This is a genomic window from Leisingera methylohalidivorans DSM 14336, from assembly GCF_000511355.1.
GTDB classification, from domain to species: Bacteria; Pseudomonadota; Alphaproteobacteria; order Rhodobacterales; family Rhodobacteraceae; genus Leisingera; species Leisingera methylohalidivorans.
In genome coordinates this window covers 171628-220701 of sequence record NC_023146.1, presented here as the reverse complement: position 1 = coordinate 220701, position 49074 = coordinate 171628, and the positions used below count along the sequence as shown (strand labels likewise).

General features: G+C 62.1%; 42 protein-coding genes and 3 pseudogenes (1 of these 45 only partly in view). 22 read left to right on the top strand and 23 right to left on the bottom strand.

Going from position 1 to position 49074, the window contains the following annotated elements; genetic code table 11:
- Positions 1-10: 10 nt before the first annotated feature.
- The 6 genes from METH_RS21180 to cobA are packed head-to-tail and all read left to right on the top strand — an operon-like array spanning position 11 to position 8936.
- The gene (locus METH_RS21180) at positions 11-1084 is read left to right on the top strand and encodes an ABC transporter permease (RefSeq protein WP_044008802.1); all 1074 of its coding nucleotides are present in this window, start codon (positions 11-13) and stop codon (positions 1082-1084) included.
- A gap of 6 nt (positions 1085-1090) precedes the next feature.
- Positions 1091-2773: an ABC transporter ATP-binding protein gene (locus tag METH_RS21175; protein ID WP_024092834.1), complete on the top strand. Its 1683-nt coding sequence runs from the start codon at positions 1091-1093 to the stop codon at positions 2771-2773.
- A 4-nt stretch (positions 2774-2777) separates the two neighbouring features.
- Positions 2778-5219: a nitrite reductase large subunit NirB gene (nirB, locus tag METH_RS21170; protein WP_024092833.1), complete on the top strand. Its 2442-nt coding sequence runs from the start codon at positions 2778-2780 to the stop codon at positions 5217-5219.
- Complete coding sequence (nirD, locus tag METH_RS21165; RefSeq protein WP_024092832.1) at positions 5216-5548, top strand: nitrite reductase small subunit NirD; 333 nt, start codon at positions 5216-5218, stop codon at positions 5546-5548. The genes nirB and nirD overlap by 4 nt, the downstream gene beginning before the upstream one ends.
- A complete protein-coding gene (locus tag METH_RS21160; RefSeq protein ID WP_024092831.1) occupies positions 5548-8193 on the top strand; it encodes a nitrate reductase in 2646 nt (881 codons plus the stop codon). Before nirD ends, METH_RS21160 begins: the two co-directional genes overlap by 1 nt.
- Positions 8190-8936 (top strand): uroporphyrinogen-III C-methyltransferase, encoded by a 747-nt coding sequence (gene cobA, locus METH_RS21155; protein WP_024092830.1) that lies wholly within the window; start codon positions 8190-8192, stop codon positions 8934-8936. Before METH_RS21160 ends, cobA begins: the two co-directional genes overlap by 4 nt.
- Before the next feature lie 73 nt (positions 8937-9009).
- Here cobA and METH_RS23585 read toward each other — a convergent pair.
- Both METH_RS23585 and METH_RS21140 read right to left on the bottom strand, forming a co-directional pair.
- Positions 9010-10135, bottom strand: a pseudogene (locus METH_RS23585) (IS3 family transposase).
- A gap of 314 nt (positions 10136-10449) precedes the next feature.
- The gene (locus tag METH_RS21140) at positions 10450-11145 is read right to left on the bottom strand and encodes a GntR family transcriptional regulator (RefSeq protein WP_024092828.1); all 696 of its coding nucleotides are present in this window, start codon (positions 11143-11145) and stop codon (positions 10450-10452) included.
- Positions 11146-11279: 134 nt separating this feature from the next.
- Between METH_RS21140 and METH_RS21135 the strand changes: the two genes are divergently transcribed.
- Entirely contained in the window at positions 11280-11978 is a 699-nt protein-coding gene (locus METH_RS21135) for an aspartate/glutamate racemase family protein (RefSeq protein WP_024092827.1), read from the top strand.
- 23 nt (positions 11979-12001) lie between these two features.
- Positions 12002-13366 carry an NCS1 family transporter gene (locus tag METH_RS21130; RefSeq protein WP_024092826.1) on the top strand — a complete coding sequence of 455 codons (1365 nt, stop codon included), beginning with the start codon at positions 12002-12004 and terminating at the stop codon, positions 13364-13366.
- A gap of 245 nt (positions 13367-13611) precedes the next feature.
- Here the strand turns inward: METH_RS21130 and METH_RS21125 are convergent, their stop codons facing one another.
- The 9 genes from METH_RS21125 to METH_RS21085 all read right to left on the bottom strand — a co-directional run bounded on the left by METH_RS21125 (position 13612) and on the right by METH_RS21085 (position 24035).
- The gene (locus METH_RS21125; protein WP_024092825.1) at positions 13612-15042 is read right to left on the bottom strand and encodes an amidohydrolase family protein; all 1431 of its coding nucleotides are present in this window, start codon (positions 15040-15042) and stop codon (positions 13612-13614) included.
- On the bottom strand, positions 15039-16529 hold the full coding sequence (locus METH_RS21120; protein ID WP_024092824.1) for an amidohydrolase family protein: 1491 nt from the start codon (positions 16527-16529) through the stop codon (positions 15039-15041). Before METH_RS21120 ends, METH_RS21125 begins: the two co-directional genes overlap by 4 nt.
- Positions 16529-17728, bottom strand: coding sequence for an amidohydrolase family protein (locus tag METH_RS21115; RefSeq protein ID WP_044008801.1), 1200 nt, complete (start codon positions 17726-17728; stop codon positions 16529-16531). Before METH_RS21115 ends, METH_RS21120 begins: the two co-directional genes overlap by 1 nt.
- Before the next feature lie 7 nt (positions 17729-17735).
- Positions 17736-18359 carry a flavin reductase family protein gene (locus METH_RS21110; RefSeq protein ID WP_024092822.1) on the bottom strand — a complete coding sequence of 208 codons (624 nt, stop codon included), beginning with the start codon at positions 18357-18359 and terminating at the stop codon, positions 17736-17738.
- On the bottom strand, positions 18359-19453 hold the full coding sequence (locus tag METH_RS21105) for an ABC transporter ATP-binding protein (protein ID WP_024092821.1): 1095 nt from the start codon (positions 19451-19453) through the stop codon (positions 18359-18361). Before METH_RS21105 ends, METH_RS21110 begins: the two co-directional genes overlap by 1 nt.
- Positions 19450-20442 (bottom strand): ABC transporter ATP-binding protein, encoded by a 993-nt coding sequence (locus METH_RS21100; RefSeq protein WP_044008800.1) that lies wholly within the window; start codon positions 20440-20442, stop codon positions 19450-19452. Before METH_RS21100 ends, METH_RS21105 begins: the two co-directional genes overlap by 4 nt.
- A gap of 11 nt (positions 20443-20453) precedes the next feature.
- Complete coding sequence (locus METH_RS21095) at positions 20454-21386, bottom strand: ABC transporter permease (protein ID WP_024092819.1); 933 nt, start codon at positions 21384-21386, stop codon at positions 20454-20456.
- A gap of 12 nt (positions 21387-21398) precedes the next feature.
- On the bottom strand, positions 21399-22367 hold the full coding sequence (locus METH_RS21090) for an ABC transporter permease (RefSeq protein WP_024092818.1): 969 nt from the start codon (positions 22365-22367) through the stop codon (positions 21399-21401).
- Positions 22368-22454: 87 nt separating this feature from the next.
- The gene (locus METH_RS21085) at positions 22455-24035 is read right to left on the bottom strand and encodes an ABC transporter substrate-binding protein (protein WP_044008818.1); all 1581 of its coding nucleotides are present in this window, start codon (positions 24033-24035) and stop codon (positions 22455-22457) included.
- A 190-nt stretch (positions 24036-24225) separates the two neighbouring features.
- Here METH_RS21085 and METH_RS21080 point away from each other — a divergent pair, with 190 nt between their 5' ends.
- From METH_RS21080 to METH_RS22855, 3 genes and pseudogenes are all read left to right on the top strand, one after another.
- On the top strand, positions 24226-24954 hold the full coding sequence (locus METH_RS21080; RefSeq protein WP_024092816.1) for a GntR family transcriptional regulator: 729 nt from the start codon (positions 24226-24228) through the stop codon (positions 24952-24954).
- 85 nt (positions 24955-25039) lie between these two features.
- Positions 25040-25180, top strand: a pseudogene (locus tag METH_RS24200) (IS481 family transposase); the annotation flags it as partial.
- A 128-nt stretch (positions 25181-25308) separates the two neighbouring features.
- Positions 25309-25578, top strand: a complete 270-nt coding sequence (locus tag METH_RS22855; protein ID WP_052348801.1) for a transposase — start codon at positions 25309-25311, stop codon at positions 25576-25578.
- A 298-nt stretch (positions 25579-25876) separates the two neighbouring features.
- Here the strand turns inward: METH_RS22855 and METH_RS24195 are convergent, their stop codons facing one another.
- Entirely contained in the window at positions 25877-26089 is a 213-nt protein-coding gene (locus METH_RS24195) for a hypothetical protein (RefSeq protein ID WP_156927562.1), read from the bottom strand.
- 199 nt (positions 26090-26288) lie between these two features.
- On the opposite strand from METH_RS24195, the gene METH_RS21070 reads away from it, so the two are divergent.
- Complete coding sequence (locus tag METH_RS21070) at positions 26289-26909, top strand: IS3 family transposase (protein WP_052348800.1); 621 nt, start codon at positions 26289-26291, stop codon at positions 26907-26909.
- Between the two features lie 74 nt (positions 26910-26983).
- On the opposite strand, the pseudogene METH_RS25495 reads toward METH_RS21070, so the two are convergent.
- Positions 26984-27208: pseudogene (locus METH_RS25495) on the bottom strand (IS30 family transposase); the annotation flags it as partial.
- A gap of 252 nt (positions 27209-27460) precedes the next feature.
- Positions 27461-29719, bottom strand: a complete 2259-nt coding sequence (locus tag METH_RS21065; protein WP_024092811.1) for a methyl-accepting chemotaxis protein — start codon at positions 29717-29719, stop codon at positions 27461-27463.
- Positions 29720-30286: 567 nt separating this feature from the next.
- On the opposite strand from METH_RS21065, the gene METH_RS21060 reads away from it, so the two are divergent.
- Entirely contained in the window at positions 30287-30736 is a 450-nt protein-coding gene (locus tag METH_RS21060; RefSeq protein ID WP_024092810.1) for an Lrp/AsnC family transcriptional regulator, read from the top strand.
- A gap of 61 nt (positions 30737-30797) precedes the next feature.
- On the opposite strand, the gene METH_RS21055 is transcribed toward METH_RS21060, so the two are convergent.
- Entirely contained in the window at positions 30798-31733 is a 936-nt protein-coding gene (locus METH_RS21055; RefSeq protein WP_024092809.1) for a LysR family transcriptional regulator, read from the bottom strand.
- Between the two features lie 165 nt (positions 31734-31898).
- On the opposite strand from METH_RS21055, the gene METH_RS21050 reads away from it, so the two are divergent.
- The 5 genes from METH_RS21050 to METH_RS24185 all read left to right on the top strand — a co-directional run bounded on the left by METH_RS21050 (position 31899) and on the right by METH_RS24185 (position 35852).
- Positions 31899-32912, top strand: a complete 1014-nt coding sequence (locus tag METH_RS21050) for a TRAP transporter substrate-binding protein (protein ID WP_024092808.1) — start codon at positions 31899-31901, stop codon at positions 32910-32912.
- Between the two features lie 71 nt (positions 32913-32983).
- Entirely contained in the window at positions 32984-33520 is a 537-nt protein-coding gene (locus METH_RS21045; RefSeq protein WP_024092807.1) for a TRAP transporter small permease, read from the top strand.
- Positions 33521-33540: 20 nt separating this feature from the next.
- A complete protein-coding gene (locus METH_RS21040; RefSeq protein ID WP_024092806.1) occupies positions 33541-34881 on the top strand; it encodes a TRAP transporter large permease in 1341 nt (446 codons plus the stop codon).
- Between the two features lie 16 nt (positions 34882-34897).
- Complete coding sequence (locus METH_RS21035) at positions 34898-35398, top strand: universal stress protein (protein ID WP_024092805.1); 501 nt, start codon at positions 34898-34900, stop codon at positions 35396-35398.
- Between the two features lie 208 nt (positions 35399-35606).
- Complete coding sequence (locus METH_RS24185; RefSeq protein WP_156927560.1) at positions 35607-35852, top strand: hypothetical protein; 246 nt, start codon at positions 35607-35609, stop codon at positions 35850-35852.
- A gap of 41 nt (positions 35853-35893) precedes the next feature.
- Here METH_RS24185 and METH_RS22850 read toward each other — a convergent pair whose 3' ends face one another.
- The 3 genes from METH_RS22850 to METH_RS21020 form a co-directional block, all read right to left on the bottom strand.
- A complete protein-coding gene (locus METH_RS22850) occupies positions 35894-36562 on the bottom strand; it encodes a Hint domain-containing protein (protein ID WP_245603013.1) in 669 nt (222 codons plus the stop codon).
- Positions 36563-36588: 26 nt separating this feature from the next.
- Positions 36589-37044: a hypothetical protein gene (locus METH_RS24405; protein ID WP_024092803.1), complete on the bottom strand. Its 456-nt coding sequence runs from the start codon at positions 37042-37044 to the stop codon at positions 36589-36591.
- A 762-nt stretch (positions 37045-37806) separates the two neighbouring features.
- Positions 37807-38556, bottom strand: a complete 750-nt coding sequence (locus METH_RS21020; RefSeq protein WP_024092801.1) for a helix-turn-helix transcriptional regulator — start codon at positions 38554-38556, stop codon at positions 37807-37809.
- 149 nt (positions 38557-38705) lie between these two features.
- Here METH_RS21020 and speB point away from each other — a divergent pair, with 149 nt between their 5' ends.
- Positions 38706-39677, top strand: coding sequence for an agmatinase (gene speB / locus METH_RS21015; RefSeq protein ID WP_024092800.1), 972 nt, complete (start codon positions 38706-38708; stop codon positions 39675-39677).
- Between the two features lie 24 nt (positions 39678-39701).
- Positions 39702-40787: an extracellular solute-binding protein gene (locus tag METH_RS21010; protein ID WP_044008798.1), complete on the top strand. Its 1086-nt coding sequence runs from the start codon at positions 39702-39704 to the stop codon at positions 40785-40787.
- Positions 40788-40857: 70 nt separating this feature from the next.
- Here METH_RS21010 and METH_RS21005 read toward each other — a convergent pair whose 3' ends face one another.
- A complete protein-coding gene (locus tag METH_RS21005; RefSeq protein WP_024092798.1) occupies positions 40858-42066 on the bottom strand; it encodes a mandelate racemase/muconate lactonizing enzyme family protein in 1209 nt (402 codons plus the stop codon).
- A 14-nt stretch (positions 42067-42080) separates the two neighbouring features.
- Positions 42081-43739: a GMC family oxidoreductase gene (locus METH_RS21000; RefSeq protein ID WP_024092797.1), complete on the bottom strand. Its 1659-nt coding sequence runs from the start codon at positions 43737-43739 to the stop codon at positions 42081-42083.
- A gap of 103 nt (positions 43740-43842) precedes the next feature.
- On the opposite strand from METH_RS21000, the gene METH_RS20995 reads away from it, so the two are divergent.
- A complete protein-coding gene (locus METH_RS20995; protein ID WP_044008814.1) occupies positions 43843-44733 on the top strand; it encodes a LysR substrate-binding domain-containing protein in 891 nt (296 codons plus the stop codon).
- Between the two features lie 14 nt (positions 44734-44747).
- Here the strand turns inward: METH_RS20995 and METH_RS20990 are convergent, their stop codons facing one another.
- From METH_RS20990 to METH_RS20980, 3 genes are all read right to left on the bottom strand, one after another.
- Positions 44748-45863 (bottom strand): cystathionine gamma-lyase, encoded by a 1116-nt coding sequence (locus METH_RS20990; RefSeq protein WP_024092795.1) that lies wholly within the window; start codon positions 45861-45863, stop codon positions 44748-44750.
- A gap of 162 nt (positions 45864-46025) precedes the next feature.
- The gene (locus METH_RS20985; protein ID WP_044008797.1) at positions 46026-47717 is read right to left on the bottom strand and encodes a thiamine pyrophosphate-binding protein; all 1692 of its coding nucleotides are present in this window, start codon (positions 47715-47717) and stop codon (positions 46026-46028) included.
- A 170-nt stretch (positions 47718-47887) separates the two neighbouring features.
- Positions 47888-48811, bottom strand: a complete 924-nt coding sequence (locus METH_RS20980; RefSeq protein WP_024092793.1) for a LysR family transcriptional regulator — start codon at positions 48809-48811, stop codon at positions 47888-47890.
- Positions 48812-48963: 152 nt separating this feature from the next.
- Here METH_RS20980 and METH_RS20975 point away from each other — a divergent pair, with 152 nt between their 5' ends.
- Positions 48964-49074, top strand: the 5' end (the start) of a protein-coding gene (locus tag METH_RS20975) for a TAXI family TRAP transporter solute-binding subunit (RefSeq protein ID WP_024092792.1). The gene runs 900 nt beyond the window's last position; only the first 111 of its 1011 coding nucleotides appear in the window; it begins with the start codon at positions 48964-48966; its stop codon lies off the right edge, out of view.

Below are 49074 nucleotides of genomic sequence, written 5' to 3'. Positions count from 1 at the left end.
GGATCCCACCATGACCACCGTCGACCCCGACACGCTCAGCTCCGAAGCCCGCCGCGCGCGATTGTTTACTCGGATCAACAAGCTGGATGCCTGGTTTCAGGTCTTTGGCCTAGCCTGGATCACCCCCGTTATGAAAGCCGCCGCGGGCGACAATCCCAAGGCGCAGATGAAGGAATTCTGGCGCCTGCTGGCGGTGCCGCTGATCGCCATCGCCGCGTTTCTACTGCTGTGGGGCAGCCTGGCGCCGAAGGTGCAGACTTCGCTCGGCGCCATTCCCGGTCCCGCCGCGGTCTGGGCCGAGGCCGTCAACCTGCACCAGGACGCCCAGGCCAAGGCCATAAAGGAGCGCGCCCATTACGAGAAGGTCGAGGCCCGCAACCAGCGTTTCATCGACCGTGGCCAGCCGGAGCGGGTGAAAGACATCCCCTATACCGGCGCGCCCTCCTACTATCAGCAGATCTGGACCTCGATCCAGACGGTGTTCTTCGGCTTCCTGATCGCCTCGGCAGTGGCTATCCCGCTGGGCATCCTGGCCGGTCTGTCGCCGGTGGCCAATTCTGCCATCAACCCGCTGGTGCAGATCATGAAGCCGGTGTCGCCGCTGGCCTGGCTGCCGATCGTGACCATGGTGGTCTCGGCGCTTTATGCCAGCAACGACGGGCTGTTCTCCAAATCGTTCCTGGTCTCCGCAATCACCGTCACGCTGTGTTCGCTATGGCCGACGCTGATCAACACCGCGCTGGGGGTGTCCTCCATCGACAAGGATCTGGTCAACGTCTCCAAGGTTCTGAAAATGAACACCTGGACCAAGATCACCAAGCTGGTGCTGCCCTCGGCGCTGCCGTTGATCTTCACCGGGCTGCGGCTATCGCTGGGCGTGGGCTGGATGGTGCTGATCGCGGCCGAGATGCTGGCGCAGAACCCCGGTCTGGGTAAGTTCGTCTGGGATGAGTTCCAGAACGGCTCTTCGAAATCGCTGGCCAAGATCATCGTCGCGGTGCTGACCATCGGCATCATCGGCTTCCTGCTGGACCGGGTGATGTACGCGCTGCAATCGTTCTTTACCTTCTCGAACAACAGGTGATCCGTCATGAGTGTTCTTGAGTTCAAAAAAGTTTCCAAGAGCTTCGGTGAAGGCACCGCCCGCACCGAAGTCCTGAGCAACATCGACCTGGAGGTTGAGGAGGGCGAGTTTCTTGTCCTGCTGGGCTTCTCCGGCACTGGCAAGACGACCTTGATCAACCTGATGGCCGGGCTGGACCGGCCCTCCAAGGGTTCCGTCACCTACCGCGGCAAAGAGATCACAGGCCCCGGCCCGGAGCGCGGCGTGATCTTTCAGCGCTATTCGCTGATGCCTTGGCTGACGGTGAACGGCAATGTGTCGCTGGCAGTGGACACGATCTTTCCCGGCATGGGCCGGGCGGAGAAACAGGCCAAGGTGAACCATTACGTGAAGATGGTGGGCTTGGGCCACGCCGCAAACCGCCGCCCGGCGGAACTCTCGGGCGGCATGCGACAGCGGGTCAATGTGGCCCGCGCCCTGGCGATGGACCCGGAGGTGCTTTTGCTGGACGAACCGCTGTCAGCGCTGGATGCGCTGACCCGCGCCAATCTGGCCGATGAAATCGAGATGATCTGGCAGGCGGACCAGAAAACCTGCGTGCTGATCACCAATGACGTGGACGAGGCCATCCTGCTGGCCGACCGCATCATCGCGCTGAACCCCGACGGCACGCTGGGCGAGGAGTTCAAGGTGAACATCCCGCGCCCCCGCGAGCGGTCTGCCATAAACAGTGACGAGACCTTCAAGCGCCTGCGGAAAGAGGTGACCTCCTGCCTGATGGATGCCGGGATAGAGGCGAAAATCGAAAGCACCAGAACCCTGCCGGATGTGATCCCGGTCCATGGGCTGCCCGCAGCCGTGGCCGAGGCTTCCAAATCGCTGACCGAGGAGCGTTTTCTTGACTTCTCGCAGCTGCACAAGATCTACCCGACCCCAAAGGGGCCGCTGACGGTCGTCGAGGATTTCAATCTCAAGATCAACAAGGGTGAATTCATCTCCTTGATCGGCCATTCCGGCTGCGGCAAGTCCACGGTGCTGACGATGGCGGCGGGGCTGAATCCGATCTCCAGGGGCGCGATCAAGCTGGACCGCCGCCATGTCGAGGGCGCCGACCCGGAGCGCGCAGTGGTGTTCCAGTCGCCCAACCTGTTCCCCTGGCTCTCGGCACGGGAAAACTGCGCGATTGGCGTCGACAAGGTCTACCCCAAGGCCAGCCAGGCCGAACGGCAGGACGTGGTGGAATACTACCTCGAACGCGTCGGTCTGGCGGATGCGATGGACAAGCCCGCGCATGCGATGTCGAACGGTATGCAGCAGCGGGTTGGCATCGCCCGCGCCTTTGCGCTGTCGCCCAAACTGCTGCTGCTTGATGAACCCTTTGGCATGCTCGACAGCCTCACCCGCTGGGAGCTGCAGGAGGTGCTGATGGAGGTCTGGTCGCGCACCAAAGTGACGGCCATCTGTGTCACCCATGACGTGGACGAGGCGATCCTGCTCGCCGACCGGGTGGTGATGATGACCAACGGCCCGCAGGCCACTATCGGCAAGATCACCGACGTGGACTTGCCCCGCCCGCGCACCCGCAAGGCTCTGTTGGAGCATCCGGATTACTACACCTACCGGCAGGAGGTGCTCGATTTCCTCGAGGAGTATGAGCACGGCAAATCCCCCAAGTCGCAACCGGCCGCCAAGGCCATAGCTGCGGAGTAATCCCATGAAACAGAAACTCGTCATCATCGGGGCCGGCATGGCCTCGGGCCGGGTAATCGAGCATTTGCTCGATGCGGACCCTGACGCCTATGACATCACCCTTTTCAACGCCGAGCCGCGCGGCAACTACAACCGCATCATGCTCAGCCCGGTTTTGTCGGGCGAAAAGACCTATGAGGAAATCGTCACCCATAGCGATGAGTGGTACGCCCAGCAGGGGGTGACCTGCCGGTTTGGCGAGCATGTGGTGAATATCGACCGCGAGACGAAGGTGATCGAGGGTGAGAACGGGCATGTTCCTTACGACAAGCTGATCATTGCCACCGGCTCTGCGCCGTTCATCATTCCGGTGCCGGGCCATGACCTGCCCAATGTCATCAGCTACCGCGACCTGGACGACACCAATGCGATGATCGGAGCGGCCGGGAAAGGCGGCAAGGCGGTGGTGGTCGGCGGCGGCCTGCTGGGACTTGAGGCGGCGGCGGGCCTTGCCGAACGCGGCATGGATGTCACCGTGCTGCACCTGATGGGCCACCTGATGGAGCGCCAGCTGGACGAAGCCGCAGGATACCTGCTGCGCAAGGATCTGGAGACGCGCGGTATCACCGTGAAGACCCAAGCCTCGACCAAGGCGATCCTCGGCGGGGACCGCGCCGAGGCGGTGCTTTTGGAAAGCGGCGAGACGCTGGGCGCTGATCTGGTGGTGATGGCAGTGGGCATCCGCCCGGAAACCCGCCTTGCCACCGATGCGCATCTTGATGTGGCGCGCGGCATTGAGGTGAACGCGCAGATGCAGACCTCGGACCCGGATATCTATGCGGTCGGCGAATGCGTGGAGTTCGACGGCCACCTGTTCGGGCTGGTGGCACCGCTTTACGATCAGGCCAAGGTGCTGGCGGACAGCCTCTTGGACGAGCCGAGTGCCTTCGTGGTCAAAGAGCTGGCGACCAAGCTGAAGGTCACCGGATGCGATTTGTTCAGCGCCGGGGATTTCGCCGAGGGCGAGGGGCGCGAGGACATTGTCTTTCGCGACCCCTCCCGTGGCATCTACAAGCGGCTGGTGATCGAAGACGGCCGGCTGCTCGGCGCCGTGATGTATGGCGACACCGCCGACGGCAGCTGGTTCTTCGGGCTGATCAAGGACGGCACCGAAATCGAGGAGATGCGCGAGACGCTGATCTTCGGCCCGGCTTTCCAGGGGGGCGCCTCTGCGGACCCTCTGTCAGCCGTTGCAGCATTGCCGCCTGAGGCGGAGATTTGCGGCTGCAACGGCGTATGCAAAGGGCAGATCACCAGCGCCATCGAAGGCGGCGCCACCGATCCCGGCGCGATCCGGACTATGACAAAGGCCGCCGCTTCCTGCGGAACATGCACCGGGCTGGTTGAACAGCTGTTGCAGGTCACGCTGGGCGATGACTTCCAGCTGCCGCAGGCGCAGCCGGTTTGCGGCTGCACCGACCTCAGCCACGAGGACGTCCGCCGCCTGATCAAAAGCCGGGAGCTGAAAAGCCAGGCCGCAGTCTGGCAGGAGCTTGGCTGGAGCACCCGCAACGGCTGCCACATCTGCCGCCCGGCGGTGAACTACTACCTGCTGGCCGACTGGCCGCTGGAATACCGCGACGACCCGCAAAGCCGCTTCGTGAACGAACGCAAACACGCCAACATCCAGAAAGACGGCACCTTTTCCGTGGTGCCGCGCATGTGGGGCGGCATCACCAGCCCGGATGAGCTGCGCGCCATTGCCGACGCCGCCGACAAATACGGCGTGCCCACGGTTAAGGTCACCGGCGGCCAGCGCATCGACCTGCTGGGCGTAAAGGGCGAAGACCTGCCCGGTATCTGGGCCGACCTGAACGGGGCCGGGCTGGTTTCGGGCCATGCCTATTCCAAAGGGCTGCGCACGGTGAAAACTTGCGTCGGCACCGACCATTGCCGGTTCGGCACCCAGGACAGCACCGGCTTGGGCATCAAGCTGGAAAAACACCTTTGGGGTTCCTGGACGCCGCACAAGCTGAAACTGGCGGTATCCGGCTGCCCGCGCAACTGCGCCGAGGCCACCTGCAAGGACATCGGCGTGGTCTGTGTTGACAGCGGCTACGAGATCCACGTCGGCGGTGCCGCGGGCATGGAGATCAAGGGCACCGAGCTGTTGTGCAAAGTGGCGACAGAGGGCGAGGCGATGGAAGTGATCTCGGCCATGACCCAGATCTACCGCGAAAACGCCAAGTATCTGGACCGGATCTACAAATGGCTCGCCAAAGTGGGGCTCGACTGGGTCAGGGAGCAGATCGTGGACGATCTGGAGAACCGCCAAGCGCTGGCCGCCCGCTTCGAGCTTTCCCAATCCGTCTACCGCAAGGATCCCTGGGCCGAACACGCGCAGGACAGCACCACGCGGGCGCAATACGCCCCGCTTGCCAATCTCACACTGGAGGCTGCCGAATGAGCTGGATCGACATTGGCCATATCGACGACATCCCGCTCCACGGCGCGCGGGTGGTGAAAACACCCGTAGGCTGCGTCGCCCTGTTCCGCACCGGGGAGGATGAAGTCCTTGCTGCTGACGACCGCTGCCCGCACAAGGGCGGTCCGCTGTCCGAAGGCATCGTGCATGGCCAAAGCGTGACCTGCCCGCTGCACAATTGGGTCTTTGACCTGAACACCGGCGAGGCACAGGGCGGGGATGAAGGCAGGATCGGCACCTACCCGGTGCGGGTGGACGGTGGCCGCCTACTGATCGACGGCGATGCAATCGGCAAGCGGAGCGCGGCGTGATGACAGGCGCCGGCTGCAAGGAAACCCGCTCCACCTGTCCCTACTGCGGCACTGGATGCGGCGTGCTGCTGCGCCCGGACGGCATGGGCGGGCTGGCGGTGCGCGGCGACCCGAACCACCCGGCCAACCGCGGGCGGCTCTGCTCCAAGGGGCTGGCACTGGGCGAAACCCTGGGGCTGGAAGGCCGGTTGCTGGCACCTCAGGTGAATGGGTGCGAAACCGATTGGGACATCGCGCTGGATCTGGTTGCCAGCAGGTTCCGCCAGGCGGTGGACCGACACGGCCCGGGCAGCGTCGGGTTTTACCTGTCGGGCCAAATGCTGACTGAGGACTACTACGTTGCCAACAAGCTGATGAAGGGCTTTCTTGGCTCCGCCAATATCGACACCAACTCGCGGCTGTGCATGGCCTCCACGGTTGCGGGGCACAAACGCGCCTTCGGAACCGACACCGTTCCAGGTACCTATGAGGATCTGGAGGAAGCGGACCTGATCGTACTGGTCGGCTCCAACCTCGCCTGGTGCCACCCGGTGCTGCACCAGCGCATCCTTGCCACCCGCGAAAGCCGCGGCACCAAACTGGTGGTGATCGACCCGCGCCGCACAGCGAGCTGCGATCAGGCGGACATGCATCTGAAACTGCGGGCAGGCAGCGATGTGGCGCTGTTCAACCGGCTCTTGGTTGACCTTTACGAAGGCGGCGCGCTGGATGCGGACTACCTGAGTAACGTAAATGGGCTTGGTGAGGCGCTGGAAGCCGCCTTTGCCTCCGATGCCGCGGTGACAGGGCTGTCTGACAGCGAAATCACAGCATTCTGCAGCCTCTGGATGCGCACGGAAAAAGTGGTGACCATTTTCAGCCAGGGGGTCAACCAGTCCACCTCAGGGACCGACAAGGTGAACGCGATCCTGAACTGCCATCTGGCAACCGGCCGCATCGGCAAGCCCGGCTGCGGGCCCTTCTCGGTCACTGGCCAGCCCAACGCGATGGGCGGGCGCGAAGTGGGCGGGCTGGCCAACATGCTGGCCTGCCACATGGATCTGGAAAATAAAAGCCACCGCACGGCAGTGCAGGAATTCTGGGGCGCTCCCGCAATGCCGGACCGGGCGGGCCTGAAGGCAGTCGACCTGTTCCGCGCCGCGGGCGACGGGCGGCTCAAGGCGTTGTGGATCATCCACACCAACCCCGCCGTCAGCATGCCAGAAGCCGATGCCGTCTCCGCCGCCATCAAAGCCTGCGATTTCACTGTGGTCAGCGACATCACCGCCGCAACCGACACCGCCCGGCTGGCGGATGTGCTGCTGCCCGCCGCCGCCTGGGCGGAAAAGGACGGCACTGTCACCAATTCGGACCGCACAATCAGCCGCCAGCGTGCCGTTCTGCCGCCGCCCGGCCAGGCCCGCGCCGACTGGGACATTCTGGCAGACGCAGGCAGGCGCATGGGCTGGGGCGAGGCGTTCGGCTATCAGGCACCAGCAGAGATCTTCCGCGAGCACGCAGCGCTGTCCGGCCTTTCCGGCAGCTTCGGGCTGGACTTCGACATCTCCGGCCTCGCCGCAATCTCCGGCCAGGACTACGACGATCTGCCGCCGCAGCGCTGGCCGGTAAGCCGCAGCCGCCTGGGCGGCCGTTTCTTTGCAGACGGGCAGTTCTTTCACCCGGACGGCAAGGCCCGCATGCTGCCAGTCCGCTGCTGCCCTCCGGCGGCCGCGCAGGGCCGCCGCTACCCGTTCCGCCTGAACACCGGCCGCATCCGGGACCAGTGGCACACGATGACCCGCACCGCGCTGGCGCCGCGCCTGTCGGGGCACTTGGCAGAACCTTTTGCCGACATCCATCCTCAGGACGCCCGGACGCTCGGGGTGAAACCTGCGGGTCTGCTACGGCTCAGCAGCCCGCACGGGCAGGCCATCCTGCGCGCCCGGATCACGGCAGATGTGCAGCCCGGCGACCTGTTCGTGCCGATCCACTGGACCGGCGAAACCGCCCCCTCTGCGCGCATTGATAGACTTGTCGCCGCTGCCGTTGATCCGGTTTCGGGACAGCCTGAAAGCAAGGCCACAGTTGTTGCGGCGGAACGCTGGCAGCCAGCTTGGTACGGGTTTGCAGTCTCGAGCCTTCCGATGACGCCGCTGGCAGACTACTGGGCCATGGCACGCACCAAAACCGGATACCGTGCAGAACTCGCCGGGCTGGCCTCCCTTGCGGAACCGGAGGCCGCCGCGCGGGATCTGTTCGCCCTTCCGGAGGCCGAGGTGCAAATAATGACAGACAGGTGCAAGGGCATTGCCCGGCTGGCCCTGATTCAGGATGGCAAGGTCATGGCCGCACTGTTCACCGCGCCGGAACCGGTGGCGGTCAGCCGGGACTACCTGGCCGGCCTGCCGGGCATCGGCGCGGCCGGCGTTCTGACCGGCCGTCCCGCTGCGGACCAGCCCGACCCCGGCCCGGTGGTCTGCGCTTGCTTTAGCGTCGGGGCCAAAACCATTCTGCACGCCATCGAAAACGGCGGGCTGATGAGCGTTTCAGATGTCGGCGCCGCCTTGCAGGCGGGCACGAACTGCGGTTCCTGCCGCCCTGACATCGCTGACTTGCTGGCACGGCGCCCGTTCCGACAGGCTGCAGAAAAGGACGGTTCCGAATGAAAGATTCTCCGGCAAATCAAACCGCACCGGGGTCGCTTGCCCTGGTCGGCGCAGGCCCCGGCGCACGCGACCTGCTGACGCTGCGCGCGATGCAACGGCTGCAGCAGGCCGACACGGTTTTCTACGACCGCCTGGTTGATGAGGAGGTCCTGGAACTGGCCCCGGCTTCGGCCAAACGGGTCTTTGTCGGCAAACACGTCGGCGCCCACGCCTGGCCGCAAGACAGGATCAACGCGGTCATTGTGGCAGAGGCACTTAAGGGCCGGCGTGTCGTGCGTCTGAAATCGGGGGATCCCAGCATTTTTGGCCGTGCTGCCGAAGAACTGACTGCCGCCCGCGCGGCCGGAATTGAAACGGAAATCGTACCCGGCGTCACCGCCGCCTGCGCTGCCGCGGCGCAGACGGGCCTGCCGCTGACTGAACGTGGCGTGTCGGACACGCTCGTGCTTACCACCGCCAGATGCAGGGCCGGAGACCCTCTGCCCGACTGCGCCCGGCATGCAAAGCCCGGAACCACAATTGTCTTTTACATGTCGGTGGGACAGGCCCCCCGGGTCCGCGACGGGCTGCTCCGCCTAGGCATGCCTCCCGCCACCCCTGTCACGATAGCTGTGGATGTCTCCAAGCCGGGAGCACGGACAGTGTCTTGTGGCATCAGCATGCTCTCGGAAACCATAATTCAGCATGAGATTTCTGGATGCGCAATAATTTTCATCACCTGTCCCAAGTACGGATCCGGGTAAGGCTGCCCTTGGCAACAAGGTCATTTCGACAAAGGCCGGTGAGCAGCCCTACTTGAGTGGTCCAAATTGAAAGTTAGTGCATGATTGGCCTGCGGTCCATCAAGACGATGGCTTCGGGCGCTGGCGGGCGGTAGCCCAATGCACTGTGTGGTCGCTTGGTGTTGCAGTGTTTTCTCCAGCTTTCGATGATGATTTGGGCTGCGCGCAGCGGGTAGAAGATTTCACCGTTGAGCAATTCGTCCCGCATCCGCCCATTGAAGCTTTCGCAGCAGCCGTTTTCCCAGAGTGACCCAGGCTCGATATACGCAGTCTTTGCTCCGGTCGCTTTGATCCAGTCTCTGACAGCCTCAGCGATGAACTCCGGGCCATTGTCTGACCGAATGCAGCCTGGCACGCCGCGCAGGATGAACAGGTCAGTCAGTGCATCAATGACCTCGGTCGGGTTCAGCTTGCGTTTTACACGGATCGCCAGACATTCCCGGCTGTACTCGTTCAAGATGTTGAGCGTCCTGAACGCCCTGCCAGCGTCGGTTCGATGATGCCCGAAGCCATACGGCCAAACATGGTTGCGATACTCGGGCTGCAGACGGACGCACGATCCATCGTTCAGCCAGAGCCGCCCCTTCTTTGGTTGTTTCATTGGCACTTTAAGCCCCTCACGCCGCCCCAAGCGTTCCACGCGTTTGTCATTCACCTGCCATCCTGCATCTCTCAGCAGGGCGGCAACCCGGCGGTAGCCATATCGACCGTGCTGCCGTGCCAGCTCAATCATATCCGCGATCAAACGCTCCTCGTCAGCCCGCATTCGTGGCGTCCGACGCTGTGTGGACCGGTGCCGGCCCAGAACACGGCAAACGCGTCGCTCAGATACCTTGAACCGGCTACGCACATGATCAGTGCAAGCGCGTCGGCGTGAAAGGCTCAAAAGTTTCCCGATGCGGCTTCCTTCAGGATCAGCTTGTCCAAAGTCAGATCCGACACCGCACGACGCAACCGCTCGTTCTCTTTCTGAAGCCGCTTCAGGTCCTTGAGTTGCTCTGTGCCCATTCCACCGTACTTTTTCTTCCAGCGTAAAAGGTTTGTTCGGTCACGCCGATCTGTCTGATCGCATCGAGACGCGGCATGCCTTGTCCTGTCAGGACCTCAACTTGCCGTAACTTCTTAACAATCTCTTCGGGCTTCGGTCGCTTGTTGGCCATTGCTGGTCCTCCGTTTCCTAAACATAGGCGCGGACCACTTCAAAGGGGGAGGCTCAGCGGCCTCCATTCCTGAACCGTTGCGACGACAGTTTGAATCCGCCCAGATCTGGCCCATGTTCATAAAGGGGGCGATTGTTCGCCGCCGACAAAGGTCCCAGATCGACAGCCAAAGATATTCGCCAAGCGGCAGAGACAGTTTTGGCGGTGTGGCCCAGTGTTAAGGACTGCGGCCTATTGTGCTGCGGCAGCTAAATTGCATGTAGTCAAAAATGTGCGATCTATCCGCCCTGGCGGGCGCATCCGCTCCGCCCGCCCTACTCGGCCGAAGGCGCTTTGCGCGGGGTCATCAGCTGCTCTTTCAGGCCCATCGGGGCGGCGGGCGGCTCCTCAAAATTCAACCCGGCCTCCAGATGGCGAAGATGCTCGTCGGCCAACCGGACCAGCTCATCGGTGCTGCCGGCCTCCAGCGCATCGACAATCCGGTCATGTTCGTCCTCGGCGCAGGAGGAATTTCCGGAGGAAGAATAAAGCCCCAGAATAAGCGTGCTGCGCATGGTCAGCTCCGACAGGAACCGCTCTAGCACCAGATTGCCGGCAATCTGCGCGATCCGCATGTGAAACTGACGAGAGGCACGCAGTTCCGCCGGTTTGTCGCCTGCTTTGCGCGCGTCGGCTTCCTCTAGAATATTGTCCCGCAGAAAGGCGATGTCGTCCGCCGACGCCCGGCCGGAAGCATGCCGGGCGATAGTGCTTTCAATAGCCCGGCGCGCCTGGAAAATGTCGCGCGCCTCCTTCGGCGAGGGCGTCATCACAAAGGCACCGCGGTTCGGGCGCAGCTCCACAACCTGCTGTGCCGCGAGCGAGGCCAGCGCCCGGCGCACATTGGCGCGGTTGCAGCCGAACAGATCGCTCAGCGCCTGTTCGCCCAGCTTGGTGCCGGCCGGCAGGCGCTGTTCGGCAATCGCGTCGAGAATCGCGTTCACGATCAGATCTTCGGGAGAATCCTTCATCGGGCCCTGAAAACTTTTTCTTGCACCGGGGCAACTTAAGGACCGGCGGGCCGCTTTGCAATGGCGCCGCGGGCGGGTAGGCTTGACTTGTTGTCATTTTTTGTTAACAATTTCTGATAACAAAGGAGAAGCGCATGAAAATTCTGGTCGTCAATCCAAACTCGACCGCGTCGATGACGGCGAAGATCGTCGAGGCCGCAGAGGCTGCCGCCAGCCCTGGCGTGACCATCCTGGGCGCAACCGCAGAAGGCGCCCCGGCCAGCATCGAAGGCCATTTCGACGAAGCGATGTCGCTGCCCGGCCTGCTGGCACGGGTCGCGGCGGCAGAAGAACAGGGCATCGATGGCATCGTCGTCGCCTGTTTCGACGATCCCGGCATCGGCGCTTGCCGCGAACTGGCGACCGGCCCGGTGCTTGGGATCTGCGAAGCGGCTGTAAAGGCGGCGAGCATGCTGGCGACCTCGTTCTCGGTGGTGACCACGCTGCCGCGCTCGGTTCCGGTGATCGAGCATCTGATCCACGGCTACGGCCTCAGCCATCAGTGCCGCCGGGTGCGCTCAGCCGCGATCCCGGTGCTGGCGCTGGAGGAGGAAGGCTCAGACGCGCGCCAAAAGATCCGCGCCGAGATCCTGCGCGCCATCGAGGAGGACCTTTGTGAAGCGGTGGTGCTGGGCTGTGCAGGCATGGCCGATCTCACGGCCTGGCTCAGCGAAGAGACAGGCATCCCCGTCATCGACGGGGTCAGCGTGGCAACGCGGATGATCGAGGCGCTGGCAGGCTGCGGCCTGAAGACCAGCAAGATCAACGCCTATGCGCGCCCCAACCCGAAATAATGGTATCGTCAGGGAGGAAGACAATGACCATGAACGCAGAAATGGAAGCCGCCGCCGCAGGCGGCATTGAGGACCACAGCAGCAAGGGGATCGGGGAGGAGAGCCTTGCACCGCAGCAAACCCGGATCATGGACCCCTGGTCCTATCTGTTTGCCTGGCTGGGCGGTTGCGTGTCGATCGGCACATTCACCATCGGCTCAGGCCTGGTGGGCACACTGAACCTGCTGCAGACCTTTGTGGCGATTGCCATCGGCTGCGGTGTGATCGGTGCAGCGCTGATGATCAACGGCCAGGCGGGCCACAAATACGGCATCCCCTTCATGGTGCAGGCGCGTTCCGCCTTCGGCTTTGCCGGCACCCGCCTGCCAGCGCTGGTGCGTTCAGTTCCCGCCATTGTCTGGTTCGGCTTCCAAAGCTGGATCGGCGCCGGGGCGCTGAACCTCGTCTCTGATACGATGTTCGGCTATGATAATATCGTGGTGTTCTTCATCGGCTTTCAGCTGTTGCAGATCGGCCTGTCGGTGCTGGGTTTTCACGGCATCAAATGGCTGGAGAACATTGGTTCCGTCTTCATCATCGGCTCGCTGGTCTACATGTTCTTCAGCGTTATCAGCAAATACGGTGAGGAAATCTCCACCAATCTGGTCAACGTCGAAGGCACCTGGGGCGCGCCGTTCTGGGGAGCCACCATGCTGTTCCTAGGCATCTACAGCACCATGATGCTGAACGTGTCGGATTATTCCCGCGAGCTGCGCCGCAATGTAGGCCCTGTCCGACAGATTGCAATTTATGCCAACTCGATCCTGCCCGCGACCCTGTTCATGGGGCTGATCGGCCTGATGGTGTCTGGCGCAACCGGCGAGGTGGACCCGATCAAGGTGTTCTCCAGCGCAGTCGACAACAAACCGCTGCTGGTCATCACGCTTCTGTTCATTGCCTTTGCGCAGGTCACCACCAACATTCTGAACAATGTGGTGCCGCCGGCCTATGCGCTGATGGATATTTTCAAGATCAACTTCAAGACCTCGGCGGTGATCGTGGGCCTGCTGGCCTTTGCCACCTTCCCCTGGGAATTGGTCAAGGATGAATCCGCAGCTGGCCTCAGCCTGTTCATTCAGACCTACTCCGCCTTCCTCGGCCCGATCTTCGCGATCCTGGTGGTGGACTACTTCATTCTGCGCAAGCAGGAGCTGGATCTGGACAAGCTTTATGACGAGACCGGCCCCTATCAGGGCGTCAACTGGGCCGCGGTGATTGCCATGGCTATCGGTGTTGCGGCGGCACTGATATTCTCCAGCATCTCCTGGTACGCCAGCCTGCTGCCGGCCGGCGTCTCCTATTACCTGCTGATGCAGCATCTGCCTGCCGCCAAGCGGTTCCTGGACTGACCTTTCTGCGCAATGCCAAGGGAGAGCCCCGCCGCTGGCGGGGCTCTTTTTCCGCGTCTCTGCAAAGCAGTGCTCAAATCAGGATTGCAATTGAGGTTTTGCCGCTAGCGAGTCCAATGCTTCGGCTTCCCGAAGCAGCGGCAAATACAGTTGAAGTCCGGACAGTTTATTGCCCAACAGTACGTGGTCCGGTCTCCAACCGGCATGAACGCTCGCTACCGGTGCCAGCCTCGCGCACTGCGGGATTATCCTTCTGGGTTCTGATCATTGCCCCACAGGGTTCCGGGTTCAAGCCGCAACGCTTCAAGCCCAGCTCCGCTGACTGCCGCCCGCGCGGCTTCGTTGGCCTTGCATATGACAGGCTGCGGATCCAGCGTCTGAGACACGCGTCCACGCAGCACAACCCGCCCGTTGGCAATAACGGTGTCTGCATCAGCAGCATTCGCGAAATGGGTGATGGCGTGCAGCGGCATATCCGGCGGCGTCAAATGCGGCTTGCGCATGTCCACCAGAACGATATCGGCCTTCTTTCCCGCTTCAAGCGAACCGAGATCCCGCTCCAGCCCCAATGCCCGGGCAGCATCGATGGTTGCCATTTCCAGCACCTTGCCCGGTGGCAGCACCGAAGGATCCGCAAAATGGCGGCGGTGGTAATGCATGGCCTGCGCCATATGGCGGAACATGTCGTAGCCTCGGTCCGGCGCCGCCGCATCTGAGCCAAGAGCCACACGGATGCCCCGTCCGATCAGCTCAGGCGCGGGGCAGCGGCCCAGAATGGACATGATGGAGCTGGGATTGTGGGCGACTGCGGCACCGGTTTCCTCCAGCGCCGCGATATCCGCATCGGTAAGGTCCACGCAATGCGCCAGCAACGCATGGGGGCCGAGAAGGCCAAGGTCGCGGGCATAGGCAACGGAGCCGTTCCGGTGCCCATCCTGGGTCAACAAAACACCGTGCTGTTCCTGCAGTGCCGCCACCGCACCTGCCATCCGGCGCACGTCCGCATCGCTTGCAGCATCATCGCCGCCAAGTGCGTAGACGGGCATCACCAGACAAACACCCGTTCCGGTCTCAAGAATGCTGTCATGCCGGGTGATCAGATCCGCGCTCACCGCCAGCTGTTGGGCGAAATCCACGTCGATCCCGGTGCCGCTGCTATCGCGGTAGCGGCGAGGGAATGGCGGGCGCCCCGGCCCCACTGCCAGCATCGTGCGCAGCCCGCTTTCGCGCACCGCAGCGCAATAGGCATCGCCAAAGGCCGGATCATCGCTGCGGTAGATATCCGCCCCGCCGCCCAGCAGAGTGACGCAGGTGGTCACTCCGGCCATCAGCCTTTCCAGCAGCGTCAGCCGCGCCTCGGCGGCCCAGAACGCAACATCCGTCCCCCTTGCGTACAGCACCTCGCAGGCCTCAAACCAGGCTTCGATGTCACCGGACCCAAGCGCCCGGACAAGCCCGTGCCCGGCATGGGCATGGCAATCGATCAACCCGGGAATTGCGGTCATGCCGGTGGCGTCGATGACCTCGGCGGCTTTATCGGCCAGCGGCGCCAGGTCCGCATCGCGCCCGATGGCGGCAATCCGGCTGCCCTCGATGGCGATGGCCGCGTCGGTAATGACCCGCCTGTCCGCGTCGACGGTCAGGGCGGTGGCGTGACGGATCAGGATGCTGGTCATGCAGGCGCCTTCCGCAGCGGATAGGCCGGAGCAAAGATCTCCTCCACCGGCGGGTGGCCAAAGGTCCGGTCGGGGTATTGCGCCAGCAGCCCGTCAAACCGATTTTGCGCACCCACACGCAGCGCGTCATGATCGACACCGGGAATGACGCCGCCCTGCATCACGATGCGGCCGTCGATCACCACCGTGCGCACATCACGGCCGGAACCGTTCAGCAGAATTGTCTGGATCGGGTCAATGACCTGCCCGATGGCCGGGTCGTCGAGGCTGATGACGGTAATGTCAGCCCGCGCTCCCGGAGCAAGCCGGCCCAGATCACTCCGTCCCAGCGCCTTGGCACCGCCCAGTGTCGCGGCATCATACATGTCGGCAGCGCTGACAGCTTGCGGGTTGCTGTCTGCCATCCGGGCGGTGATCAGGCCCAGCTGCATGTTCAGGATCATGTCCGGGGGATGGGTGTCGGTCCCCATTCCGATGGTCATCCCCGCATCGCGGTAGCGCGCAAAGGATTTCAGAACTGCACCGCTGCGCGCCATCACCAGCGGGCAGTGCGCCAGCGCCGCGCCACCCTCTGCCAGAATGTCCAGATCCGGTGCCTCGTATTCGATCCCGTTGAGGCCTGACAGGAAGGTCAGATGCGGCAGGATCGCCCGCGGCGACAGAAAACCGATGTCGCGCAGCCATTCCGGCGGGCTCTTGCCATGCATCCGCACGACACTGTCGTATTCAAAGGCGGACTGGCAGCAATGCAGCCGCACCGGCACATCCAGATCCCGTACCGCCTGTGCAGTCCGCGACAACAGCGCCCCAGTGCAGGTCTCGATCCGGTCAGGGGCCAGCATGGTCCGGATCAGCCCCCCTGCCCGGCCTTCGAAGTGCTCGCAGAACCGCACCGCGTCAGCGAGGCCCGCAAGGCCGCGTTCCTCGTCGAAATGGAACGCAATGCTGCCCGCTTCGGCGACATAGGTGTTGCCGCTGCGGTATGCGGGGCCCAGATAGACCCGCAGACCAAGCGACTCCGCCGCCTCCGCCGCACCGGCGAATTCGTCCCAGGTCTCACCCCATTCGCGATAGAACAGCGAGGCAATGGGCAGCGCGGTGGTGATGCCGTTGCGGATCAGCCGGGTAAAGGCATAGTGCTTCTGCCAGCGCAGATCCTCCGGCGCGTACATCTCGCGCGGGCCTTTCTCCATATAGCTTTGCGGCCAGATCCGGCCCTTCTTCCAGGCGGGCTGGTTGTCGAGACCCAAAACCGTGGTGTCGAGATCCGAAAGCGCATCAAGATCGATGAAGCCCGGCCCGATTAGCGCGCGGCCGCAATCGATGCGCCGCGCCACCTCTCCCTCGAACCCGTGTCCGGCAAACAGGATGGCGCCGTCTTCAAACACGACTTCGCCGCGCGGCAGCAGCACGTGCTGGCCGTTTTCATGGCCGACCACCCAGTCTGCGGTCATCAGTATGCGGCCTGGCTCCTTGCCCGCGGTCATCACGGCGCCTCCCTCAGACTGCGGCCCTCGCGGGCGACGATCCGGCCCGCCTTCAGCACCAGCTTGCGCGGCGGGTGCGCAACCACCGCATGGGCAACGGTCTCGGCCTCGACCAGCACCAGATCCGCCTGGCAGCCTGTTTCAAGCCCGTAATCCTCCAGCCCCATAACTTTGGCACCGCCCCAGGAGCAGCACCACAAGGCATGTTCGACATCACTGTCGGCGCGCATGTTGTTGCGCTGGCCCAGCAGCATGGCGCGTTCCAGCATGTCCGCGTTGCCATAGGGCCCCCAGGTATCGCGGATCCCGTCGGATCCGGCACAGAGCGTCACCCCGGCCGCCCGCAGATCCTCGGCCAGCGGCACCGGCCGGAACGGGGTGGCAACCGTCGCGATGTGGATCTGTGCCTCCGCCAGCTGCGCCACCAGCGCCCGGGCACGGTCGCGGTCAGGCATGCCCAGGCAAAACGCATGACTGACCGTCACCCGCCCCTGCATCCCAAGCGCGCAGGTGCGTTCAATGATCATCTCCATGCTGAACGCCCCCAGCTCGCCAGGTTCGTGCAGATGGATGTCGATGGGTTTTCCATGCTTTTCTGCAAGGGCAAAGACGGCGTCAAGCTGGCCCTTTGGATCGGCATCCATGCCGCAGGGGTCCAGACCGCCAACGACATCCGCCGGGCCGCGCAGCGCGGCATCGAGCAGTTCCAGCGTGCCGGGACGCGTCATCAGCCCGGACTGCGGGAAGGCAACGATCTCTATGTCCACCAGCCCGGCCAGCTCGCTGCGGGTGCGCGCAACGCCCTCGATGCCAGCAAGGCCCGTTTCGGTATCCACATCCACATGGCTGCGGATTGCGGTGGAGCCATGGCCAAGCGACAGCAGCGCCTGGCGCGTCGACTGGCGGTGGGGGTCAATGTTCCACTCTTGGCGCAGGCGGCGTTCTGTATCGATCTTGTCGCGCAGGCTGGGTCCCGCCTGATGCGGGCGCCAGCCCATGCCCCACAGGGATTTGTCCAAGTGGGTATGGGCCTCCACCAGCCCGGGCAGCAGGATCGCGCCGCCGCAGTCCTCCTCCGGCACACCGGGCCGGGATGGCAGATCCGGGCCGGTTTGCGCTATACGCCCGCCCTCAATCAGCATGTCAGCCGGTTCCGCACCAAGGAGACGCAGGTTTCTCAGAAGTATATCTTCGGTCATACGTGCCTCAGCTCCCCGTTGCAGCAGTCAGTGAATCGGTTGCGGTCAGCTCGAACTGCCGGTCCGATACGATGTAGTTGTCAGCATGCAGCCGCGCGACTGGCTGGTAGGCTTCGGGCCGGACATAGCGCCCCGCCGCATCGAGACAGGTGTCGCGCACATGCATTTGCACCACTTCGCCCAGCACGATGGCGCGGTGCGGGTAGTCGATGATCTGCGACACTCGGCACTCCATAGAGGCGGGCGCCTCGGCCACCCGCTCCGGCCCGATCTTGAGCGACGGCGCATGACTGAGGCCGGTCAATGCGACCTCGTCCACATCATCCGGAAAACTGATGCCGCAGTCCACCATCTGCTGGGCGATCGCCATGTCGCACAGGTTGACGACAAATTCGTTCGACCGCCGGATATTGCGCATTGTCTCCTTCTCGGTGCCGTCGGGACGGGCCTGGATTCCCAGGATCACAATCGGCGGATCCTGCGAGAAGACATTGAAAAAGCTCATCGGCGCCGCATTCGGCATGCCGCTTTCACTGTTGGTGGTCACCAGCGCGATCGGCCGCGGCGCCACGAAGCTGCACAACAAGCGGTAGCGGTCCTTCGGCGGCAGCGCCTCGAAATCGAACTCCATCAGGCTACTCCCTTTTGAGTCTCTAGGCGCTCTCCCTTATCCGTGCCGCTACCGGCAGCGTGGCCGGTTCCAGCCCGATGCTCGACGGCCCGGTTTTCCGTGACGGCATGACAGGCGACAACGGTGCCCCCATTCCGCGCCACGAGGCCAGGCGATTCTTCCCGGCAGCGCGAATTGGCAAGCGGGCAGCGCGGATTGAAGGAGCAGCCCGGCGGCGGGGTGATTGGATTGGGCACTTCGCCGATCGCGGCCGCCCGGTCGCGCCGTCCCAGACTGATGTCGGGAACGGTGTCCATCAGCAGCTGCGTGTAGGGGTGTTCCGGCGCGGCAAAGATCTGCTCTGCCGGCCCCGCCTCCACGAGGCGCCCCAGATACATCACGCCAACGTAGTCCGACATGAAATCCACCACCGCGAGGTCATGGCTGATGAACAAATACGTCAGCCCCAGTTCATCCTGCAGGTCCCGCATCAGGTTGAGAACCTGCGACTGCACCGACACGTCGAGCGCCGAGGTCGGTTCGTCGCACACCAGGAACTCCGGCCGCGATGAGATTGCCCGCGCGATCGAGATCCGCTGGCGTTGGCCGCCGGAGAACTCATGCGGAAACTTTTCGCCGTCGCGGGCGGAAAGGCCAACCATTTCCAGCAGCCGCCCGACCTCTGCCCGCTCCTCCTGGCGGTTTTCGGTGATGCCGAAGCTGCGCATCGGTTCAGCAATGATGTCCCGCACCCGCCAGCGCGGGTTCAGGCTGGCATAAGGGTCCTGAAAGATCATCTGGATGCGGCGGCGGAATTCCCCCCGTGCGGCAGCGGGCAGCGCGGTCAGGTCGGTGCCATCAAAGCGAATCTCGCCCGAAGTCGCGCCATGCAGCCCGACCACCAGCTTGGCGACCGTCGACTTGCCGCATCCGGACTCTCCGACCAGGCTGAAAGTCTTGCCGCGCGGAATGTCGATGTTGAGCCCGTCAACTGCGCGCAGTGTCCGCTTGCCCTTGCGTTCAATCAGCCGGTTCAGGAACGGCGGCGACAGATCAAAGGTCTTGGACAGGCCCTTCAGCGAGACCAGCGGTTGGGTGTCGGTGGCTGTGCTCATGCCGGTTCCTCCTGGTAGAGATGACAGGCGACATGGCCGCCCTCGACCGGCCGAGGCGCCGGCTTGGTGCTGCTGCATTCGGCAAAGGCCCGCGGGCAGCGGGGATGGAAAGCGCATCCTAGCGGAAGATCGGTCAGCCGCGGCATCGCACCGTCGATTTGGGTCAGCCGCTCAGCGCGGGAGCCGACACGCGGGATCGATTGCATCAGGCCCTTGGTGTAGGGGTGGCGCGGATCGCGTACCACTTTTTCCACCGGCCCAATCTCGACAACCCGGCCAGAATACATCACCGCGACGCGGTCGGCGGTCTCTGCGATCACCCCCATGTCATGGGTCACCAGAATGACCGCCGCGCCGCGCTCCCGGCACATCCGCTTGAGCAGATCCAGGATCTGCGCTTGGATCGAAACGTCCAGCGCGGTGGTCGGTTCGTCGGCGATCACCAGCGACGGTTCGGCGCAAAGGGCAAGCGCGATCACCACCCGCTGGCGCATGCCGCCGGAAAATTGGTGCGGATACTGGTCGATACGGGCCTCCGGGGCGGGGATGCCGACCTCAGCAAGGCATTCGATGGCCCGCTTGCGCGCTGCCTCCTTGCCCAGGGGCAGATGGGTACGGATCGTCTGGGTCAGCTGCTGGCCCACCGTCATCAGCGGATTGAGGCTGGTCAGCGGATCCTGAAAGATCGCACCGATCTTGCGCCCGCGCAGCCGCCGCATCTCTTCCGCGGACAGCGTGTCTATGCGCTGCCCCTCAAAATGGATCTCGCCGCGGTCGATGCGGCCGGGCCGTTCCAGCAGACCGGTGATCGCGGTGCCGGTCAGCGATTTGCCGGCACCGGATTCACCGACCATGCCGAGGATTTCGCCGGGGGCGAGGTCGAAGGTGATGCCGTCCACCGCCCGCAGGGGCCCGTGCCGCGTGTCAAAGCAGATCGACAGATCGCGCACGCTCAGAAGCGGCGAATTGGGGAAGGTCGTGGTATTCATCGTCATTCCTTTCAGCGCAGCTTCGGGTTCAGCGCATCGCGCAGCCAGTCGCCCAGCAGGTTGACCGCCAGCACCAGCGCCACCAGCGTCAGCGAGGGGAAGATCACCACCCACCAGATGCCCGAGAACAAGTATTCGTTGCCGACGCGGATCAGCGTGCCAAGCGACGGGTTGGTGGGCGGCATGCCGACGCCGAGGAAGGACAGAGTCGCCTCGATCAGGATCGCCATGGCGAGGTTGATCGTCGCGATCACCAGCACCGGCCCCATCACATTGGGCAGGATATGGCTGAACAAGATGGCGAAGGGCTTCCGGCCCACCAGTTGCGCCGCATAGACATACTCGCGGCTGCGCTCGACCATGGTAGAGCTGCGCACTGTGCGCGCATATTGCACCCAGGTGGTGACGGTGATGGCAAAGACCAGCACGATCAGAGCCGCACTGTCATGCATCTCGCGCGGCAGGGCGCCGCGGACAATGCCGCTGACCAGCAGCGCCACCAGGATTGTCGGAAAGCTCAGCATGACATCGGCGATGCGCATGAAGAACGCATCCACCGCGCCGCCGAAATAGCCGCTGACAAGACCGACCACGATGCCGATTGCCATCGCCAGCGCCACGCTCACGAACCCTACGGCCAGCGAGATCCGCGACCCGTAGAGAATGGCCGACAGGACATCGCGCCCTTGGTTGTCGGTGCCGAGGATAAACCGCGGATCACCGCCTTCCGCCCAGACCGGCGGCAGCTCGCTGTCCCAGAGACTCAGCGTCGAGACATCAAAAGGGTCATGCGGTGCGATCCAGGGGGCCAGCAGCGCCGCAAGGACGATGAACAGGGTGACGGCAGACGCGAGCACCGTGACATATGAGGTGCGGAAGCGATAGAAGAGGTCGCTTTTCAGAAACGCCGAGAGGCGGGATCGGGGGGATACTTCAAGAGCCATTTTGGGTCTCCCTTACGCCCGCACCGAAAGGCGCGGATCGATTGCGAAGTAGAGAAGATCGACGATCATGTTGATCGCCACGAAGACCAGCGCGACCATCACCAGGTAAGCGGACATCACCGGAATATCGCCAAAGCTGACAGCCTGGATGAACAAGAGCCCCATACCGGGCCATTGGAAGACGGTCTCGGTAATGATCGCAAAGGCGATCATCGACCCCAGCTGCAGGCCGACGATGGTGATGACCGGCATCAGGGTGTTGCCGAGCGCATGGCCGAAGTTCACCGCCCGGTTGGTCAGGCCTCGGGCGCGGGCGAACCGCACGAAATCCGAACGCAGCGCTTCCATCATCTCGGCGCGTACTAGCCGCATGATCAGCGTGACCTGGAACAGGCCCAGCATCACCGACGGAAGGATCAGGGATTTCAGTCCGCTGACGGTCAGGAACCCGGTACTCCACCATCCGATCTGAACTGTGTCTCCGCGCCCGAAGGACGGCAGCCAGTTCAGCCAAACCGAGAACGCGAGGATCAGCAGGATGCCGGTCACGAAGGTTGGCACCGATATGCCGATCAGCGAGATGACGTTGAGCATGTTACTCAGCACCCCCTTCGGATGAAGTGCGGCATAGATGCCCATTGGCACGCCAAGCAGCAGCGCAAAAACGGCGGCGGCAAGCACCAATTCCAGGGTTGCCGGCAGCCGCTCTGCGATCATTTCGGCGACCGGGCGTTTGTTGCGGTAGGAAATACCGAATTCACCCTGCACGGCGCCGGAGACGAAGCGCGTGAATTGAACCGTGACCGGCTGGTCGAGTCCAAGCTGTTCGCGCAGTTCCAGCCGGTCTTCGGCGGAAGCGTTTTCGGGAAGCATGCTGTTCACCGGGTCACCGATGAAACGGAACATGGAAAAGGCGATCAGGGCGACGGCGAGCATCACGATGATCGATTGGATCAGCCGCTTCAGAACAAAAGCGATCATTGTAGGGTCCTCCATTTGCCGGCTTTTGGCATCGTAAAAAGCGCGGGCCTGCGCGCCGGAACACGCAAGCCCGCCAGGCGGGGAGGATCAGTTGATCTTCGCGTACCAGAGCCGGGGTTTGTTGTCGGCGGTGATTGGCAGATCCACGCCATCGCGCACGGCCCAGGCCAGCGGCTGCTGGTGCAGCGGAATTATCGCCACGTCGTCCCGCGCGATCTTCAGCGCCTCGCTCATCATGGCGGTGCGTCTTTCAGGATCGAGCTCGATCGCGACCTTGGAGGTCAGCGCATCGATTTCCGGGTTGGAATAGCGGCCCGGATTCCAGGCACCCATCCGGTCGCTCGGCGTGTGCAGCAACGACGACAGCACGCTGTAGCTGTCAAGCATCGGCAGCGTTGCCCAGCCCATCATGTAGATGTCGGAGGACCCCGCCAGCAGCTTCTCGAAATGCTTGGACTTGGTCTGCGCCGTCAGTTTGGCAGTCACGCCGATCCGCGACCACATGGCGGTGATCGCCTGGCAAATCTCCTCATCATTGACATAGCGGTCATTGGGGCAATCCAGGCCGACCTCGAACCCGTCGGCGTATCCGGCCTCCGCAAGCAGCGCCTTGGCCGCGGATGGATCCGCGGGCACAAGCACATCCAGCGCTTCGTCGTAGCCCGGCACCGGCGGCGCCACCAGCAGCGCCGCGTTGCGGGACCGGTCACGCATGATCTTCTTGCGGATCAACTCCATGTCGATCGCGCGCCACAGGGCTTCGCGCACGCGGCGGTCCTGCAGCGGATTCCGGTCGGTCAGGTTGGAGTTGTGCAGTTTGTCCGTCTGGTTCATGCCCAGCATGATGGTGCGCAACGCCGGGGCCAAAATGACGGATGCACCTTCAGAACGATCGATGCGCTCGATATCCTGCAGCGGCGCGGGTGTAATGAAGTCCAGCTCACCCGACAGCAGTGCTGCAATGCGCGTCGCATCTGAGCCGATCGGGCTAAATTCGATACGGGTCAGGTTGTGTTGCGGCTCATCCCACCAGCCTTCATGCACGGTCAGAACGGTGCGGGCATCGGGCTGACGGCTGTCCAGCTTGAACGGCCCGGTGCCGTTGGAATTGGCCACTGCATAGTTTTCACGGCCGCTGCGCATGTCGGCAGGCAGCAGGGCGTCATGCTCCTCCATCCACTCCCGGTCGAGGATCAGCATGTTCGTCAGGTAGTTCAGCACGATGGGGTCCGGCCCCGCCAGCACCACGTCCACAGTATAGTCATCAATCTTCTCGACAGCTTTCATGCCGGGAATGTTGCTTTTCACCGGCGAGCTGTCATGCGCTGCACGTTCCAGAGAGGCGACAACGTCGTCAGCCGTGAACGCATTGCCGTTATGGAAAGTCACACCCTCACGCAGCGTGAAACGGATGCGCGTCGGCTCGATGAATTCCCAGGAAGTCGCAAGCGCCGGCTCGACCTCAAGATCCTGATTGTAACGCACCAGCCCCTCGTAGACGTGGTTGAGGAAACCGATGGTGTTGCTTTCGGTCATTGAGTGCGGGTCCATCGCCGCGATGTCGGTTGAATCTGCCATCCGCAGCGTATTGGCGCCTGCGGCGCTGGCAAGGACAGCTGCCAGGGCGCCCGCCGCCAGTCCTGCTTTGAGTCGGGATGTAAAGGTCATTTCTATCTCCATGCTGTACTGAGTTTGCCTGTTTCTTGCGACAGTGCTAACAATCATCGTATACAATCATCGTATACATTCAACCTTTTTGTTTTCGGACAAAAAAGGTATACGTTTCTGGCGGATGGTGCGATGTCTGGGGCAAAACCCCGTGACCCGTTTCACGGCATCCCGTCAGAAAGGACAGGCCATGAAAGCTCGAATCGGGACGGAACCGGACGGTGGAGCAGCAGATTCGGGCAGCCCTGCCCGCGTTGACAGCAATCTGATCTACTCGCGCATCTTCGACGCCATCGTTGATCACAAGCTGGGTCCGGGAACACATCTGAAGGAAGATGAGCTCTGCGACCTGTTCGGCGTCGGCCGGACACGGGTGCGCTCGGCCCTATCGCGGCTCGCGGCGGACCATGTCATCGAGCTGGTCGCAAACCGCGGTGCCTTTGTTGCCCGGCCATCGGTCGAGGAGGCCCGCGAGGTCTTCCGCGCCAGGCGGGTCATTGAGGGGCACCTTATCCGCCGCGCTGCCGAACGGCGCGATCCGCCGATGCAGCACGCGCTTACCGAACACCTGCATGGCGAACATGCCGCGCGGGAAGCGGGCGACACCGCCCAGGTGATCCGCCGCTGCAGCCGGTACCACCAGTTACTTGCCGATCAGGCCGACAGCCCCATCATGGCCGGCTTTATCCGCGAACTGATCGCCCGCTCATCGCTGATTGTCGCGATCTACGAAAAATCGAAGCCAGACGATTGCGAAGTCGAAGAGCACAACCTTCTGTCTGAATATGTCCTGAACGGCCGCGCCGATGAGGCCGCCGCACTTATGGACCGGCATCTGCAAGGAATTGAGGACCGCCTGGATTTGAACCGCAAAGGCGAGCCGGAAAGCGACCTGCGACACAGCCTTGGTTTTGCCTAGCTCAAGCAGATCTATGGCAGAGCACACCCAGATGGCAGGCCCGCGCACAGCGGGTGCCATTCACACGAGGGCGGCAACCAAAAACGCCACCGGTTTCCCGTCTTATGGTCAGGCCCGCTCGCCCAACGGGTTTCGCAAGCTGGGCGTCTTTGTCTCGCCATCCGGCGTCCGGCCGGTGTGGCTGCGGCACGGTCTGGCGAACCTCAAGCCCCGTCTGAAAGCGCTGGTGGCCGAGTGGCCATTGGCCCTGGTCGTCAATCCTCTTCAGGCCATGCACGGCATCGCGTTGATCAGTGCCCTCACGTTCATAGCCAAGCTCGGCGATGTCCGCCGTTTGAAACACCGGTGAAGCTGATGGCATATCCCGGGCTCGGGCCCAGCGAGTACTCTACCGGCAAGACGACCCGGCGCAATGGGATCACCCGGGAAGGCAACGGTTGCGTCCGCCACAAGCTGATCGATGGGGCTTGGACATGGCACTATCAGGCCCGGCCAGAAGCAAGAGAACTCTATTTCCTGCGTGCAAAATCTCCCGTCGTTCAGGACATCGCCTGGAAGGCGCAGTCCCAGCTGACGGCTCTCTACCGGGCGCTCCGCCGGAACGGGAAGAAGACATCGTCATAGCGACGGCCATCGTTCGCGAGATGAAGGCTTTCATGTGGGGCATCGCGCGACGCACCATGCCCGCGCACTGAGAAAAATCCACATGCGCCCAGTGGCGGGCGCGAGGTCCCCGGCAAGGGAATATCCGGCACTCGCTTTGTGGCCAACGCAAGTTGACGCCCGTTGTAAGACAGGAATAGCCCCGAGAGGCACAATCGGTCATGCGGTAGTCAATCCGCGCATCAGAGCTTATTCACCGATGCCGTCAGACCTTGCGTCCACCCGTGGGCGCCGACAGGGCAGGAAACGCCATGACGTTTCAGAAAACGTGTAAAAACACTTGAAACAGGACCTCAGCGCTGTGCCTTGGCCACACGGTCTTTCCGGATTGACGGAAACCTTGCCGCTCTTCGTCGATGATACCATCTTTGCCGACAGCTGCGGAACTTCCGGAAGTGCGGCGTTTCAGATCCACACCGCCGACGGAGATGCTGGCTGCCGCAAATGAAACCAATAGCAGCACAGGCTTCACGCGGAACCAGAAACGGAACTGAAAACCGTACAGGAAAAGGTATACATACGGCCTTCAACACCTGAAACCTGACCGGGGAAGATATAGGGCGATTAGACCGGCTGATGCTGGAGAACACTTCACCATCATCGAACCTCTGATCCCCGAGGAGGCCTCCAAACACCGCCCGGCCCTGAATGATCTGGCTGTCGAGCTGGCAATGGCCTCCGCTGGCTTGCGTGCTGCTCTCCCCGAAAGCGACCATAGCTTCAATATCGCGCAGAATCCGCTGCGTCAGGATTTCACCGCCAATGCGTCAAACCAGAAATGGGCGGGAGATATAGCCTATATTTGGACCCGCGAGGGATGGGCCTATCTTGCTGTCACCCTGGATCTGTATTCGCGACGCGTCATCGGCTGGGTGCTGAGCAACCGGATGAAACAGGATCTGGCCTTGCGCGCCCTGGACATGGCCGTGGCCATCCGCAGGCCGCCTCCGGGCTGCATTCACCACACCGGTCACGGTGCGCAATACTGTGCCCGCGAATATCAGAAGCCTTTACGCAAGCACGAACTGGCGCCGTCGATGAGCGGTAAGGGCAATTGCTTTGAAAAGCCGGCCTCTATCAGCAGATTTGCATTGCAAATCGCCTGCCGGGCAACGGTCGAGGGCTTCTACAAGTCACTGGAGGCCGAATTGATCCGGCGTCGGACCTGGCAGACCCGCCGCGAGGTCGAGCTGGCCGTCTTCGAATGCATCAATGGTTTTTACAACTCGCACCGACGGCATTCGGGCATCGGCTGGAAATCACCCGTGGCTTTCGAAAAGACCGCCGCCTAACATGAGCAACACACCGGAACGGAAACGGTGCAGGTCCAGGGCCTGGGGATCGCAGAACCACGCCTCCGTTCTGGTGTGGTGCTTCCGTCGTGGTTTCTGAACAAGACGGCAAACGGCGTCTTGCGTTGCTCCAGCATGGCGACGTTGGCATTGCCCTGGGCGCGTTCGAAGATCATCAGATCGCCTGCCCATTCACCGAATGTCTCACGGGACTTCACACGCTCCGGGCGCTGATGGATGGAGCGCTCCGGCAGGAAAAAAAGGCCGCGCGGCCTGCGTGCATAGCGCGGCTGCGATCTTGCTCACAGGCATTTTTGCGTTCAGCATATCCTCGATTGCACGCCTTTCATGCAAATCAAGCTCTGTATAGGCCATCTCCCAGTCTCCTTGCTTTACAGCAACATAGGGGAATTGTCGCAACCCAATCCAGAATGGACCCCGCTACCCACCTGAATGTCGTTCAATCAGGTGTAAGTTAAGCAATCGCACTGCAAATTTGCAGGCTGACTATTGACTGGCGGAAACGGAGCCTCAGCCAGTCAGGTATTACGTCAGGCGCTCATGCGGGGGCGGCCTCTGTTGACGCCTTGGCTGGCGGCGGGGGCTGCTTTGCCGCGGCCCAGATCGAACCGGCCAATGATATCTGTCAGGCTGTGCGATTCGTTTTGCAGCAGCTGGCTGGCGGCCGCGGCTTCCTCGGACATGGCGGCATTCTGCTGGGTCATGTTGTCCAGCTGATGCATGGCACCGTCGATTTTCTGCAGCCCGCGCGATTGGGTGCGCACGCCGTCGGCAATGTCGGTGACCAGCCCGGACACCGCAGAAACCTGTTCGATGATGCTGGTCAGCGCATCGCCTGCGCGGCCCACCATGGCGACGCCATTTGCCACATGCTCCTCGCTGGCGGAGGTCAGACCTTTGATCTGCCCGGCCGCATTGGACGCCCGCTGCGCCAGGGCGCGCACTTCGGAGGCGACCACGGCGAAGCCTGCGCCGGCGGGACCTGCGCGGGCAGCCTCAACCCCGGCATTGAGTGCCAGCAGATTGGTCTGGAAGGCAATGTCGTCAATCATGTTGATGATCTTTGAAATCTCCGACGAAGCTTCCTGGATCTGATCCATCGCGGCGACCGCAGATGTTACCACATCGGTGCTTTGTTCGGCTTCATCGCGGGCGCCGCGCATGGTTTTGTCCATCCGGCCCGCTTGGGCCGCGGTGTCGCGGATACCGCCGGTCAGCTCGCGGATGGCGCCTGCGGTTTCTTCCAGCGTCGCCGCCTGACTTTCGGTGCGATGGGCCATTTCGGTGGCCGCGCCGCGCTGTTCCTCGGAAAAGCGCCCGACGTTTTCCGCCGCCTCCGCCACGTCACTCATAGATCCGCGCAGCCGGTCCAGGCTGCGGTTGAAGTTTTCCCGCAGGGTCTCGTAATGCCCGTCGAACGGCGCCTGGATGTCGCAGGTCAGGTTGCCGCGCTGCAGCTCGGACAAGGCTGCGCTCATACTGTCGACCACGGCAGCGGTGTGGCGGGCGGCCTCCACCTCACGCGCGGCCGCGGCGTCGACCTCAATAAGCTTGCCGCGGAAGCTGTCGAGGCTGCGGGCCAGGTCGCCCAGCTCATCACCGCGGTCGCGACCCTTAATGTCGGTGTCATAGTTGCTGTCTGCCAGCGCATTGGTGGCCTCGCGCAGGGCATGGATCGGGCGGGTGACGCTGCGCGCCGCCAGCCAGCACACACCGATGGCCGCCAGCAGCGCGGCGCCGATCAGCCCGGCGGCAATAAGCCGGATGCGCTCGACCACGGCAAAAGCGTTGTCCTCGTCGGTTTCCAGCACCAGAGACCAGTCAAAGCCGGGCAGCTCCAGCGGCATCACCAGGGCAATGGCGCGTTCGCCGAGCGAGGAGGCAACCGCCTCGAACTGGCCCGCTTCGCGCGCCTTGGCGGCCTGAATCTGCGGTGTGTCCGGCATCTTCTGGAGCACCGGGAACAAGCCCTCAACCGAGGACGGGCTGCGGGCCAGGCCGTCGCTGCTTGCGACAAAGATGTTCTGATGAGTGCCGCCCGACAGATTGCTGGTCAGCGCATTGACGATGCCCTTGGTGCCCAGCTGCACGGCGATGACACCGACCACTTGTTTGCGTTTGGAGAAAACAGGCGCGGCCATGAAGGCAGCAACGCCATCAGGGCTGTGGCTGTAGGCGGCAAAGTCGGCGGCAACAACCGTGCCAGCCTCTGCCTGCAGGGCAGCTTGGAAGACTCGGGCCAGTCCGTTGCCGGCTTCAGGCGCGATTTCGGTCAGGAAATCATCCCGCTTTTTCACCGAGTAGACCACCTGCCCCTTGGCGCTGATCAGATACAGGTCCTGATAGCCGTTCAGGCGCAGGCTTTGCAGGAAAGTGGGGTGATAGGTGACATGCGACTGATTGTAATAGCTGCCGTCGCCTGCGTCTGTCAGCTCCTCGCGCTGCTGCGCTGGGTTGGGGTTTTCTGCGGCGTAGGTCTGTCTCAGGTAGGCAATGGGGTCGTCTTCCTCGACCATGCCGATCACCCGTTCGAAATTTCCGATGGCCCGGAACACCGCGGGCTGGCCGGCCAAGCTGGAAACATCGGACCGGGCCGCTTTGATCAGGAATTCCAGGGCCTGGGCACCGGATTTGGCTTCGATCTTTTGCGCGGCAAAGGCGTTCTCCCGGATGCTGCGCTCGGCCATTGAATAAATCAGCAGCGACACGGTGACCAGGAAGGCCCCCGTCAGCCCCACCATGATCAGCGGCAGTTTCAGCTTGAGCGGCAGTTTCGTGGTCCGGGGCATTGGCGAAGGTCTCCTGCTAACGGCGGCGCACCGGTTGCAGCCGGGGCCTGTAGGAGTGTTAATCAGGAAAGTCCTGAAAAAATGTGTACTGCAAGGCCGCCGCAGATGAAGTTTTCCGGAAATCCTATGATTTTATGCCGCAAATTTGAATTTTCTTTCCATAGGGCAGAATACGCTGCTTCGCCCTTATTACACTGGCGTTCGCCGCCGAGAATATTTCAATGGCGCACATTGGGGTGGCGCAAACCGTCAGGTAGGAAATCATTCACATTTGGCGATCCTGCAAAGGCTGCGCCTGCTTGAAGGTGCCCTCTGCGTTAAGCTTCGTCAGAGAGCAGGTAACTTTTCGCGTGGCGCATTTGCTGGGGATTGAAGCAGCACACCCTCCCCGGCCGCGGCTGGTGGCGCGCGCCTAGCAGGCCTGGGTCCGGCTTGGCGGCGAACCCGGCTTTAACACTGAAGCCCGCGCGGGTCCGATGGCGGCGGCCCCGGAGCGCATGACCCTGTGCTTCCGGTGCCTTGCGGATTCGAGTTGTCAATCCGGCCGAAGCAGGGGAAAAACCAGCTATGGATGAAAAAGACCACGATATCCTCCGGCTGATACAGTCCAACGCGCAACTGACCGCCGAAGCTATCAGCCATGAGATCGGCCTCTCCGCGCCGGCTGTGCAGAAGCGGCTGAAGAAACTTCGCGATACCGGAGTGATCGAAAAGGAAATTGCCATCCTTTCACCGGCCCGGCTGGGGCGGGAAATGACCGTGATCGTGCAGGTGGTTCTGGAGCGCGAAAGCCGGATGCACCTGGACGCCTTCAAACGCAAGATACGCCAGGCCAGTCAGGTTCAGCAATGCTATTACACCACCGGCGAGGCTGATTTCATCCTTGTGGTCATCGTCGGGGATATCAAGGAATACGAGGCGTTCACGCAGGAGTATTTCTTTGATGAATCCAATGTCAGCCGCTTTACCTCTGCGGTTGTGATGGACCGGGTCAAGGTGTCGCTGGACATCATTTAAGCGGTGCATCAGGTGTGCGTTTAGTTCGATGCCGCTTCGTTCCGGAAATCTGTGTGCTGCGTTACGCCTCTGTTATCTGCCCGGAGTGAGCGGCAACCAGGGTATCCAGAAACAGTTTGGTGATACGGTTCACCGCCGGGCGTTTTCGGGTGACGGCAGCGAATTGGCTGCGGTAGAACACCTCCCTGGGCAGCACTTTCCGCATCTGGCCGCTGCCGACAAACCCGGCGGCCAGGTGGTCCGGCAAGAACCCCAGATAACTGCCTGACATGATGAGAATCGCCAGCGCCTGCTCGTTCTGCACTTTGGCTGAGCGGCGGAAGCCCAGTTTTTGCCCCACATGCAGATTAGGCGAGCTTACCCGGATGCCTGCATAATTCATGGCCTGCACATCCTGCAGACCCAGGCTTTGCTGATCGCAGTCAAAGAACGGGTGCCCCTTGCCGCAATAGAGAAACATGTTCTCTCCATAAAGCGGCATGTAGTCCAGGCTGGGCACTGGCCGGTGCAGCGCCAGGATGCCGATGTCGAGCTGGCCCCCGATCACCTTGGTTTCGATTACGTTCGGCGGCTCCAGCGACAGTTCGATCTCCACCGAAGGCGCGGCCTTGTTGAAGGCGCGGATTCCGCCGGGCACAAAGGCTTCGGGGTTTGAGGCGCATTGGTCGAACAGGGCAATCCGGATAATGCCGGCCATCTGCTTCTTGATCTCATTCACGTCGGCGCGGAAATCCGACACCGAGGTCAGCAGCTCTTCGGCGGACTTCAGCACTTTGATGCCGTCGTCTGTCAGCGAGAATCCCGCCGGGCCGCGATTGCACAGCTTCAGGTCCAGCCGCAGCTCGAGGTCGGCGATGTATTTCGAGATGGTCGATTTGCCGATGTTAAGCTCGGTTTCGGCGGCTGCCAGCCCGCCGCTTTCGGCCACTGCCTTGAACACCCTAAGCAGTTTCAGATCGGCATCGGCAATATGCTTTACATGTGTTTTACGGTTCATCCTAAAGTTCGATAAATGTGAAACCTTGATATCATAAGTTTACATTCCAGAAACATGAAGCGCAATGTAGCCTTTCGCCAGCAAGGCAGGACCGTACTGGCACCGGCGTTATGGAGGGCATGCCAGCGCGCGCCTTGGTACAAGATGACAACACGGAGGGAAGTTATGTCATTTCTCAAAAAGGTCTGCACGCTGACCGCAGCCGTTTCTGCAGCTGCGATGCTGACCACCGGCGCAGTATCCGCGAAAAACTTTAAAATTGCTGTAGGCGACGGCGCCGGCAGCTCGCAGGAAGGCACCGGCAAGTTTTTCATTGAAGCTTTGGAAAAAAAATCCGGCGGTGAACATACCGGCACCATGTTCCTCAACGGCCAGTTGGGCTCGGAGCAGGACACCGTCAACGAAGCCGCCATCGGCACCCTGGACATGTCGCTTTTGGCGATCAACAATGTCACACCGTTTTCGCCGACTGTTGGCGTCTTTACGCTGCCTTACGTGATCCTGTCACTGGAAGATGCCGAAAAACTGACCCAGGGTCCGATCGGCCAGGAGCTGACTGAGAACACCATCCGCGATGCCGGCGTGCGCATCCTGGCCTGGACCTACACAGGGTTCCGCCGCCTCACCAACTCCCAGAAGCCGGTTACCACGGTTGCCGACCTGCAGGGTCTGGTCATCCGCGTTCCCAAGAATGAGATCATGATCGAGACTTACAAGTCCTGGGGCATCAACCCGACCCCGATGGCCTGGTCCGAGACCTTCACCGGCCTGCAGACCCAAGTTGTCGACGGTCAGGACAACCCCTACACCACCATCAACGCGATGAAGTTCTATGAAGTGCAGAAGTATGTGACCAACCTGCGCTACATTTTCTCGATCGAGCCGCTGATCGTGTCCGAGGCCGTGTTCCAGGACCTCTCCGAAGAGGACCAGCAGATCCTGATCGAAGCGGGCAAGGAAGCGACCGTGAAATCGGCCCAGTACCTGCGCGACATCGAAGCCGAGATCAAAGAGAGCCTGCTCGCCAAGGGCATGCAGATCGACGATCCGGCCAACGATGAGGCTGAATTCATCAAGCTGGCGACCGAAGCCGTGTGGCCGCAGTTCTATGACTCCATCGGCGGCGTCGACAAACTGAACACAGTGCTGACCACCATCGGCCGTGACCCGGTTCAATAAGCCTCTGGCACATAATAAGGAATAACAAAGCAGCGCCACGTGCGCTGCTTTGCACAGGGGAGAAGTATATCATGTTCTGGAAATTCCTGGACAATATAGAAAGCTATATTTGCCGGCTTTTGCTGTCCGGTTTTGTCATTCTGCTGTTTGTGCAGATCGTCTCGCGCGAAGTGTTCGGCCATTCGTTTTCATGGATCGAGGAGCTTTCGGTCTACATGTTCGTCTGGTTTGTTTTCTTCGGTGCCAGCTATGCTGCGCTGAAAAGCGCCCACAACCGGGTGACGTTTCAATTCAAATTCCTGCCCGAACGCTACATCAAATATATCGAAGCCTTTGCAGATCTGTTCTGGATCTTCTTCAATGTGTATTTCATCTGGCTGGCCTACGACTTTGTCTTCAACAAGATGAACAAGTTCTGGAAATCCCAGACCTTGGGCATCGAGATGAAATACGTCTACATGGTACTGCCAATCGCCTTCACCCTGATGACCATCCGTATTCTGCAGGTGAACTACAAAAAGCTGATCAAGGGCGAGGATATCTCGGACCCCGATCAGATCGACCTTGATGAAATCAAGGCCGCCACCGAAGCAGAGCGCGGCAAGTAAGCGCCGGACAGGGAAAAAACATGGAAACTCAAATCGTCTCAATTCTGTTCGGGTCGTTCCTGGTGCTGTTGCTGATGGGCGCCCCGATCACGGTGGCGCTAGGCGTCGCCTCCTTGGTGTCGTTCCTGTACCTGGATGAAAACCCGATCAAATTTGTGCAGATCGCCTTTACCTCGGTCGGCTCCTTCCCGCTGATGGCGCTGCCTGCGTTCATTCTGGCCGGTGCGCTGATGGAGGCGGCGGGGATCTCGAAGCGCCTGATCAATGTCGCCGAAAGCCTGGCCGGACCGTTCACCGGCGGCATCTCGGCCGCGACCGTGATGGCCTGCCTGTTCTTCGGTGCGATCTCCGGCTCCGGCCCGGCCACCACAGCGGCCGTCGGCATGCTGATGATCCCGGCAATGATCGACCGCGGCTATGAAAAGGGCTTTGCCTCTGCCGTGACCGCATCCTCCGGCGGTCTGGGCATCATCATCCCTCCGTCGATTCCGATGGTGATCTTCGGCATTGCGGCCCTTGGCATGGCGCCGCCGCCGGAAGCGGTCGAGAAATTCGGCACCTTCCAATCGGTGTCGATTTCAAAACTGTTCATCGCCGGGTTTGTGCCCGCCTTCCTGATTGCCACCAGCCTGCTGATCCTGAACTATTTCATGTCGAAAAAGCGCGGCTACAAGGGCATGGCCGAAGGCTGGTCGTTCCGCAATGTCGGCTGCGAGATGTACCGCGGCTTCTGGTCGCTGATGGCGCCGCTGGTGATCCTGGGCGGTATCTACACCGGCTTCTTCACCCCGACCGAGGCCGCCATCGTGGCGATCTTCTATACGCTGGTGGTTGGTGTCTTCATCTACCGCGAGCTGACCTGGTCGTCGCTGTTCCAATCGCTGGAGGCCACCACCTGGCTGACCGGCCGCGTGCTGCTGATCCTGTTCACCGCCACTGTGTTCGGCCGTCTGCTGGTGGAAAACCAGATCCCGGCAATCATCGCGGACAGCATGCTGAGCTTCACCCAGAACCTCTATGTGATCTGGGCGCTGATCATCTTCTTCCTGCTTTTCGTCGGCATGTTCATGGAGACCCTGGCGACAATTCTGATCCTGGTGCCGGTGATGCTGCCGGTGGCCTATTCGGTCGGCATCGACCCGATCCACTTCGGCGTGGTGATGGTCTGTACGCTGGGCATCGGCTTCCAGACCCCGCCGCTGGGCGAGAATCTGTTCATCGCTTCGGGCATATCGAACATCTCGATCGAGCAGATCTCGTTGCGCGCCCTGCCCTTTGCCGCGGTGAACACGATTGCGATTTTCATCATCGCCTTCTTCCCGGAGATCTCCCTGTGGTTGCCGCGGTTGTTCGGCTATTGATGTGAAAGGATCTGATATGAAACCGATGATCACCAACATCCTGTTTGCCACCGATCTGTCGCAGAACTCGCCTTATGCGTTGCGCCATGCCGCCAGCCTGGCGCAGGCGACGGGCGCGGAAATCCACGTGCTGCACGTGAATGAGCCGATCTCGGACGATGCCAGGATCACCTTCGAGATGTTTGTGCTGAACGACGAGACCCGCAAGTCCGCGGCCAAACGGCGGCACGAGATGGTGAAAAAGGTGCTTGCCGAACGGCAGGCCCGGTTCTGGGCGGCGCTGGAAGGCGATGATGCCAGGATCCGCGATCAGGTCACCTCGGTCGAGGTGACCGACGGCCACCCGGCGGAAGTGATCCTGCGCCGGTCGGTTGAGCTGGGCTGCGACCTGATCGTGCTTGGAGCCCATGATCACGGGTTTTCCCACACCTTCCTGGGCACTGTGGCCAAACGGGTGCTGCGCCGGTCGCAGATCCCGACGCTGGTGGTGCCCTACCAGAACGGCGACGACGACTGACCCACCCTGCGGGCGGCTTCCCTTGGCCGCTTGCGAAGACCGCTCTTGCAAACGGGACCAGCCATTTGCAGGGGCGGTTCTAGCGTTCAGGTGCAGGTTCTTTGCAGGTCAACAACCGCAGGCCGCAGGGAAACACACCTGGAGCCGCCACCGTTTAGAAAGCACTCGCCACCGGCCCGAAGCGGCCCAACTGGACCAAACGTGCATAATGGGTCGTTACGAAAAACAATCAGATGACATGGTAAACACCGGCCATTCGCTGCGTGCTGCATGTATTGGAAAGATGCGCGACATAGTGATCTTTCGCTACCTGTGCACCTACGGCGGCCTTCAATTGTGGCGACTGACCACTGACGAGGTTCGCTTGGATGAAAACTATTTCGAAATGGGACAACCCAGAAGCGCTCAATGGCAGGCAGGTCCGTTATTGCCGGCCTTCGTTACCAGTTCATAGGGCGCAGTTGAACGCTGGGGACCAATCGGAAAATTGCCGGGTCACATCATGCGCCGTTTCCGCGCTTCTCCCACCGGCTCCGCCGCATGAAGCATCTCCGCTTCGTGCCGCTCCATCGCGGCGTCCTCATCCCATTTCTGGATGTTTCTTGCGCGCCGGTGATAGGCCATTTTTGCCTGCCCTTTCAACTGGCGTCGCACGGTGCCAACCGTCAAGCATTCCCGTGCTGGCGGTCCGTTTGGCGCCGCACACGGCGTTTTGGCCGCGCCGAAGATATCGATCAGGTTCTGACGTTCGAGGAAACCTAGCCCGTCCATCACCATCGGCCCCAGAAGCAGGCTTTCGGATTGGCAGCCATTGGCCAGAACAACTTCGTGGCGTGCGCAAGCGAAATGAACCCAGTTTACGCCGCGCTTGCCCTTCATGTGGCGGATGCCGGGCAGCTTGGTCAGGGATTTGGCTGGAGCAAATACCTCGGTCTTGAAATAGTCGGTCAACTGCCCGCCGCCTCCAACCAGAATGCGATGCTGAGGCGACACGACCAGGTCCTGTTCAGGCAGGCCCGATCCCAGGGCCCTGGCCTGAATAAGCACAGGTTTTCCCTCGTCCTCGCCCTCATCCAGGGATTGATATCTGCTGCGCGTCCAAAGAATGGGCTGCGCGCCATGGTCCGCGGTCAGCACCAGATCGCCGGGGTGCAGGGTTTCCACCGCGCGTGAGCCGTGCGGCGTTTCGATCAGCGTGCCTGGAGCATAGCACACAATGGAGCTTTGCTGGTCGTAGATTGCGCTTGATATGTCGCCCCGCCGTCGGTGGTTTCCATCGATTCGCCTGGGCCGGTCAAATCGCCCATCTGCTGAGCCGATTGCCCGGCCGCCGCGCCCTCGGTGGCGGTGATCGCTTCAGAAAAGCTGATGAATTGTTGAACGGTCCCGGTGTCATCAACGAGGGCGTAGCCTCTGGTGGCGCCAATATCTACAAAACCGGCCGTGTCTTTGTTGACAACATAGACATCCTTGCCAGCGATGGTCTGAGTTGAGCTGCCCAGAGTGAAGGTTTCTTGCAACGTCCCGTCTGTATGGTATGTGAGGACGGTCCACCCCGAAACATCTGTGCCGGTCGGCACAGCGACTTCTATGAAGTCCTGGTGTACGTTGCCGTCGTAGCCAATCTCCGAAAAATATCCTGGCAATTACCGTCTCCCAGATCGTCGACGAAAGTGTGCGCTGATAATGGTTAAGGACCGCCAGACACCGGGCAAATTATCAGATAGATTTTTATCAAAATTGCACCGGTCAGAATGAACTGGGCGGCTTGTGACGCAATCACTGCCATTCCCTGCGGGAACGGCACAAGAACCGCCTCAATCTCACTAAGCCGTTTTGGGAAAGCCGCCGTTCGTTGCAGCACAGAAAAACCGTAAGACGCGCTCCATGCCGCAGTGCAGTATCAGCTCGCTGAAATAAGGCTCGTGACCAGTTGTTTGCGTACATTGATAAAATCCGCCAGCCCGAACGATGCCGGCAACTGGAGACGGAGGGGAGGATGGGAGAAATCTCATGTCCACAATCCAACTTCCTGCCGTCAAACCGAAACGCCCACTGCTCCCGAAACCAATCTAGGCAATCCGCGCCCGGCTCGAACTTGCAGGCAATCTCAGAGATCTCGCGCTATTCAGTCCCGTGATCGGCAGCAAGCTGCACGGCTGCGACCTGGCCCGCCTGAATGTGGCCGATCTTGTTACCCATGACCGAGTCCGCGAGCCCGTTTCCGTCATCCATAGCAAGATGCCCTAATCCATGATGTTCCCTGCTGCCTGAACCATTTGCATTGCGGACAAATCTGAATGGGAATGGATCATGCTGAACCCTGTTCCCTTGATGCTGCCGCCCTTACCGGTGCGCGGCCGTGCGGTCCGGCAAAGCCCCGGAAGGCCAGCTCCCTGCGGCGCAAGCTAACCCGCCCCGGCGAGATGCCGGGTGGCCAAGGAAAACAGCTCTGCCTGCGACGCAATTCCCAGTTTTGAATAGGCGTGATGCCGGTGGACTTTGACCGTGCCCTCGGCAATCCCAAGGTATGCGGCGGCGGAGGGCGTCGAATGCCCCTGCAGGACCAGCTGCACCACCTCCCGTTCCCGCGGGCTCAGGACGCCGCTGCCAAAGGTCTGCATCCGGTCCTCCCAATCCGGCTGCTTGAACCCTGCAGCCGGCGTCTCTGCCTGCCCCCATTGCCGCCGGACCGCAGCGCATATCACCGGGAACGCTGCATTCAGCCGTGCGGTATCCGCCGCTTCAAACCGCTGGCGGCGGGAAAAACGGGCCAGCGAAACAATGATCCAGCGCTCTGCCCCGTCCTGCACCAGGACGCCGATCTCGTCGCTGATACTGATCTTGCGGAAAAAGGCGCGGTAGTATTCCGACCGGTAGAACGCCTCCGGCGCCAATTCCATCAGCCGGTAGGCCCCCGGGCTGCAGCCGTTGCGGCAGGCCTGATAGAGCGGATCCAGCAGATAGGGGCCGCTGGCGTAGAATTCCACGGTAATCGCCGCCTGCAGCTCATCCAGATCCTGATACAGGGAAACGGGCGGCAGCGCGCCCTCATAGCGTGAGATGATCATCGAATCAAAGCGGCAGCACTGCGACAGGATTTGCCGCAACGCAGCGGGAAAGCGGTCGGAACCAAGTGTTTCTGCCAGGGCAGCCATGGCTCTCACCCAGCCGGCGGCCAACGGGGGATGGGGTATCTCAGCGGTCATACCTATACCTATCGATATATGTCCTTTGCTAAGTTTACTAGCATAAGCGCAGATTTCAAACTGGGGCCAGCCGGACTTTCAACTTAACGGAGCCCCAGATGACCGATACCTCCAGCGTGAACCCCGTACAGGGCGACCTCGCCTTTACCCGCGCCAGCGACCGCGGTGTGATTGCCGAGGCCAGCTATGCCGGCGCGCTCAGCTTCATGCGCCGCCGCTATACCCGCGACCTCAGCGGCGCGGATGTGGCGGTGATGGGCGTGCCTTTTGACCTGTCGGTTTCCAGCCGTTCCGGCACCCGTCTGGGGCCGCGCGCGGTGCGCTCAGGGTCCAGCCATATCGCCTGGTCGAAACCCTGGCCCTGGGAGGCGGATCCTTATGAGGCGCTGCGGGTTGTTGATTATGGCGATTGCGAGTTCGACTATGGCTATCCCCACAAGGTGCCGGGCCAGATCACCCAGGCCGCCCGCGATGTGCTGGCCAGTGATACGGCGCTGCTGTCGATCGGCGGCGATCATTTCATCACCTATCCGCTGCTGAAGGCGCATGCCGAGAAACACGGCCCCCTCAGCCTGATCCAGTTCGACGCCCATTCCGACACCTGGGCGGACGAGGAAGGCCGCATCGACCACGGCACCATGCTGTGGCACGCCATCCGGGAGGGTCTGGTGGACCCCGCCTGCTCGGTCCAGGTCGGGATCCGCACCCATAACCCCGATCCGATGGGCATGAACATCATCGATGCCATAGAGGTGCAGAAATCCGGGCCTGAGGCTGTGGCAGAGAAAATCCGCGCCATCACCGGCGGCCGCAAGACCTATGTCACTTTCGACATCGATGCGCTGGAGCCTGCCTCTGCCCCTGGCACCGGTACGCCGGTGATTGGCGGCCTCAGCCCCTATCAGGCGCAGGAGATCATCCGCGGGCTGGCGGGCATTGATGTCGTTGGCATGGACGTGGTCGAGGTCGCCCCGGCCTATGACATCTCGGAAATCACCGCCATCGCTGGCGCCACCATCGCCAATGATCTGCTCTGCCTCTACGCGGCCGGAAAATCCGGCCAGCGCTGAGGCGCAAACAACAGGGAGGAAAACATGCTTAGAAACAGCCTTTTGGCAGCACCCCTGCTGGCCGCCGCCCTGACGGCGCCGGCTGCGGCCGGAGAGCTCGCCATTTACAACTGGGCGGATTACTTCGGCGAAAACTCGATCCCCGGCTTTGAGCAGTCCACCGGCACCCAGGTCACGCTCGATTACTTTGACAGCAACGAGGTGCTGGAAACCAAGATGCTGGCGGGCGGCTCCGGCTATGACGTGGTGTTCCCGGCCGCCTCCAACGCCGAGCGCCAGCTGCAGGCCGGCGCGCTGCAGCCGATCGACACGGCGCGGCTCAGCAACTACGGCAATCTGCGGCTTGAAATCCTGGCCTCGCTGGACAAGCTGCCGGGCGGGCGCGGGCTGGGTGTGCCCTATACCTGGGGCACCATCGGTCTTGCCTACAACCCGGCGCTGGTGTCTGCGCGGCTGGGGGACATGCCGGTCGACAGCTGGGATCTGCTGTTCAACCCGGAATATGCCGCCAAGCTGAAGGACTGCGGCGTTGCAGTTCTGGATTCACCGGTTGAAATGCTGTCGGTCACCCTGAACTACCTGGGCGCCGACCCCTACTCCGAAGACAAGGCCGAAATCGCCAAGGCGCAGGCACTGCTGGCGTCAGCGGCTGACAACATCACCTATTTCAGCAACCAGAAACCCGCCACTGATCTGCCGGGCGGCAATGTCTGCCTCGCGGTGATGTATTCCGGCGACGCGGGCATTGCCCAGGCGCGGGCGCTGGAGGCCGGCAATGGCGTCGAAATCCTGTACTCCATCCCCAAGGAGGGCACCCTGATGTGGATCGACCTGATGGCGATCCCGGAGGACGCCGCAAATGTGGATGAAGCCTATGCCTTCATCGACCACATGCTGCAGCCCGAGGTGATTGCCGAGGTCTCCAACACCGTCTTCTTTGCCAATGCAAACGCGGCGGCCGATGCCCATGTGCTGCCCGAGATCCTGTCGGATCCGGGGATCTATCCGGACGCCGAAACCCTGGCCCGGCTGTTCCCCGACAAGAGCCTGGGCGCCCGTGCCCTGCGCCAGCGCAGCCGCGCCTGGACCAAGGTGAAATCCGGGATCTGATCCACCCAAGGCCTGAAAAGCGGCGGCAGGGGCATAAGCCCCTGCCGCCCGTTCGTTCAGGGCCGCAGCCTCACTGCACAACCGGCTCCTGCACCAGATCCAGATGCAATGCGCTGCCGGTATAGGGGCTGGCGGCAATGGCCTCATCATCCAGCTCCACCCCCAGGCCCGGCTCGGAAGACGGGATCACATAGCCCTCTTCCCAGGTGATCGAGGATTTCAGGCAGGACATATACGGCCCCTCAAAGCGGCCGATCGATTCCAGGATCAGAAAGTTCGGGCTGCAGGTGGAGATTTGGATGTTCGCCGCCGCCACCACCGGCCCGCAATAGAGATGCGGTGCGATCTGGGCCTGCCGGGTTTCGGCCATGCTGGCGATCTTCTTGGCCTCCAGCAGGCCGCCGACGCGTCCCAGATCCATTTGCAGGATCGAGGCCGCACCTGCCTCCAGCACCCGCGCAAATTCGTGCTTGGTGCAAAGCCGCTCGCCCGTCGAGATCGGCACCGAGGTGAACCGCGCCACCTCCGCCATATCGGCGGGATTCTCCGGCGTTGTGGGTTCTTCGAACCACAAGGGCTCATAGGGCTCCAGCCGCCGCGCCATCCGCTTGGCGCCGGAAACGGTGAATTGCCCATGGGTGCCGAACAGCAGGTCCGCCCGGGTGCCGACCGCCTCGCGGATGCGTTTGACGAACAATTCGCTGCGCTCCAGATCCTCCAGCCGCGGTTGATGGCCGTCATAGATCGTATAAGGCCCGGCAGGGTCGAATTTCACCGCGGTGAAGCCCTGCTCCACCCGTTGCAGCGCAACCTCGGCAGCAATGTCCGGATCGTTGTAGACATTCGGCATGTCCGGGTCCGGATACACATCCCCTTCCGGCGGATAGAGGTAAGTATAGCTGCGCAGGCGGTCATGCACCTGCCCGCCCATCAGCTGATAAACCGGTTTGCCCGCAGCCTTGCCGATGATGTCCCAGCAGGCCATCTCCAGCCCGCTGAGGACGCCCATAACAGTTACATCGGGCCGCAGCGTGTATCCCGCGCCATAAGACTTGCGCCACAGTTTCTCGATATGATGCGGATCGCAGCCTTCGAACTGGCGGGCAAACATCTCCTCGGCCATCGCGCAGCACAGGTCCGGGCCAAAGGTGGCGTTATAGATCTCCCCCGCCCCGGTGATGCCGCAGGCAGTGGTCAGGCGCACAAAGATAAAGTACCGCCCGCCGTGGCGCGGCGGCGGATTGCCGAACACAAAGGTTTCGATCTTGTCGAGTTTCATCAAGGGTTTCCCTGTCATTCAGCCGCCAAGGGCCTGTTTTCATTGTCTTCCAGCACCAGGTCGGCACCGCGCGCCGCCAGCATCATGGTTGGAGCATTGGTGTTGCCCGAGGTCACATTCGGAAAGGCAGAGGCATCGATCACCCGGAGCCCCGCCACCCCGTGCACCCTAAGGCGCGCATCCAGAACCGAATCCGCGGCATCATTGCCCATCCGGCAGGTGCAGGAGGCATGGAACACGCTGCCTGAGCGTTCCCGGAAATTCTCCAGCAAAGTGCTGTCATCCATCCCGATGATATCCGGCGCCCGCCGTTCGCGGGTGACGCGCGTGATTGCCGGGATTGCCGCCAGGGCCTGCAGCAGGCGGCTTGCGCGCACAGCTGTTGCCTTGTCCGCATCCGTTGACAGCGAATTCGGCTCAATCAGCGGCGCCTGCGCGGGGTCCGCGGACTGGATATTGATCTGCCCCCGGCTGGTCGGCCGGCTGGGCTGCACGCACAGCAGGAAACCATTGTCCCGGTCGATCTGCGGCTTGCCATTGGGACGCGTCGAATAAGACGCCGGGTTGCAATAGACCTGCACATCCGGCAGCGCCGCGCCCTTGGTGCGGACAAAGCCGCTGCACTGATTGACCGGAACGCTCAGCGGCCCTTTGCGGGTCAGCATATATTGCAGCCCGGCCTTCATCTGCCCGGCAAAGCTGCCCAGCCGGTTGTTCAGCGTCGCGGTATTGGCCCAAAAGAAATGCGACACCGCCAGATGATCCTGCAGCCCCTGCCCGACCTGCGGCAGATCCTGCGCCACTTTGATTCCGTGCCGCTGCAGCAACCCCGCCGGGCCGATGCCGGATAGTTGCAGCAGCTGCGGCGAATTCACCGCACCTGCGCTCAGGATCACCTCCCGCGCTGCCGTCGCCTGCTTCTGCCGCCCTTTCACCCGGTAGGCCACCCCAGTGGCGCGCCCGCCGGCAGTCAGCACCTTCTCCACCAGTGCACCGCTGACCACGGTCAGATTGCCGCGCTTCATCGCAGGCCGCAGAAACGCATCCGCCGAAGACCAGCGCCGCCCGTCCTTCACAGTGCTGCGCACGAATCCTATGCCCTCGCTTGGCAGGGTATTGGCGCCGGCATCGGCAGACGCATTCATGTCCGGCAGCACCGGCCATCCCATCTCGTGCCCCGCGGCCAGGAAGTTGCGGGCAAAGGGATGCATCCGCGCGCTGAGGTCCGTGACCCGCACAGGACCCGCCCCGCGCAGGCGGCGCGCTCCTTCGTGGCATTCATCATGGCTCTCCAGCGCCTCATAGCTGCGGCGCACGGCCGCCCAGCCCCAGCCTGCGGCGCCAGCGGCCTCCCAATCGTCGAAATCATGCGGCAGCCCGCGCACATAGGCCATCGCGTTGATCGAGCTTGACCCGCCCAGCACCTTGCCCCGCGGCCAATAGGCCGCGCGCCCGTTCAGCCCCGGATCCGCCGCAGCAGAGTAACGCCAGTTCACCGCCGGGTCCGAGAAGGTAAAGCCGTAGCCCACCGGGATTTTGATCCAGAACCGCCGGTCGGTGCCGCCCGCCTCGATCAGCAGCACCTTGTGCCGGCCATTCGCAGTCAGCCTGTCGGCCAGCACACAACCCGCCGATCCGGCCCCGACAATAATGAAATCAAATGTTTGCGCCATAACGTGCCAAGTCCGCTTGTTTGCCGCGACCTTGCGCAGCGTCCTTGGCGTAAATCAAACAATGGGTTTTGCCCCTAAGGCCTAACTATGCTTAATGGCACGCATGACCGATCTGCCCCATGTCACCTGGCTGAAAGCTTTTGAGGCCGCCGCACGGCTCAACAGTTTCTCTGCCGCCGCCGAGGAACTGGGCCTGACGCCCGCCGCCATCAGCCAGCAGATCCGGCTGCTGGAAAAGCATCTGAACACCCAGCTGTTCAAACGCCTGGCCCGCGGCGTTGCACTGACCGACACCGGCCAGGCCTACGCCCAGCCGATCCGTAAATCCTTTGACGACATGCAGCGCGCCACCACCGGGCTGTTCAGCAGGAAGCGCAAGCGGGTGGTGCATTTGCGCGCCACTATCTCCTGCGCCGCATTGGTGATCGCGCCGCAACTGGCCCGGTTCCAGGCAGAACACCCGGATATCTTCGTGCAACTGTCGACCACCGTCTGGGCCAGCCGCTTTGATGAGCAGGCGCTGGATATTGATATCCGCTATGGTTCCGGCGATTGGCAGGAAATCCAGATCCTGCATCTGGGCCACGAAAGCGCCGTTCCGGTCTGCAGCCCCGCCTATGCCGCGGCCCTGGGCGGCAGCCCATCCATCGCTGACCTCGCCCGTGCTGATGTGGTGCAGATCATCGGCTCGGAAACCGACTGGGGCCGCTTGGCCGATCTGCACGGGCTGACCTTGCAGGTGACCACCGACTGGCTCAAGGCCGATTCTTCACTGCTGGCATTGCAAACGGTGGCCGCAGGGCACGGGGTGACGATGGTGCTGGAAAGCTTTGCCCGGCAATATATCGAACAGGGCCTGGTCCTTGCGCCAACTGCATACACGCTGCCGAAACGCCGCTCGCATTACATGGTGATCAACGACCGCGCAGGTCAGCGCGACGAGGTGAAGGCCGTCAGCAACTGGATCGCTTCGCTCTATCAGACGCTGACTTGACGCCCTGCCCCGGCTCAGCTGCCAAGCGCCGCGAGCGAAGCCGCCATGGCGTTCCACAGTTCCTCCGCCGGCTCGGTCCCGACCGAGATCCGCACGAACCCCGGCGCCACCGCATCACCCCAGCGGGCGCGGCGTTCCGCCGATGTATGCACCCCGCCAAACGACGTCGCAGCACGGATCAGCGGGCAGTTGTTGATAAACGCGTCCGCCTGTTCAGCGCTGTCGAGAGTGACTGAGATCAAAAACCCGAACCGCAACATCTGCTGTTTCGCCAGTCCATGCGACGGGTCAGACGCCAGGCCGGGAAAACGGATCGCCTGCACCCGCGGATGCGCCGCCAGCCGTTCGGCCAGCACCTGCGCCGTGCTGCACATCCGGTCAAAGCGGATCTCCAAAGTCTCCAAGCCCCGGTGCGCCAGCCAGGCCTCCTGCGGGCCGGGGATGCCGCCGCCGAACTGACGCCATTCGCGCGCGGCCTGCAGGATTTCTTCGTTGCGGGTGGCCAGATGCCCCATCAGCACATCCGAATGCCCGCCCGGCGCTTTGGTATCGGAGGCCGCGACCACATCCGCGCCCAGCTCCAGCGGGCGCTGGCCCAAAGGTGTCATGGTGGTGTTGTCGACGATCAGCAGCCCGCCCGCCGCATGAACCGCATCTGCAATGGCGCGCAGATCGCAGAGATCCAGCCCGGGATTCGACGGTGTTTCCGCAAAAACAACGTCAAAGCCTTCAAACCCGCCGTCCGCGAAGCTGGTAGTGGGGCGCTGCTCCACCTCAACACCGAGGTTTTGCAAAAACCGCTCGCTGAGGCGCCGGGTGACGTAATAGCCGTCCGAGGGGATCAGCAGTTTTGACCCTGCTTTTACGGTGGCGAACAACGCCGCCGAAATCGCCGCCATGCCGGAGGGGAAGGCCAGCGTTGGCGCGTCTTCCAGATAGGCCAGCACATGTTCCAGATGCTCCCAGGTGGCGTTGTCCACCCGGCCATAGCTAGGTCCGCCCGTCCAGTCGCCCGGCAGGTGGTACATGGAGCTTTGCGTCAGCGGCAGCGCCACCGGGTCGCCTTCAAACAGCGTGTTGCCGCGCAGATGCAGCATGGCGCCGGCTTTGGGGGCGGTAGGGTTTTCCATTGGGGCGCCTTTCCTGAATGCCGGTTTCAGGGTTGATAACCCGCTTGGCGGAAAAATAAAATCGGGCGCAGTAAAACTTATTGGTTTGAACGAAAAGACCGAGGGCAGCGCCCGCCCATTGGGGGCGGACGGACGGAAGAGACCTTGTCAGACCAGCAGACCTCACCCCATCCAGCGGCGGACCGGGGCCGCGGAGTCTTCCAGCGCCTGGCAGACCACATCGATCAGGGTCGGGCCGTCATGGGCAAACGCCTCCGTGAGTGCCGGGTCCAGATCCTCGGACCGCTCAACCCGCCATGTCTTGACTCCAAATGCTTCGGCCACGGCGGCGTGGTTGGTGCGGTTGAAGTCGACATTGTAATAGCGCTTATCGCAATCTTCGCGCTGGCTGGCCTTGATCCAGCCGAAGTTGGCATTGGAGAACACTACATAGGTGATCGGGGCCGCGCAGCGCACCACAGTTTCCAGCTCGCCGCAGGTGAAGTTGAAGGAGCCGTCGCCCATCATCCCCACGACCTTGGCACCGGGCCGCCCGAACCAGGCGCCAAGCGAGGCCGACAAGGAATAGCCCAAAGCGCCGTGCGCCCGGTTGGTGATGTATTGGCGGCCCGGATGTTTCTGCTGCGAGTACGCATTGTAGTAGGGGCAGCTGGTGCCGGGGTCGGAAACCACGATGGCGTCATCGGGCAGGTTCCGGTTCAGCGCGTGGATGATCTGCTCGGGCAGGACCTGTTCGGTCTTGCTATTCGCCAGTTTTTCGAACTTGGCGAACTTGCGCTGCTTGATATCCGCGATTTTTGCAGCACCGCCAAAGGACGGCAGATTGCCCTTGCGGGCATCAAGACAGGCATTCACCGCTTGCAGCGCCAGTTTCAGATCAGCCACCACGCCCACTTCGGTCGGATAGTTAGCGCCGATGGTCATCGGGTCGTTGTCGAAATGCACGATGCGCTGGCCGGGCTTCGGCGCCTCCCAGCGCGAGGTGGTGGTGGACCCCGCCCGGCAGCCCATGAAGACCACCAGATCGGCGCCCTCCATCATCTCCCAGGTCTCGTCGGTGCCGCCGTTGGAGCCGACAACGCCCAGCGACTGCGGATGGGTATCGGCAAGTGACCCCTTGCCGGAGATCGAGGTGCCCACAGCGATGTCGAGACGGCTGGCTATCTTGCCCAGCTCCTCCATCGCGCGCGCGATCACCACGCCGCCGCCGCAGACAATCAGCGGTGATTTGGCCGTGAGGATGGCCTCCACCGCAGCCTCTGCGGCGCCCGGTTCAGGTGCTGCGCGGTAGGCAGGGTAGCTGTGATGTTTTGGATCGCCCCAGATATCATCGGCGGGAACGTCGTCATACTGGATGTCATAGGGCAGCCCCAGATGCGCCGAGCCGGACCGCCCGGTGGTCATCGCGCGGAACGCCTGGCGCACCATGCGCGGGATGTGGTCGGCGCGCTTGATCACCGTGTTGAACTTGGTCAGCGGCCGCATCAGCGCGTCCTGATCCACTTCTGTCAGCGGGAATTTCCCGTAGGACCCCACCGAAATGTCAGTGGTGATCGCCAGCACCGCATAAGAGCTTTCGTTGGCCTCGATCAGCCCGGGCAGGATGTAGGTGGCGCCGCCGCCGGACGGACCCTCGCACACACCCACCCGGCCGGTTACCCGGGAAAACCCGTCGGCCATATAGGCCGCGCTGCGTTCATCGCGAGTGAGAACGTGGGTGATGCCGTGCTCCAGCCGGTTCATCGCATCATAGAATGGCAGAGTGGTATCGCCGCAGAGGCCGAAGATATGGGTGACGCCATGCGCCTCCAAAGAGCGTACCATCGCCTCGGCGCCGTTCATCGTGTTCTTCATGGGTGCCCCCTGCAAGCCGTCGTGAAAACTGTCCGGAGCTGATATCCGGGTCTGTGCTCTAAGCTGTATACAATTTTGCAGACAGATGTGAAGACTAAATTTTCAAGCGCCGCCAGCCATTTGTTCATCAGACCTCGTTCAGTCGGGTTTCCGGGTTAACCCAGATCCGGTTACCTGGCGGTTTCTGCCAGAAGATCAGTGACATACCGCCGCCACCCCTCGGCAAAGCTGGCCGCAAGCTGCGACAATGGGCGGCCGCTGGGGGTCAGGATCGAATAGCCGAAGGGGATCTGAGGGTCGAACGGCAGAAACCGAATCCGTGGTGCGCCCGCGTTGCTGCGGCGGTAACTTTCGGCACTCAGCACATCAACCACGGCACAGGCCTGTCCCGCTGCGATAAAGTGGAACAGCGGCAGGAAATACTGCGCGTCATAGCGCAGGTTGAATTCGGCGCCCGCCGCCAGAAACGCCTGCGACGTGGCCTGATAGGTGTTGTGATCCGGCTGCAGCGCCCCCATCGGCAACCCGTTCAAATCGGCAGCGGTGATCACCGCTCGTTCTGCCAGCGGATGGCCGGCCGGCACTGCGCAGAGGCAATTGCTGGGCAGCTCCTCTGCCGTATACAGCTTACGGTCGCCGCGGAACCGGGACATGTCGCAGAAACCGATGTCGAAACTGCCGGCCGCCACCAGGCTGCGCACCTGCGGCGAGGAGCGCGTCGCCAGTGTTACCCGCACCTCCGGCTTGCCGCCGACAAAGCGGCTGATGAACTCCGGCAGCAGATAGGTCGACGGCCCCGGCATCGCCACGATACGGATCGAGCCCTGCACCCGGTCGCGCATGTTGGCCAGGTTCTGCTGCGCGGTCTCCATCCGCGACAGGATCTCTGTCGCCTCCTCCATCAGATACTGCGCTTCGGGCACCGGCACCAGGCGGCGGCCCTCGCGCAGGAACAGGGTGAGGCCCAGTTCCTCCTCCAGCGTCTTGATCGCAGCGCTGATGGCAGGCTGGGTGCGGTGCAGGTTGCGCGCCGCCTGGCTGACGGAGCCGGTCTTCATGACCTCATGAAAAACCGCAAGCTGGTGAGAATTCATTTTCGGGCTCCCGGCGCAAAGATATATAAATTCAGTCTATACATACCGTATATTTTTAAATTTGCTCTTATGTTTTTCCTTCCCCATGATGCAAGCATCAGAGGAGAGAGCTGCGGGGAAACGCCGCAGCCGGCAAACCAAGGGAAGAGACAATGGGAATTTTCAAGAAACTGACCGGGGCCGCATTGGCCTGCACCATGCTGACTGGCGCCGCGGTGGCGCAGGACATGACCTTTTTCCGCATTGGCACTGGCGGCGCGGGC

Bases quoted from the DNA above. Each gene is read 5' to 3' on its own strand.
- METH_RS21180 (WP_044008802.1), top strand. From the start codon at position 11: ATGACCACCGTCGACCCCGACACGCTCAGCTCCGAAGCCCGCCGCGCG.
- METH_RS21175 (WP_024092834.1), top strand. From the start codon at position 1,091: ATGAGTGTTCTTGAGTTCAAAAAAGTTTCCAAGAGCTTCGGTGAAGGC.
- nirB (WP_024092833.1), top strand. From the start codon at position 2,778: ATGAAACAGAAACTCGTCATCATCGGGGCCGGCATGGCCTCGGGCCGG.
- nirD (WP_024092832.1), top strand. From the start codon at position 5,216: ATGAGCTGGATCGACATTGGCCATATCGACGACATCCCGCTCCACGGC.
- METH_RS21160 (WP_024092831.1), top strand. From the start codon at position 5,548: ATGACAGGCGCCGGCTGCAAGGAAACCCGCTCCACCTGTCCCTACTGC.
- cobA (WP_024092830.1), top strand. From the start codon at position 8,190: ATGAAAGATTCTCCGGCAAATCAAACCGCACCGGGGTCGCTTGCCCTG.
- METH_RS21140 (WP_024092828.1), bottom strand. From the start codon at position 11,145: ATGAAGGATTCTCCCGAAGATCTGATCGTGAACGCGATTCTCGACGCG.
- METH_RS21135 (WP_024092827.1), top strand. From the start codon at position 11,280: ATGAAAATTCTGGTCGTCAATCCAAACTCGACCGCGTCGATGACGGCG.
- METH_RS21130 (WP_024092826.1), top strand. From the start codon at position 12,002: ATGACCATGAACGCAGAAATGGAAGCCGCCGCCGCAGGCGGCATTGAG.
- METH_RS21125 (WP_024092825.1), bottom strand. From the start codon at position 15,042: ATGACCAGCATCCTGATCCGTCACGCCACCGCCCTGACCGTCGACGCG.
- METH_RS21120 (WP_024092824.1), bottom strand. From the start codon at position 16,529: ATGACCGCGGGCAAGGAGCCAGGCCGCATACTGATGACCGCAGACTGG.
- METH_RS21115 (WP_044008801.1), bottom strand. From the start codon at position 17,728: ATGACCGAAGATATACTTCTGAGAAACCTGCGTCTCCTTGGTGCGGAA.
- METH_RS21110 (WP_024092822.1), bottom strand. From the start codon at position 18,359: ATGGAGTTCGATTTCGAGGCGCTGCCGCCGAAGGACCGCTACCGCTTG.
- METH_RS21105 (WP_024092821.1), bottom strand. From the start codon at position 19,453: ATGAGCACAGCCACCGACACCCAACCGCTGGTCTCGCTGAAGGGCCTG.
- METH_RS21100 (WP_044008800.1), bottom strand. From the start codon at position 20,442: ATGAATACCACGACCTTCCCCAATTCGCCGCTTCTGAGCGTGCGCGAT.
- METH_RS21095 (WP_024092819.1), bottom strand. From the start codon at position 21,386: ATGGCTCTTGAAGTATCCCCCCGATCCCGCCTCTCGGCGTTTCTGAAA.
- METH_RS21090 (WP_024092818.1), bottom strand. From the start codon at position 22,367: ATGATCGCTTTTGTTCTGAAGCGGCTGATCCAATCGATCATCGTGATG.
- METH_RS21085 (WP_044008818.1), bottom strand. From the start codon at position 24,035: ATGACCTTTACATCCCGACTCAAAGCAGGACTGGCGGCGGGCGCCCTG.
- METH_RS21080 (WP_024092816.1), top strand. From the start codon at position 24,226: ATGAAAGCTCGAATCGGGACGGAACCGGACGGTGGAGCAGCAGATTCG.
- METH_RS22855 (WP_052348801.1), top strand. From the start codon at position 25,309: ATGGCATATCCCGGGCTCGGGCCCAGCGAGTACTCTACCGGCAAGACG.
- METH_RS21070 (WP_052348800.1), top strand. From the start codon at position 26,289: ATGGCCTCCGCTGGCTTGCGTGCTGCTCTCCCCGAAAGCGACCATAGC.
- METH_RS21065 (WP_024092811.1), bottom strand. From the start codon at position 29,719: ATGCCCCGGACCACGAAACTGCCGCTCAAGCTGAAACTGCCGCTGATC.
- METH_RS21060 (WP_024092810.1), top strand. From the start codon at position 30,287: ATGGATGAAAAAGACCACGATATCCTCCGGCTGATACAGTCCAACGCG.
- METH_RS21055 (WP_024092809.1), bottom strand. From the start codon at position 31,733: ATGAACCGTAAAACACATGTAAAGCATATTGCCGATGCCGATCTGAAA.
- METH_RS21050 (WP_024092808.1), top strand. From the start codon at position 31,899: ATGTCATTTCTCAAAAAGGTCTGCACGCTGACCGCAGCCGTTTCTGCA.
- METH_RS21045 (WP_024092807.1), top strand. From the start codon at position 32,984: ATGTTCTGGAAATTCCTGGACAATATAGAAAGCTATATTTGCCGGCTT.
- METH_RS21040 (WP_024092806.1), top strand. From the start codon at position 33,541: ATGGAAACTCAAATCGTCTCAATTCTGTTCGGGTCGTTCCTGGTGCTG.
- METH_RS21035 (WP_024092805.1), top strand. From the start codon at position 34,898: ATGAAACCGATGATCACCAACATCCTGTTTGCCACCGATCTGTCGCAG.
- METH_RS24185 (WP_156927560.1), top strand. From the start codon at position 35,607: ATGGGTCGTTACGAAAAACAATCAGATGACATGGTAAACACCGGCCAT.
- METH_RS21020 (WP_024092801.1), bottom strand. From the start codon at position 38,556: ATGGCTGCCCTGGCAGAAACACTTGGTTCCGACCGCTTTCCCGCTGCG.
- speB (WP_024092800.1), top strand. From the start codon at position 38,706: ATGACCGATACCTCCAGCGTGAACCCCGTACAGGGCGACCTCGCCTTT.
- METH_RS21010 (WP_044008798.1), top strand. From the start codon at position 39,702: ATGCTTAGAAACAGCCTTTTGGCAGCACCCCTGCTGGCCGCCGCCCTG.
- METH_RS21005 (WP_024092798.1), bottom strand. From the start codon at position 42,066: ATGAAACTCGACAAGATCGAAACCTTTGTGTTCGGCAATCCGCCGCCG.
- METH_RS21000 (WP_024092797.1), bottom strand. From the start codon at position 43,739: ATGGCGCAAACATTTGATTTCATTATTGTCGGGGCCGGATCGGCGGGT.
- METH_RS20995 (WP_044008814.1), top strand. From the start codon at position 43,843: ATGACCGATCTGCCCCATGTCACCTGGCTGAAAGCTTTTGAGGCCGCC.
- METH_RS20990 (WP_024092795.1), bottom strand. From the start codon at position 45,863: ATGGAAAACCCTACCGCCCCCAAAGCCGGCGCCATGCTGCATCTGCGC.
- METH_RS20985 (WP_044008797.1), bottom strand. From the start codon at position 47,717: ATGAAGAACACGATGAACGGCGCCGAGGCGATGGTACGCTCTTTGGAG.
- METH_RS20980 (WP_024092793.1), bottom strand. From the start codon at position 48,811: ATGAATTCTCACCAGCTTGCGGTTTTTCATGAGGTCATGAAGACCGGC.